38 protein-coding genes (1 of these 38 running past the window's edge) are annotated in these 57,671 nt (G+C 42.9%); 32 read left to right on the top strand and 6 right to left on the bottom strand.

From position 1 onward, the window contains the following. The 6 genes from GO755_RS21125 to GO755_RS21100 form a co-directional block, all read left to right on the top strand. Positions 1 to 2,263 carry the 3' portion of an ABC transporter permease gene (locus GO755_RS21125; protein ID WP_227687036.1) on the top strand. 389 nt of this gene lie to the left of the window's left edge, so only the last 2,263 of its 2,652 coding nucleotides appear in the window; its start codon lies beyond the left edge, outside the window; the stop codon is at positions 2,261 to 2,263. Between the two features lie 63 nt (positions 2,264 to 2,326). After that, on the top strand, positions 2,327 to 4,963 hold the full coding sequence (locus tag GO755_RS21120) for a permease prefix domain 2-containing transporter (protein WP_227687035.1): 2,637 nt from the start codon (positions 2,327 to 2,329) through the stop codon (positions 4,961 to 4,963). A 71-nt stretch (positions 4,964 to 5,034) separates the two neighbouring features. Then, entirely contained in the window at positions 5,035 to 7,689 is a 2,655-nt protein-coding gene (locus GO755_RS21115; RefSeq protein ID WP_157587284.1) for an FtsX-like permease family protein, read from the top strand. A 66-nt stretch (positions 7,690 to 7,755) separates the two neighbouring features. Beyond that, positions 7,756 to 10,440, top strand: coding sequence for an ABC transporter permease (locus tag GO755_RS21110; protein ID WP_227687034.1), 2,685 nt, complete (start codon positions 7,756 to 7,758; stop codon positions 10,438 to 10,440). 82 nt (positions 10,441 to 10,522) lie between these two features. Next, positions 10,523 to 13,165, top strand: coding sequence for an ABC transporter permease (locus GO755_RS21105; RefSeq protein ID WP_157587283.1), 2,643 nt, complete (start codon positions 10,523 to 10,525; stop codon positions 13,163 to 13,165). 10 nt (positions 13,166 to 13,175) lie between these two features. After that, positions 13,176 to 15,773, top strand: coding sequence for an ABC transporter permease (locus tag GO755_RS21100; RefSeq protein ID WP_157587282.1), 2,598 nt, complete (start codon positions 13,176 to 13,178; stop codon positions 15,771 to 15,773). 72 nt (positions 15,774 to 15,845) lie between these two features. Here the strand turns inward: GO755_RS21100 and GO755_RS21095 are convergent, their stop codons facing one another. Together GO755_RS21095 and GO755_RS21090 are read right to left on the bottom strand one after the other, a co-directional pair. After that, on the bottom strand, positions 15,846 to 16,307 hold the full coding sequence (locus GO755_RS21095; protein WP_157587281.1) for a hypothetical protein: 462 nt from the start codon (positions 16,305 to 16,307) through the stop codon (positions 15,846 to 15,848). A 99-nt stretch (positions 16,308 to 16,406) separates the two neighbouring features. After that, positions 16,407 to 16,769: a DoxX family protein gene (locus GO755_RS21090; RefSeq protein WP_157587280.1), complete on the bottom strand. Its 363-nt coding sequence runs from the start codon at positions 16,767 to 16,769 to the stop codon at positions 16,407 to 16,409. 155 nt (positions 16,770 to 16,924) lie between these two features. Here GO755_RS21090 and GO755_RS21085 point away from each other — a divergent pair, with 155 nt between their 5' ends. The 6 genes from GO755_RS21085 (at position 16,925) to GO755_RS21060 (ending at position 28,618) form a co-directional block, all read left to right on the top strand. After that, positions 16,925 to 17,326, top strand: coding sequence for a winged helix-turn-helix transcriptional regulator (locus GO755_RS21085; RefSeq protein WP_157587279.1), 402 nt, complete (start codon positions 16,925 to 16,927; stop codon positions 17,324 to 17,326). 151 nt (positions 17,327 to 17,477) lie between these two features. Beyond that, positions 17,478 to 17,804, top strand: coding sequence for a PadR family transcriptional regulator (locus GO755_RS21080; RefSeq protein WP_157587278.1), 327 nt, complete (start codon positions 17,478 to 17,480; stop codon positions 17,802 to 17,804). Then, on the top strand, positions 17,801 to 20,452 hold the full coding sequence (locus GO755_RS21075) for an ABC transporter permease (RefSeq protein ID WP_157587277.1): 2,652 nt from the start codon (positions 17,801 to 17,803) through the stop codon (positions 20,450 to 20,452). The genes GO755_RS21080 and GO755_RS21075 overlap by 4 nt, the downstream gene beginning before the upstream one ends. 188 nt (positions 20,453 to 20,640) lie before the next feature. Beyond that, positions 20,641 to 23,247: an ABC transporter permease gene (locus GO755_RS21070; protein WP_227687033.1), complete on the top strand. Its 2,607-nt coding sequence runs from the start codon at positions 20,641 to 20,643 to the stop codon at positions 23,245 to 23,247. A 65-nt stretch (positions 23,248 to 23,312) separates the two neighbouring features. Next, positions 23,313 to 25,925 (top strand): ABC transporter permease, encoded by a 2,613-nt coding sequence (locus GO755_RS21065; RefSeq protein WP_157587276.1) that lies wholly within the window; start codon positions 23,313 to 23,315, stop codon positions 25,923 to 25,925. A gap of 65 nt (positions 25,926 to 25,990) precedes the next feature. After that, the gene (locus tag GO755_RS21060; RefSeq protein ID WP_157587275.1) at positions 25,991 to 28,618 is read left to right on the top strand and encodes an ABC transporter permease; all 2,628 of its coding nucleotides are present in this window, start codon (positions 25,991 to 25,993) and stop codon (positions 28,616 to 28,618) included. A gap of 26 nt (positions 28,619 to 28,644) precedes the next feature. On the opposite strand, the gene GO755_RS21055 is transcribed toward GO755_RS21060, so the two are convergent. Further along, positions 28,645 to 29,031: a hypothetical protein gene (locus GO755_RS21055; RefSeq protein WP_157587274.1), complete on the bottom strand. Its 387-nt coding sequence runs from the start codon at positions 29,029 to 29,031 to the stop codon at positions 28,645 to 28,647. Between the two features lie 360 nt (positions 29,032 to 29,391). Here GO755_RS21055 and GO755_RS41510 point away from each other — a divergent pair, with 360 nt between their 5' ends. Together GO755_RS41510 and GO755_RS41505 are read left to right on the top strand one after the other, a co-directional pair. Beyond that, positions 29,392 to 29,607: a UpxY family transcription antiterminator gene (locus GO755_RS41510; protein WP_227687032.1), complete on the top strand. Its 216-nt coding sequence runs from the start codon at positions 29,392 to 29,394 to the stop codon at positions 29,605 to 29,607. 60 nt (positions 29,608 to 29,667) lie between these two features. Further along, on the top strand, positions 29,668 to 29,835 hold the full coding sequence (locus tag GO755_RS41505; RefSeq protein ID WP_227687031.1) for a hypothetical protein: 168 nt from the start codon (positions 29,668 to 29,670) through the stop codon (positions 29,833 to 29,835). Positions 29,836 to 29,942: 107 nt separating this feature from the next. On the opposite strand, the gene GO755_RS21045 is transcribed toward GO755_RS41505, so the two are convergent. Both GO755_RS21045 and GO755_RS21040 read right to left on the bottom strand, forming a co-directional pair. Continuing rightward, positions 29,943 to 30,281: a LytTR family DNA-binding domain-containing protein gene (locus GO755_RS21045; protein ID WP_157587273.1), complete on the bottom strand. Its 339-nt coding sequence runs from the start codon at positions 30,279 to 30,281 to the stop codon at positions 29,943 to 29,945. 978 nt (positions 30,282 to 31,259) lie between these two features. Next, a complete protein-coding gene (locus GO755_RS21040) occupies positions 31,260 to 33,080 on the bottom strand; it encodes a hypothetical protein (protein WP_227687030.1) in 1,821 nt (606 codons plus the stop codon). Positions 33,081 to 34,111: 1,031 nt separating this feature from the next. On the opposite strand from GO755_RS21040, the gene GO755_RS21035 reads away from it, so the two are divergent. The 14 genes from GO755_RS21035 (at position 34,112) to GO755_RS20970 (ending at position 51,687) form a co-directional block, all read left to right on the top strand. Next, positions 34,112 to 34,900: a sugar transferase gene (locus GO755_RS21035; RefSeq protein WP_157587271.1), complete on the top strand. Its 789-nt coding sequence runs from the start codon at positions 34,112 to 34,114 to the stop codon at positions 34,898 to 34,900. A gap of 215 nt (positions 34,901 to 35,115) precedes the next feature. Next, entirely contained in the window at positions 35,116 to 35,961 is an 846-nt protein-coding gene (locus tag GO755_RS21030; RefSeq protein WP_157587270.1) for a polysaccharide biosynthesis/export family protein, read from the top strand. Between the two features lie 116 nt (positions 35,962 to 36,077). Further along, a complete protein-coding gene (locus GO755_RS21025; RefSeq protein ID WP_157587269.1) occupies positions 36,078 to 38,417 on the top strand; it encodes a GumC family protein in 2,340 nt (779 codons plus the stop codon). A 229-nt stretch (positions 38,418 to 38,646) separates the two neighbouring features. Next, positions 38,647 to 40,203: an MATE family efflux transporter gene (locus tag GO755_RS21020; protein ID WP_157587268.1), complete on the top strand. Its 1,557-nt coding sequence runs from the start codon at positions 38,647 to 38,649 to the stop codon at positions 40,201 to 40,203. Beyond that, positions 40,196 to 41,230, top strand: a complete 1,035-nt coding sequence (locus GO755_RS21015; protein WP_157587267.1) for a nitroreductase family protein — start codon at positions 40,196 to 40,198, stop codon at positions 41,228 to 41,230. The genes GO755_RS21020 and GO755_RS21015 overlap by 8 nt, the downstream gene beginning before the upstream one ends. 21 nt (positions 41,231 to 41,251) lie before the next feature. Then, positions 41,252 to 42,394 (top strand): polysaccharide pyruvyl transferase family protein, encoded by a 1,143-nt coding sequence (locus GO755_RS21010; protein WP_157587266.1) that lies wholly within the window; start codon positions 41,252 to 41,254, stop codon positions 42,392 to 42,394. Between the two features lie 141 nt (positions 42,395 to 42,535). Then, the gene (locus GO755_RS21005) at positions 42,536 to 43,498 is read left to right on the top strand and encodes a glycosyltransferase family 2 protein (RefSeq protein ID WP_157587265.1); all 963 of its coding nucleotides are present in this window, start codon (positions 42,536 to 42,538) and stop codon (positions 43,496 to 43,498) included. 77 nt (positions 43,499 to 43,575) lie between these two features. Then, entirely contained in the window at positions 43,576 to 44,538 is a 963-nt protein-coding gene (locus GO755_RS21000) for a glycosyltransferase family 2 protein (protein WP_157587264.1), read from the top strand. 44 nt (positions 44,539 to 44,582) lie between these two features. After that, positions 44,583 to 45,863 carry an O-antigen ligase family protein gene (locus tag GO755_RS20995; RefSeq protein ID WP_157587263.1) on the top strand — a complete coding sequence of 427 codons (1,281 nt, stop codon included), beginning with the start codon at positions 44,583 to 44,585 and terminating at the stop codon, positions 45,861 to 45,863. A 1,121-nt stretch (positions 45,864 to 46,984) separates the two neighbouring features. Beyond that, a complete protein-coding gene (locus GO755_RS20990; protein WP_157587262.1) occupies positions 46,985 to 47,647 on the top strand; it encodes an acyltransferase in 663 nt (220 codons plus the stop codon). A 38-nt stretch (positions 47,648 to 47,685) separates the two neighbouring features. Continuing rightward, positions 47,686 to 48,828: a glycosyltransferase gene (locus GO755_RS20985; RefSeq protein WP_227687029.1), complete on the top strand. Its 1,143-nt coding sequence runs from the start codon at positions 47,686 to 47,688 to the stop codon at positions 48,826 to 48,828. Between the two features lie 162 nt (positions 48,829 to 48,990). Further along, on the top strand, positions 48,991 to 49,539 hold the full coding sequence (locus GO755_RS20980) for a WcaF family extracellular polysaccharide biosynthesis acetyltransferase (protein WP_157587260.1): 549 nt from the start codon (positions 48,991 to 48,993) through the stop codon (positions 49,537 to 49,539). 22 nt (positions 49,540 to 49,561) lie between these two features. Continuing rightward, complete coding sequence (locus GO755_RS20975; protein ID WP_157587259.1) at positions 49,562 to 50,416, top strand: glycosyltransferase family 2 protein; 855 nt, start codon at positions 49,562 to 49,564, stop codon at positions 50,414 to 50,416. Continuing rightward, positions 50,416 to 51,687 (top strand): WcaI family glycosyltransferase, encoded by a 1,272-nt coding sequence (locus GO755_RS20970; protein ID WP_157587572.1) that lies wholly within the window; start codon positions 50,416 to 50,418, stop codon positions 51,685 to 51,687. The genes GO755_RS20975 and GO755_RS20970 overlap by 1 nt, the downstream gene beginning before the upstream one ends. 60 nt (positions 51,688 to 51,747) lie before the next feature. Here the strand turns inward: GO755_RS20970 and GO755_RS20965 are convergent, their stop codons facing one another. Continuing rightward, complete coding sequence (locus GO755_RS20965) at positions 51,748 to 52,509, bottom strand: tyrosine-protein phosphatase (RefSeq protein WP_157587258.1); 762 nt, start codon at positions 52,507 to 52,509, stop codon at positions 51,748 to 51,750. Positions 52,510 to 53,064: 555 nt separating this feature from the next. Between GO755_RS20965 and GO755_RS20960 the strand changes: the two genes are divergently transcribed. The 4 genes from GO755_RS20960 to GO755_RS20945 all read left to right on the top strand — a co-directional run bounded on the left by GO755_RS20960 (position 53,065) and on the right by GO755_RS20945 (position 57,577). Further along, complete coding sequence (locus GO755_RS20960; protein ID WP_157587257.1) at positions 53,065 to 54,099, top strand: hypothetical protein; 1,035 nt, start codon at positions 53,065 to 53,067, stop codon at positions 54,097 to 54,099. 113 nt (positions 54,100 to 54,212) lie between these two features. Continuing rightward, positions 54,213 to 55,025 carry a YjbH domain-containing protein gene (locus GO755_RS20955; RefSeq protein ID WP_198174889.1) on the top strand — a complete coding sequence of 271 codons (813 nt, stop codon included), beginning with the start codon at positions 54,213 to 54,215 and terminating at the stop codon, positions 55,023 to 55,025. 116 nt (positions 55,026 to 55,141) lie between these two features. Further along, entirely contained in the window at positions 55,142 to 56,269 is a 1,128-nt protein-coding gene (locus tag GO755_RS42030) for a YjbH domain-containing protein (protein WP_317165930.1), read from the top strand. 162 nt (positions 56,270 to 56,431) lie between these two features. Beyond that, on the top strand, positions 56,432 to 57,577 hold the full coding sequence (locus GO755_RS20945; protein WP_157587254.1) for a putative Ig domain-containing protein: 1,146 nt from the start codon (positions 56,432 to 56,434) through the stop codon (positions 57,575 to 57,577). Positions 57,578 to 57,671: the final 94 nt, after the last annotated feature.

Raw genomic sequence — 57,671 nt, 5'->3', positions numbered from 1 at the left:
TATCCTGATTTTACTGTGGGTACAGGACGAACTAAGCTTTGATCGATTTCATGCGAAGGTGTCCAACATCTATCGACTCGAAAACTGGGCGGGTACGGGTAGCAGCCGACAGATATGGGCAAATACGGTAGCACCCATTGCCGAATTTGGGAAGAAAGAAGTCCCCGAAGTGAAGGATGCTGTCCGTATGACAGGCAATGGCTATTTCACGCTGTTTAAATACAAGGATAAAGTCGTCAACAAAGAGAAAACAGCCTTTACCGACCCTTCTTTCTTTTCGGTTTTCGATTTTCCTCTTATTCAGGGAAATCCAGCCAAACCGTTTCCCGATGAGCATTCCGTTGTGCTGACTGAAACGACTGCCAAACGGTATTTTGGCGATGAAAACCCGTTGGGCAAAATCCTGATGGCCAATAATGTCTCGTTTAAAGTAAGTGGTGTTATCAAGGATTTTCCGAAAAATTCGAGCATCCAGAACGACATGTTCATGCCGATTTCACTCCTGTTTACCACGATGTATCAGGATAGAACGGACGGTCGAAACCGGGACAATGATTTCCATCAGTTTAGTTACGAAACCTATTTGCTCCTTGAGCCGAGTGCGTCGGTTAGCAGCGTAGCGACTAAACTGAGGAACATTCACCTTCGCAACAAACCAGATGATACCGACCTTACGTATCTGTTACAGCCTCTGTCCGATATGCACCTGTACAGAGCTGATGGTACCAATGGCGGAATTGAAACGGTCCGGATGTTCTCGATTATCGCTCTGCTCATTTTGGCGATTGCCTGCATTAATTACGTAAACCTCTCCACGGCCCGCTCCCTCCTCCGCTCCAAAGAGGTGAGTATGCGCAAAGTGGTGGGTGCAACAAAAGGGCAACTGTTTGTGCAGTTCATTATTGAAACGGCCTTGCTTTTCTCATTGGCAACGGTGCTTGCCATCGGGCTACTGTATCTGCTTCTGCCGACCTACAACCAGCTTTCAGGGAAGGAAATTGTTCTTGATTTTACGAATTACCATATCTGGCAGGTTATTGGACTGGCTATAAGTGGAACCTTGATCGCGTCGAGTATTTATCCGGCGCTGTTACTCTCGTCGCTGGAGCCACTGAAAGCGCTGAAAGGTAAAGTGTCATCCCGCCTGAGTGAAGCTACCTTCCGAAAAATCCTGGTGGTGACCCAGTTTGCGGTGTCAGTTATTCTGATGGTCGGTACGTTTATCATCAGCAATCAACTGCAATACATCCGGTCAAAGGAATTGGGGTACGACAAAACGCATGTGTTTGCCTTTTCCATGCGGGACATGAGCCCGCATTACGACGCCGTAAAAGCCGAATTACTGCAACAGCCGGGCGTTGCGGGCGTCACGCGAGCTAGCTCGAATATTGTCCGGATTGGGGAGCAAACCGGCAACAATGAGTGGGATGGCAAAGAACAGGGCGAAACCATGATGGTACGTCCCGTAGCAGTCGATAAAGATTTCATTCCCTTCTTCAAAATGAAGTTGGAACAGGGCGTTAATTTCACCGGTGCTGTTGCCGACTCGTTGCATTTCATTTTAAACGAGACCGCCGTCAAAACCGCCCGCATTAAAAACCCCATTGGCAAGCGGTTCAAGCTAAGGAATCACGACGGAACCATCATTGGTGTTGTGAAGGATTTCCACTTTGCGTCGATGCGCCAGAAAATAGAGCCTGCCATTTTTTATTACGAGCCCAATCAGATGCGGGCGATCTACATAAAAACAACCGGGCAAAATGCGGAACAGGTCATTGCTGCCGCCGAACGTTCCTGGAAACAATACAATCCCGATTATCCATTAGACTACGCTTTCCTGGACGATGTATTCAACAATCTCTATAAATCAGAACAGAAAACCGGTACGCTGTTCAACGTCTTTGCGACCATTGCCATTCTGATCTCATGTTTAGGCCTGTTTGGTCTGGCAACGTATACGGCGCAGGTACGTACTCGTGAGATCGGTGTCCGTAAAGTACTGGGAGCCAGTGTAACAGGAATCATTCAGTTGCTGGCCAAAGACTTTATCAAACTGGTTATTATCGCCATTTTCATTGCTGTACCCATCGCCTGGTACTCAATGAATCAGTGGCTATCCGATTTTGCATACCGAATCGATGTTCAATGGTGGGTGTTTGTGCTTGCGGGTTTACTGGCCCTGTCCGTTGCGCTGCTGACAGTCAGTTTCCAAAGCATCAAAGCCGCGTTGATGAACCCGGTGAAATCGTTACGCAGTGAATAATACATTCGCCGTAGAGACAGGGCATGCCCTGTCTCTACAATCAACATAACCAAATGAAAAACCATGACACCACCCCGTCTGGCCAATCAACTCCTTCGCTTCTTCTGCGCACCTCACCGACTGGAGGAAGTGCAGGGGGATTTGCATGAGGAGTTTACCTATCAGGTTAGGCTGATTGGTGAACGGCGGGCGCGGTGGCGCTACTGGCGGGATGTGATCGGCTTTATTAAGCCCTTTACAATTAAGCGAACGTCAACTGGAGAGTACCCATATCCAAACCCAACAACTACTGCTATGTTAAGCAACTATTTCACCATCGCCCGACGGAACGTAGTCCGATACAAATTAAACAGTACGCTTACGATAACCGGACTTGCTCTGGGGCTGGCCTGTGGCTTGCTGATGATTTTGCACGTACGGGAAGAGTTGAGTTACGATAAAGGCTTCTCGAAAGCTGACCGTATTTTCCGAGTCACGTCAGACAATATTGGAGAGAAAACCCGACAGTGGGCCGCTACGTCCCCTATTCTGGGGGTGGAAATGCAAAAAGAAATCCCCGCAATCCAAACCGTAGCCCGCTTCCACCGACCTTATCCAGATCGGGTGTTCAGCTATGTACCGTCGGGAGGTGCGATAAAGCAGTTCGAAGAGAAAAGTGGGTATTTCGCCGACTCGACTGTGGTTGACGTATTCGATCTTCCGTTTGTCAAAGGTGATCCGCGAACGGCCCTCAAACAGATCGACGCCATTGTCCTCACCGAAGCGATGGCGACAAAATACTTTGGCAACGAAGACCCAATAGGAAAACGGATTCAGGATGATCTGGACAAGCGGACATTGACGGTAACGGGTGTGATCAGGAGCTTCTCATTCCCAACGCACCTGCAATTCGATTACCTCATTTCCATGGCCACTTACTATCGATATACTGACAAAAAGGATCTGGAAAACCGAAGCTGGTCAGGGTTCTATAACTATATCGTACTGAACAACAGTGCCTCGCGTTCGGATGTGGAAGCGCGGATTCCGGAATTCATGGTGAAATTCTATGAGGCCAAAGGCGAAACCCGAAAGGAAATTCTGGCAAGTCGGAGAACGCCCATTCAGCCCATTACAGATATCCACCTGCACTCCAGGCTGGAAAAGGAAATGGGTCCGAACAGCGACATCACTTATGTGTACGTTTTTTCCATTGCGGCCCTGTTTATCCTACTGATCGCGTCGGTGAATTTCATCAATATGGCCACGGCGCAGGCATTTAACCGAATGAAAGAAGTGGGTGTACGCAAAGTACTGGGTGCCCGAAAAGAGCAGTTAGTCAGGCAGTTTCTTGGCGAATCGTTCATTCTGACGCTGATAGCCGCTTCCGTCGCCTTTCTCTTATTCCGATTAGCCATTCCGTTTTATAATGAATTGGCCGCCAAGAACCTCCGGTTCGGACAGCCGTTCACGCTATCGAACGTCGTCCTGATGGTGCTGTTAACTGTGCTAATTAGTCTGATTGCAGGTTTTTACCCCGCCTGGTTCATTTCTAACTTCGATCCCGTTACCTCGCTAAAAGGCAAGAAAAGTCAGGCTTCATCGGTCACGTTAGTTCGCAAAGGGCTGATTGTCTTTCAGTTCAGTGTATCGGTATTCATGATCTTCAGTACCATTGTCGTGTACCGCCAAATGAAGTTTTTCCAGACTAAAGAGTTGGGGTTCGATCAGGATCAAGTCGTAGCCGTAAAACTTTACGGGAAGGAAATGTGGGATAAAGCCAATGCGATTCAGCAGGAATTTCAGAAAAACTCAGCCATTACAAACGTAGCGCGAATCTCAACCTTACCGGGCGACCGCTTCAGTACCGATATGCTTACTCCAGTGGGAAGGCCGGATGATGCGAGTCAGCTTCGGTTCATGTGGGCCGATGAAAACACACTTCCCGTCCTACAGATCGGGCTGAAAGCGGGTCGAAATTTCGTCAGGAAAGAGGAGAATGCTCACTTTCCTGTTATCCTGAACGAAGCGGCTGCCAAGGCTCTCAAACTGGATTCTCCCGTCGGGCAGAAAGTCGTATCCTTAGGAGACACTGGCGAGATAGTGGGCATTGCCAAAGACTTTCATTTTGCGTCTTTACACTCGACCGTAGAGCCATTGGTGATTGTCCAGCACCCTGGGCAAGCGAACTATTTTCTACTAAAAATCAAAGGGAGCAAACTGGCTGAAACCTTACAATTCGCTCAATCGTCGTTGGCTCGTCTCTCGCCCGGCAGCTTGTTCATTTATACATTTCTGGATGAAAAAATGGCTCGACTCTACGATTCAGAACAGCGAGTTGGCAATGTATTAAACGTGTTTGCTGTCTTCGCCATGTTCATTTCGTGCCTGGGGTTATTTGGTTTATCCGCCTATGCCGCCCAGGTCCGTACCAAAGAAGTTGGCATTCGGAAGGTGTTGGGTGCTACCGTATCGGGGATAATTGTACTGCTGTCCAGAGACTTCCTTCGACTGGTACTACTTGCGACTGTTCTTACTTCTCCATTGGCCTGGTGGGCCATGACTAAATGGTTGCAGAGTTTCGCTTATCCGATAGCTATTGAGTGGTGGATGTTTGTGCTGACGGCCTTATTAACCGTTTCAGTCGCCGTCTTAACCATTAGTTTCCAAAGCATCAGAGCGGCTGTAATGAACCCGGTAAAATCGTTACGAAGTGAGTAGTAGTGCCGACCGTCCCGGTCGGGTGTAAAATAAGCTTTTCCAGCCGACCGGGACGGTCGGCACTACTACAAATGAAACCGCCCCGTTTAGCCGATCAACTCCTCAAACTCATCTGCGCTCCCCATCGCCTGGAGGAAGTGCAGGGGGATTTGCATGAGGAGTTCGCGTATCAGGTCAGGCACATTGGTGAACGGCGGGCACGCTGGCGCTACTGGCAAGATGTGATCGGGTTCATAAGTTTATTTCCCATTAAACGTAAAGTTAGTGCGTACCCAAATCCAACAACTACTGCTATGCTACGAAACTATCTCAAAATCGCGTTTAGGAATCTGGCTAGAAACAAGGGGTATTCAGCCATTAACATCGGTGGACTAGCGGTTGGTATGGCGGTGGCCATGCTGAATGGCCTCTGGATCTGGGATGAATTATCCTTCAACAAATACCATCAAAATTATGACCGCATAGCGCAGGTGGTGAAAAGTCAAACCTACAGAGGAGAATTCGGGGTTGGCCAAACAATGGTCTATCCGCTATCGACCGAACTTAAAACAAACTACGCCAAGACGTTCAAACATCTTGTACGGGCATCGTCAGTACGCGAATTTATCCTCTCAACAGGCGAAACCAAGATATCCAGCACCGGGCAATTTATGGATTCGGATGCGCCGGATATGCTCAGCCTGAACATGATTCAGGGCACACGTGCGGGTCTGAATGATCTCAATACCATCATGCTTTCGGCCAAAACAGCTCAGGCGCTTTTTGGCGAGACTGATCCGCTGGGCAAAGTCATTTCGATGAACAACAAAACACAGGTGAAAGTGGTGGGAGTCTTTGATGATTTGCCGTTGAATACTGAATTCCAGGAAGCAAAGTTTCTCGCGCCCTGGTCTCTGTTTCTCACGCTAAATCCCTGGATAGAAGAACGGGCCGTTCACGATTGGCGAAATCATTTTATCCGGATCTACGCAGAGATTCCGTCGGAGTTGAGTTTTGATCAGGTCTCGGATCGAATAAAAGATGCTGAGCTTAAAAATCTGGCCAACTTTACAGAAGAACGGGAGCGCCACCCGCAGGTTTTCCTGAATCCTATGAGTCGGTGGCATCTGTTTCCATACGGCGACCACGGCGAAACGAATAAAGCACCCCTTCAGATGGTATGGCTGGTTGGCGTTATTGGTGCGTTTGTCCTGCTATTGGCCTGCATCAATTTCATGAATCTGAGTACCGCCCGTTCCGAGAAACGAGCCAAGGAGGTCGGTATTCGCAAGGCCGTTGGCTCCGTACGCGGCCAGTTGATCAGCCAGTTTTTTAGTGAATCGTTTTTAGTCGTCACCCTGGCGCTGCTCATAGCGTTGTTGCTGGTAACTAGTTCACTTAACTGGTTCAATGGGTTAGCCGCCAAGCAAATGACGATACCCTGGGGTAATGTCTGGTTTTGGGCCATCAGTCTGGGCTTTATTTTTATCACTGGTCTACTGGCGGGTAGTTATCCAGCGTTGTATTTATCCTCTTTCCAGCCCGTTAAAGTTCTCAAAGGCACCTTTCGGGTTGGACGATTTGCTACAGCGCCCCGTAAAGTGCTGGTGGTCGTTCAATTTACGGTATCGGTCACCCTGATTATCAGCACCATCATCGTGTATCGGCAGATTCAATTTGCGAAAAGCCGACCTGTGGGTTATACCCGAGAGGGTCTGATTACCATGCGCATGAAGTCAGAGGATTTTTATGGAAAATATGACGTGCTGCAAGATGAGCTAAAAAAGACAGGTGTCGTCAGCAACATGTCGCAGTCGATGGGTCCGGTTACCGAAGTCTATTCCGGCAACTCCATTGACTGGAAAGGCAAAGATCCCAATGATACTGAAAGCTTCGGAACGCTGGCCGTAACTCCCGAACACGGACGAACCGTAGGCTGGCAATTTGTGGCCGGAAGGGATTTTTCCAGAGACTACCTAAGCGACTCCACGGGAATGATCATCAACGAGGCCGCAGCAAAATACATGGGCTTGAAAAACCGCAATGGCGGACCAATCATAGGTGCACCCGTTACCTGGAACTGGTGGGCAGGTGATCGACCTCCGTTGCATTATCACATTCTGGGTATAGTAAAAGATATGGTGATGGAGTCGCCATACGAGCCTATCAAACCCGCTGTCTTTTATCTAAAAGGCCATAATGGGCGGGTTAACTGGATGAGCATACGGATAAAACCAGGTGTGGCTGCCAGTGAAGCATTGCCGAAAATTGAAGCTGTACTTACCCGTCTGATTCCCTCAGCTCCATTCGATTATAAGTTTGTTGACGAAGAATACGCCAAAAAATTTGCCGCCGAAGACCGAATCAGCAAGCTGGCCACTTTTTTTGCTATTCTGGCGATTTTCATTTCGTGTCTGGGGTTGTTCGGATTGGCGTCGTTCGTGGCCGAACAACGTACCAAGGAAATCGGAATTCGGAAAGTGCTGGGGGCTTCCGTGGCCAATCTGTGGCAAATGCTGTCGAAAGATTTCGTGCTTCTGGTGGGAATCTCTTGTCTGATAGCGGCCCCGCTTGCCTGGTATTTTATGGAGCAATGGTTGCAGAAATACCCCTACCGCGAAACCATTTCGTGGTGGATTTTTGCGGTAACCGGCGCGGGCGCATTAGCCATTACGTTACTGACTGTCAGTTTTCAGGCGCTAAAAGCTGCGTTAATAAATCCAGTTAAATCATTGCGTAGTGAGTAGCGCCGACCGTCCCGGTCGGGTGTGAATTAAATTTAATCGGCCGACCGGGACGGTCGGTACTACATTATGGCTCCGCCATCCTTAGCTGACTATCTGCTCAAACTCTTTTGCGCTCCCCATCGCCTGGAGGAAGTGCAGGGGGATTTGCATGAGGAGTTTGCCTGGCAGGTGGAACGTATTGGTGAACGGCAGGCACGCTGGCGGTACTGGCGAGATGTGCTTGGATTCGTTAAACTCTCTATTATCAAACGTAAACCAACAGTGGCCCCTGGTTTTTTACGACATTCCGGCCCTTATCAAAATCCATCGACTACGGATATGCTACGTAACTATTTCAAAATCGCGTTTCGAAATCTGAGCCAAAGTAAAGGGTACTCGGCGCTGACAATCTTCGGTCTGGCACTTGGTTTGGCCGTGAGTCTGCTCAGTATCCTTTACGTAGCCGACGAATTGAGTTACGACCGTTATCACGAAAAAGTCGACCGTATTTACCGGATCAACAGCGACATCAGTTTCTCTCTCAAAGGCATACAAACGGCAAGATCTCCTACACCAATGGGCCAAACGCTAAAACGGGATTTCCCCGAAGTAGAGGAAGCCACCCGGTTAGGCAAATACGGTAGCCATCTGGTAAAAAGTGATCACACAATCATCCGGGAGAATGGTGTGCTATATGCTGACTCAACTGTTTTCGATGTGTTTACGCTGCCTATGCTGGCGGGCAATCCGAAGAAAGCACTAACTGAGCCGCAGTCGGTCGTTATTACGGCGCGTACGGCTACAAAGTACTTCGGCACTACGGATGCCCTGAATCGGGTACTGGTTTTCGATGACAACGATGTCAGGCGGGTAACGGGGGTCATTGAAGACCTTCCCGCACAGTCGCATGTTCAGGGCGACTTTATTCTGCCTTTGCACGAAACAAAAGATGCTAAAGTCAATAAGTGGGGAAACCATATTTTCAATACGTATGTGTTGCTCAGGCCCGGCACCAACCCTCAATTGGTAGAGGCTAAGTTCGAGCGTATCCTCCAAACATACGTTGATCCGGCATTACAGCGCTTCTTTAACACCACGCTGGCAGAAACCCGAAAAGCGGGTAATTATTTCAATTACTCGCTGATGCCTCTGACCAGAATTCATTTGTATTCGGATCGGGACGGGGAGCTTTCGCCCAACAACAGCATCGAATATGTCTATCTTTTCTTAGTGATTGCCCTATTCATTCTGCTGATTGCTGTCTTTAATTTTATCAATTTGACAACGGCCCGATCAGCCAAACGGGCGCGGGAAGTGGGGGTTCGCAAAGTAGCGGGTTCAACCCGAGCAGAGCTGGTTCTACAATTCCTGTCGGAGTCATTACTAACCACTTTTTTTGCCTTACTGGTCGGTATAGGTCTGGTCTATTTCCTGTTACCTATGTTCAATACGCTAGCGGCTAAAAATCTGACATTTAACCAATTGATTGAGGCACCATCCATTCTTTACCTGTTAGCAGGCTCAGGAGCTATCGGTATTCTGGCTGGTTTGTATCCCGCTTTATACCTCTCTTCATTCAAACCCATTACAGCGCTGAAAGGTAAATTATGGGTAATGCCCGGACGCCAGAGCCTGCGCAATTATTTAGTGGTTTTCCAGTTTTCGCTCTCAGTATTGCTCATTATTGGTACGTTGCTCATCAACCAGCAAATGCAGTATATCCAGACGAAGAAACTGGGATTCAATAAAGAACAGGTCGTTGTCATCAATACAGCTCAATCGACGGAACAGGAAGTGACCACCTTCAAGCATGAAGTGCTACGAAGTCCTGCCATAAAAACGGGGACTGTGAGTGGTTTTCTTCCCGTTACGTCGAACCGCTGGAATGACATGTGGTATGCGGAAAACGAAACGGATCAAAAGCAATCGGTAGGCATGGAGGAGTGGCAGGTCGATCCAGATTATATCGCTACACTGGGCATGCAACTCCTGAAGGGTCGGAATTTTACAGCCGGACGTCTTGCCGATAAGCAGGCGGTCATTATTAACGAGAGTGCCGCCAAACGATTTGGGTATCAAAACCCAGTCGGGAAAAGCATTCATTTGACTGGTGGTGAGAAACTGACGATTATTGGTGTGGTGAAGGACTTTCATTATGAATCACTTCGGAACACCATCGAACCACTAGGCTTAGTGGTGGATGCTAGTATGTTGGGTGGCCATATCGAACCCTATTTATCTGCTGTTTCTTTCCGGCTCAATACGACCGATGTGGCTTCGGCGCTTGCTACCATTGAGAAAACCTGGAAACAGATTGCTCCTGATCGGCCGTTTGCCTATTCCTTTTTAAATGACGATTTCGACGCGATGTACCGCGCTGAACAACGTACTGAACAGCTATTTATGGCATTTGCCGTTATAGCCATTCTGATTGCCTGTCTGGGACTTTTCGGTCTAAGTGCGTTTGCCGCCGAGCAACGCCAAAAGGAAATTGGCGTCCGCAAAGTGTTGGGTGCATCCATTCCGGGCATTGTGGCGCTACTCTCGAAAGACTTCCTGAAACCCGTTCTGATTGCCATCGTCATCGCATCGCCCATTGCGTGGTGGGCCACTCATACATGGCTTCAGGACTTTGCGTATAAGGTTGACATTGGCTGGTGGGTATTTGCTTTGGCAGGTATACTATCGATTGGAATTGCCTTACTGACAGTCAGTTTCCAAAGTGTGAAAGCCGCACTGATGAATCCAGTTAAATCATTGCGTAACGAGTAGCGCCGACCGTCCCGGTCGGGTGTAAAAACAAATAAAACTACTTTCTATAACTACACCCGACCGGGACGGTCGGCACTACATTATGGCTCCACCACCTTTAGCTGACCGCCTACTTCGCTTCTTTTGCGCTCCCCACCGATTGGAGGAAGTGCAGGGGGATTTGCATGAGGAATTCGCCTATCAGGTTGAGCAGATTGGCGAACGACGGGCACGCTGGCGCTACTGGCGGGATGTGCTTGGATTTATTAAACCCCCGACTGGATGGTCATTTGCCATTAAACGGAAATCAGAAGCTTATTCAACAACTCATCTAATCAATCCAGTGATGATCCGAAATTATCTCAAAATCGCGTTTCGTAGTCTGACGAAGAATAAAGCGTATTCGTTCATTAACATCAGCGGATTGGCTGTAGGCATGACGGTTGCTCTACTAATTGGCCTTTGGGTGTACGATGAGTTGACCTTCAATACGTATCATGAAAACTATGGTCGTATTGCCCAGGTCATGAATCAGCGAACTGTCAACGGTGAAATTCTGACAAATCATGGCGTCTCAATTCCGTTACGCAAAGAACTACAGAGCCAGTATGGGACTGATTTCAAAAACATACTACTTGCCTCCTGGACAACCAGGCATATCTTGACATTTGGCAATACCAAGCTCACCAAAATGGGCAATTTCATGTCGCCCGAAACGCCCGAGCTTTTGACCCTGAAAATGCTGAAAGGTAGTCGTTCGGGTTTGCAGGAACCGTCTTCCATCTTACTGTCTGAATCGGTCGCAAAAGCGCTCTTTGGCTCGGTCAATCCACTGAATAAACTGGTCAAAATCGACAATCAATTGGCCGTCAAAGTTACCGGCGTTTACGAAGACCTACCGTATAACTCAGATTTTCAGGAGCTTCTATTTATTGCTCCCTGGGATTTATATGTTTCATCAACGGGCTGGGTCAAACAGGCGCAGGATGAGAATGAATGGGCGCAAAACTCCTTTCAGATTTTTGTCCAGCTTGCCGAAAAAGCTACGATGGAAGCTGTTTCTGAAAAAATCAGACAGATTCAACGGGGTAAAGGCGACAAAGACGAAGACAAATTCAACCGTGAGTTGACGTTGTACCCCATGAGTCGGTGGCATTTGTATTCCGATTGGACAAATGGCATCAATGCCGGTGGCCGCATCGAGTTTGTGTGGTTGTTTGGCATTATCGGCCTGTTTGTTCTGACGCTGGCCTGCATCAATTTTATGAATCTGAGCACGGCACGTAGTGAAAAGCGTGCCAAGGAGATTGGTATTCGTAAGGCAATCGGTTCGCGACGGAGGCAGTTGATTAGCCAGTTTTTTAGTGAATCGTTTTTGGTGGTGGGGATTGCATCGGTGCTGGCTCTTTTACTGGCCCAACTTAGTTTACCATTTTTCAACGACGTTGCCAGCAAAAAAATGATCATTCCCTGGGTAAGTCCTTTCTTCTGGGCGTTCGGACTCGGGTTTTGCCTGTTGACAGGGATATTAGCTGGTAGTTATCCCGCTTTATACCTGTCTTCTTTTCAACCCATCAAGGTGCTCAAAGGAACGTTGTTGGGCATTGGAAACAGGCGTATGGCGGTTATTCCCCGGAAAGTACTGGTTGTGCTGCAATTTACGGTTTCGGTAACGCTAATTGTTGGAACCATCGTTGTGTATCGGCAGATTCTCCACGCCAAAAATCGGCCAATTGGCTACAATCGGGAAGGGCTGATCATGATGCGCATCTATACGCCAGATATTCACGACCATTTCGATGCCGTTCACGATGAATTAGTAAAAACGGGTACAGTTGTCTCCATTGCCGAATCGCAGGGGCCACCAACAGATATCTGGTCTATGAATACGGGATTCAACTGGAAAGGCAAAGACCCCAGTTTGCAGACCGAGTTTGTTACGGTTGGTGTATCACATGATTATGGCAAAACAGTCGGGTGGAAATTTAGCGCTGGGCGAGACTTTTCCAGAACATTCTCTACTGATTCGTCCGGCATTGTTATTAATAAAGCAGCCGTCAAGTTCATGGGATTGAAGCAGCCGATTGGTGAAGCCGTTCTCTGGAATGACCGACGTTTCAACGTGATTGGGGTTGTGGACGATATGCTTATGTCATCACCCTATGAACCGGTTAAACAAGCTGTCTATTTTATACAAAGACGTTCGGCGCCGTTCGTGACCATTCGCATCAACCCTACCGCCAGCGCCACTCAGGCGTTGCAGGCTATCGAAACGGTTTTCAAAAAATACAGTCCATCCTCCCCTTTCAACTACGATTTCGTGGATACGGAATACGCACTCAAGTTTGCCACAGAAGAACGTATCGGCACCCTGGCTTCATTTTTTGCCATTCTGGCGATTTTCATTTCCTGTCTGGGTCTGTTTGGGCTAGCCTCGTTCATGGCCGAACAACGTACCAAAGAAATTGGCATTCGAAAGGTGTTGGGCGCATCGGTACTGAATGTCTGGGGGTTACTATCAAAGGACTTTGTGTTACTGGTGCTGATTGCATTCGCTATTGCCAGTCCGATAGCCTATTATTTCCTGGATAACTGGCTTCAGAAATACGACTATCGAACGGACATCTCCTGGTGGATTTTTGCCGCTTCAGGTGCCGGAGCCTTACTCGTTACATTGCTGACGATCAGTTTTCAGAGTATCAAAGCCGCCTTAATGAATCCGGTTAAATCACTACGTTCCGAATAGTCTAAATTCTATGCAACCACCACCCTTAGCCGATTATCTGCTCAAACTCGTTTGCGCTCCCCATCGTCTGGAGGAAGTGCAGGGGGATTTGCATGAGGAGTTTGCCTACCAGATTGAGCGAATCGGTCTGCGTCGGGCACGCTGGCGCTACTGGTGGGATGTGCTGGGATTTATGAAGCCATTTGCCATTAAACGACAAGACAAACAGTATTCAACACCCTATATCACGAACCCGATTATGATCCGAAATTATGTCAAAATCGCCTGGCGGAACCTCGTTCGCAACAAGAGTTATTCAGCCATCAATATTGTTGGTTTAGCGGTAGGCATGTCTGTTGCGATGCTCATTGGCCTATGGGTTTACGATGAGCTATCGTTCAATACGTACCATCAGAACCATGATCGAATTGCGCAGGTAATGGAGAATGAGACGCTAGAGGGCGGTATTGAAACCCTCACCTCATTGCCCATGCCGTTAAGTCAGGAGATTCGAACGAAATATCCCAACGATTTCAAATACGTGGTGGCTGCTACGGCTAGTTTTGATCAGATCATTGCCTATAAGGACAAGAAATTCACGAAACTTGGAACCTACGCCGAATCGGAATTTCCCGAATTAATGACGCTAAAAATGATCAAGGGAACACGTTCAGGCTTGAAAGATCCTGGCTCTGTTCTACTGTCGGAATCAGTTGCAAAAGCGCTGTTCGGTGATGCTGATCCGCTACAGAAAGCGGTTAAAATTGGCAATAAATACACCGTGCAGGTAACGGGTGTTTATGAAGATTTACCCCGCAATTCAGCGTTTGCAGAGGTTACGTTCGTTGCACCGATCGACCTGCTCTTTGAGGACAAAGAGGATAAAAATAATTGGCGTAGTAGCTCATTCGGGATCTTTACGCAGCTCAATCCGAACAGCCGTTTTGACGACGTTTCGGTGAAAATAAAAGACCTGTTTCGCATCCACACGCAGGATAAAACCCAGTCGGCACTCTTCCTGTATCCTATGAATCAATGGCATTTGTATTCGACCTGGGAGAACGGCGTCAATACCGGTGGGCGAATTCAGTTTGTCTGGCTTTTCAGTATTATTGGTGTATTTGTATTGCTGCTAGCCTGCATCAATTTCATGAATCTGAGTACGGCCCGCTCTCAAAAACGAGCTAAAGAAGTGGGAATTCGGAAAGCGATTGGCTCGCTGAGGGGCCAGTTGATCAGCCAGTTTTTTAGCGAATCATTTCTGGTTGTGGCGTTGGCATTCGGGCTATCATTAGCGGTGGTGTGGCTCATCCTTCCTTATTTCAACGAAGTGGCCGACAAGCAACTGGTGATGCCCTGGACAGATGCGCGATTCTGGCTCCTCAGTATCGGATTCAGTCTGTTTACAGGTGTGGTAGCTGGAAGTTATCCAGCGCTGTATCTATCTTCCTTTCAGCCGATTAAAGTACTCAAAGGCACATTCAACATCGGGCGTTTTGCCTCCATTCCGCGCAAAGTACTGGTCGTCATTCAGTTCACGGTTTCAGTCACGCTGATTATCGGAACAATCATCGTTTTCCGTCAGATTCAATTCGCAAAAAACCGACCAATTGGGTACAGTCGGGAGGGGTTGATTAACATCACGATGAATACGCCCGAAATACAGGGAAACTATGATGCCGTTCGGAATGAGCTATTAGAAACGGGCGTTGTTGCCGATATGGGCGAATCGTCGAGCCCAATCACGGGCATTTGGTCATCGGCCAATAATCTGGATTGGCGCGGCAAAGACCCCAACCGGGCAGCCTCGTTCGGCACCATATTGGTCACGCCCGATTTCGGAAAAGTAGTCGGCTGGAAAGTCAAGGAAGGCCGCGAATTCTCTCGCCAGTTCACAAGCGACTCGTCAACGTTTCTGCTAAACGAAGCCGCGGTTAAACTAACTGGTTTAAAGAACCCGGTCGGTGAGATTATTAAATGGCATGGTAAAAACTGGAAAGTGCTTGGGGTTCTGAAGGATATGGTCATGACTTCCCCTTTTGAGCCAGTTACGCCCACGGTTTTTATGATTGACTCCAAAGAGCGAGGCTTCAATATTATCCATATCAAGTTGAGTCCTACTGTGAGCGTTCGGGAAGCATTGCCTAAACTGGAAGCCGTTTTCAAGAAACTCAATCCGGCAGCCCCCTTCGAGTATCGCTTCGCCGATCAGGAGTATACCAAAAAATTCGCGGCTGAAGAACGTATCGGGAAGCTGGCAAGCATTTTCGCCATCCTGGCCATATTCATATCCTGTCTGGGACTTTTCGGCTTATCGTCGTTCATGGCCGAACAACGGATCAAGGAAATTGGCGTCCGCAAAGTGCTGGGCGCGACGGTACCCAACATTGTCTCGTTGCTTTCCCGAGATTTCCTGATGCTGGTATTCATCGCCTTCTTAGTCGCATCGCCCCTAGCCTGGTATATGATGGACAAGTTCCTGCAATCCTACAAATACCGTATCGACATCGAATGGTGGGTATTCGCTCTAACGGGGGCTTTGGCCATAAGCATTGCCTTGCTAACGGTCAGTTTTCAAAGCATCAAAGCGGCTCTGATGAATCCAGTAAAGAGTTTGCGAAGTGAATAGCTTGGCGTTTCCCTCACCCCAACCCCTCTCCCAAAACGGGAGAGGGGCTTAACAGCCCCGCGCTCCACGCCATTAATCCAGCAGCCGAATCAGGATAAACGTTGCCAGTTCGGCCAGCAGAAGGTTATAATGCGTTGATGCTAATCCGCCGAGTAGGTACGTCAGAAAGATTTCGTCGGCCAGAATGAACGCGGCCCATAGGCCAATCGTGATTCCGAAGGCTGCATGTACCATAACGCTCTGTTTTTGATTCTGCCGAAGGGTTACCCCAAACGCTTTCCAGAAAAGAACTGCCCCAACTGCTTCCCAGAGTATGACGCCCGCAAACATAAAACCGGACAGCCAGACCGGAGGCTCGTACATGGAAACCACTTTCTGAATCAGCCCATAATTACCCGAAACGAAATGCCAGTTAGATGGAAGTAACGACAACGCATTAAGCGCATCGGCGCTATTACTGGCAAACACAATTGAAAAGTAAAGTGCCCAAAACAAGAGTAAACCTGCCCTGATTCGTTTATCGACGGTTTTCATGGTATATCCGGTGATTAAGTTTGGGAATATACCATTTATTGGAATGTGGGACGGGGTAAATGCGTAGAGACAAGGCATGCCTTGTCTCTACAAAATGTCCTACACCTCCGCCTTTGGCAGAAAGATCGTTTTATCTCGCAGGAAAGCGGCAATCCAGATTAACACCAAGGGCGTAATCGCATTGAACGGCGTACCGTGCGAAAGTTCAGTCGCCAGGGCGCCGGCAAAGTAGCAGGTCAATAAAATGAAGCCTAGCTTCATCGTTTTTGGATACAGGAAAAGAGCCGCGAAGCCGATTTCCATAAGGCCCAACTGTATGACGTGAGACCCCACTCCTACTTTATTAAGGCTTTCCATCACCTGGGGCGACTGGGTCAACTTCATGACACCACTCAAAATAGCCATCCCCGCTGCCAGAATGGTCATCACGATGGTCAGAATACGCATTACTTTTGAATTCATGGTTCGTACAGTTTTAAGGTAGCCTTCGCTGGCTACGTATTGATGCAGCAAACCTACTTAAAGCTGCTATCTATTTGTTATCAGTATCCCAAAGGATACCGCTTTCTTTCAGGATACCGCATGGTCAATTAAGTCTGTCCTAGTACCTTTAGTCTATGAGCACAGTCATTGAAGAAGTTATTCCGGCAGCGGACTTTCGCACAATGCATTCCACCGCTGCCTGCAACCAGAGTTTGCAAGCCGTACAGGACGCACTCTACGTATTAAATGGAAAATGGAAACTCCCGATCATTATTGCCTTAAGAGAGGGCCCAAGACGCTTTCGGGAGTTGCAGCGACTGGTTACGGGCATTACGGCCAAAGTCCTCAGCAAAGAACTGAAGGAACTGGAGATGAATGAGTTCGCGGTACGACACGTATATGCTACAACACCGGTTACGGTCGAGTATGAGTTGACCGAATACAGTCATTCTTTGGATAGCGTTATCGAGGCCTTGCGTCAGTGGGGAACTCAACATCGGGCACGAATTCTGGGCAAAGACAAGCTCGAAATTTAAAAAACTCCTGTCCAGATGCGTACAAAAACTGTCCGTTTTTGGACAATCTAATTTATCGTAAAAAATAAAAAAGTGCCATTCCTGATCGGGGTGGCACTTTTTTTAGTTTGGCCAAGCATTTGTTATACATATACACAACTAATATATTCTGATGAAGGGGACTTACTTAGGCGAATTTGAGGAGGTCGTGTTGCTGGCGGTGGCTATTCGGTCGGGAGACGCCTATGGAGCGACTGTTGTCACGGAGATTGAGCAGCAAATGAATCGCTCAGTCAATCTGGGTGCGGTTCACTCGGCGCTGAATCGTCTCGGCGAGAAAGGATTGGTAACCTCAGAACTGGGTGGGATGACCGCCGAACGAGGAGGACGTAGCAAGCGACTGTATTCTGTTACGGCAGCTGGTCGCCGGGCACTACAGGAGATTCGGCAGGTACGCAATCAGATGTGGGAATCTATTCCAACCACAGTCTGGACATGAAAGCGACTAGCAGCCCTCGCTGGGCAAGATACCTGATGCGTTGGTTCTGCGCTCCTCATCGGGTCGACGAACTGGAAGACGATTTAGAGGAACTATTCTGGCAACGGGTCGACCTGCTCGGCCTTCGAAAAGCTCGCTGGCGTTATGTGCAGGATGTAATGAGCCTAGTGCGACCCAGCCTGATGCGACCCAGCCTAATACGCCCTTCCTTGGTAAAACGACAACTAACTAATGAATACCCCCAACCTTTTTTTCTGACTCCCAACATGATCCAAAATTATGTCAAAATCGCCTGGCGGAATCTGATGAGGGCCAAAGGCTATGCATCGCTCAACATTGCTGGACTTGCTGTCGGAATGGCGGCCTCGGCGCTTATTTTTCTGTGGATACAAAGTGAGCTGAACTACGACCGCTTTTACAGCAAAACGGATCGACTATTTCAAGTCTATAACCGGGATGTATTTAGTGGAAATGCGCAGGTCTGGGGCACTACACCCAAGCCATTAGCCCCTGAATTAAAACAGGATTATCCTGATATCGAGGATGCTTCCCGATTCCGGCCTACAGGTTTCCTGCTGACGGCGGCCGATAAAAAACTAAATTCAGAAGGTGCTTATGCTGATCCATCGTTTCTAAGTCTATTTGATTTTTCCTTACTCTCGGGCAATCGGGAGAAAGTCCTTTCGGGGAGCAACGGAATCATTATTACGAAATCTCTGGCCGAAAAACTGTTCGGGACAACGGATGCCATAGGCAAAGTTGTGCAGCTCGATCATAAGGATAGCTTTTCGGTAACGGGCGTATTAGACGATCTGCCCAATAATACCCAGTTTAATAATGTATCCTTTCTGCTTCCCTGGACGGCTTTTGTGACGCCTAGCTGGGATTCAGACGGGTGGGCTTCGAATAACAACTATACCTATGTTCTGTTGAAAGACAAGGTTAATTCGGATGTTGTCAATGAGAAGATCAAACGTCTTACGGCCAACCACCTCAAAGGCGAAATCGACGACGTATCGAACCGGCAGATTTTCCTTCATCCGGCCAGCAAATGGCATTTGTATTCCAAACAGGAAAACGGGCAGCTTACAGAAGGAAGTATCGTTACGGTACGTTTATTCGGCATCATTGCGGCCTTTATCCTGCTGATTGCAGCTGTCAACTTCATCAATTTAAGCACCGCCCGAAGCGAAAAACGAGCCAAGGAAGTAGGTGTCCGAAAAGTAGCGGGTGCCCAGAAGTCAGCGCTTATTTTTCAATTTATCAGTGAGTCGGTCATGCTGGCTTTTCTGTCCGGCATCCTGGCCCTACTCCTGATTGTGTTGTTTATGCCGACCTTCAATGACTTAACTGACAAGCAATTAACCTTATCGCTTGGATCGCTTAACTTTTGGCTCACAGCGCTTGCTTTCGTTCTGTTCACAGGGTTGCTGGCCGGAAGTTACCCCGCTTTTTTCCTCGCTAATTTCCAGCCGGTCAAAGTGATGAAGGGAATTCCTCAGTCTGTCCATGCGGTATTCTCGCCCAGAAAAGGACTGGTGATTGCACAGTTCACCTTCGCTATTGTGCTGATTATCGCTACGTTGGTAATCAAGCATCAAATCAACTACGCACAAAACCGGGAAAGTGGTTACGACAAGAATAACCTGCTGTTTTCGTACCTAACCGGCGACCTGTCAACGCATTATGGCTCTCTCCAACAAGAGCTGATTCAAAGCGGGGCAGCTGTAGCGGTGAGCAAATCACTTGGTCCCATTACGTCAATAAATTCCCGGCAGTGGGGACTTTCGTGGCCTGGCAGTACAAAAGCCGACAAAGATGTTGAGTTTGACCGCTTTGCCGCCGATGCTGATTTTCTAAAAACGACCGGCACGAAATTGATTGTGGGTCGAGAGATCGACGTTCGGCACTATCCAACGGATTCGTCGGCTGTGTTGCTCAACGAAACCGCCGTAAAAACGATGCATTTGAAGACTCCGGTTGGAACAGCTATATCATTCGGCAACCAAAATTGGCAGGTGATAGGCGTTGTAAAGGATTTCATCTTTGCGTCCCCTTATGAGGCCGTCAATCCGGTTGTCGTGCATGGTCCTAAAGGTTCAGTCCCGCTAGACTGGGTAAGCATTCGGTTAAATCCATCGAACACTACGGCTCAAAATCTGGAACTTGCCGAGACCGTCTTTAAGAAATACAATCCCGGCTATCCCTTCGAATACACGTTCGCCGACGAGTCGTACAAAGCCAAATTTGCCGACGAACAACGTACTGGTTTGCTAACAAGTCTGTTTACAGGGTTGACCATTTTTATTTCCTGCCTGGGCCTATTTGGTTTAGCCGCGTACACTGCTCAGCAACGTACCAAAGAAATCGGGGTTCGTAAAGTATTAGGAGCCAGCGTGCCTAGCATCATTCGCCTGTTAACCAAAGACTTCATACAGTTGCTGGGCATTGCTTTCATCATTGGGGCACCCATTGGCTGGTACGCGATGGACAAATGGTTGCAGGATTATAACTACCGCATCGTCATCGGCGCCGGAGTCTTCATCCTAACCTTGGTATCATCGCTCCTAATCGTTGTGCTAACCGTCAGTTTTCAGGCCATCAAAGCCGCGTTAATGAACCCGGTGACCTCCCTACGGTCGGAATGAATTACCTGCTTCCCCCCCTCTCCCGTTTTGGGAGAGGGGTCGGGGGTGAGGGAAAACGCCAAGTTGAGCCATGTTCCCCTCACCCCAACCCCTCTCCCAAAACGGGAGAGGGGCTAAAATACAGCACTTAACAGCCCTGGGGTAAGGGCATGAGCCAAAGGGTAAAACCAAACCCACTACTCTCTGCAATGAAACCAAACCATCGCCCCCCGCCCCGCCTGGCCACTTACCTCCTGCATCTGTTCTGCGCCCCCCACCGGGTGGACGAGATGGAAGGAGATTTGGATGAACTGTTCCAGCAACGGGTTCGGTTGCTGGGCGAACGGAAGGCGCGGTTGCGTTACATGCAGGATGTACTGAGCCTACTGCGACCTTCTTTACTGAGACGACAACATACTACTGAATACCCTCAACCGACAAATACAACCATGATACGTAACTATGTCAAAATCGCCTGGCGGAATATCACACGCAGCAAAGGCTTTTCGGGGATCAACATAGCAGGGCTTGCCCTCGGTATGGCGTGTAGTCTGCTCATTTTGCTGTGGGTTCAGGACGAACGTAGCGTAGATGGTTTCCATGCGAATGGAAAAAACCTCTATCAAGTCTATGAACGGAAGTACTATGATGGCAAAGTTGAAGCTGCCTATGAAACACAAGGGCTGTTAGCCGATGAACTCAAACGGGTTATTCCAGAGGTGCAGTATGCCAGCGGTCTGGATTGGACTCGCCCAGTTACGTTCCAGGTTGGCTCTACCGTGAACAAGGTTGAGGGAAATTATGCAGGGGCCGATTTTTTCAGAATGTTCAGTTATCCACTTCTGGCCGGGAATCCCAATACAGCATTAGACTCTCCTAATGGCATTGCGATTTCTCGAAAAATGGCGGATCAGTTTTTTGGAAGCCCGGAAAAAGCCATTGGGAAAGCCATTCGCTATGAAAATAAAGAAGACCTTACGATAACGGCCGTTTTTGAAAATATACCAGCCAATTCGTCGCAGCAGTTTGACTTTTTGCGAACCTGGACCGCTTTTGTAAAAGAAAATGACTGGGTTCATAATTGGGGTAACTACAATCCGTCTGCTTTTATTCAACTGCGACCGGAGGCTGATCCAGTTAAGGTAGAGGCTAAAATCAAGGATTTCATTCATCGCTATTTACCAAAAAACAAATCATTTCGTGTTGAGCTAGCCTTACAGGCCTACCCTGAAAAATACCTTCACTCGACGTTTAAAAATGGGCAGATCGAAGGTGGAAGAATCGAATACGTAAGACTATTCAGCTTCGTCGCTATGTTCATTCTGCTCATTGCCTGCATCAATTTCATGAATCTGGCCACAGCGCGTTCGGCGAAACGGGCCAAAGAGGTTGGCGTTCGGAAGGCTATTGGGGCGGCTCGTACAGCACTGATGGGGCAATTTGTGGGCGAGGCTATGCTGATCACCTGCCTTGCCATGCTGGTCGCGATTAGCCTGGTTGTGTTGATTCTTCCAGCCTTTAACAACCTTACCGGAAAGCAACTCGCCTTGCCGATTACGCAACCCATCTTCTGGTCTACGCTGTTGGGTTTACTTTTAGTTACAGGGTTTGTGTCAGGGAGTTATCCCGCCCTTTTCCTGTCAGCCCTAAATCCGGTTCGGGTCTTGAAAGGAAGCCTGCGGTTTAGTCCGGGAGCAACGAATTTCCGAAAGGCACTGGTTGTGTTTCAGTTTGGTCTTTCTGTACTGCTTGTGGTAGGCATGATTGTGATGTATCGGCAAATGAATTACATCCAGACAAAGAACCTCGGCTACAATCGCGAAAACCTGATTTACATTCCGTTAGAGGGTGAGATTGGCAAAAAATATGATCTGTTTAAAGAAGAAGCCGGTAAAATGCCTGGTGTGCTGACAGTCTCCCGAATGCGCGGCACCCCTACGATCATTTCGCACCATACCGGCGATTTCTCATGGCCGGGCAAAGATCCGAACCAGGCTACATCGTTTGCCGATGAGACGGTGGGCTATGATTTCGTGAAAGCCGCCGGGCTAACGCTAAAGGAAGGGCGCGACTTCTCAAAAGCGTTTGGCATCGACTCCGTAGGCTTCCTGGTGAACGAGGCAGCCTTAGCGAAAATGGGGTACAAAACGGGCGTTGATCAACCGCTATCCTGGGGCGACCGAAAGGGCAAAATCATTGGTGTGTTGAAAGACTTCCACTTCAGCTCCATGCACGAGACCATTGAACCTCTGATTATTCGTCTGGATGAAAAAAGAAGCTGGGGGACAATTCTGGTCCGTACGGAACCAGGAAAAACAAAAGAAGCGCTGGCTGGACTGGAAAAAGTCAGCAAAGAGTTGAATCCCAGTTTTCCGTTTACGTATCAGTTCTCTGATCTGGAGTTCACCAAACTCTATCAAAGCGAGCAGATGGTCAGTCAGTTAGCGAACTACTTTGCCATTCTGGCCATTTTCATCTCCTGCTTAGGTTTGTTTGGATTAGCCACCTTCGCGGCTGAACAGCGGACCAAGGAAATTGGTGTCCGTAAAGTATTGGGGGCATCAGCCGGAAGCGTTGTAGCCCTGCTTTCCAAAGATTTTTTGAAACCGGTACTGATCGCCATTATCATCACCACACCCATTGCCTGGTATGCCATGAACCGATGGTTACAGGATTTCGCCTATAAGATTGATATCGAGTGGTGGATATTCGCTCTGGCCGGTGGGCTGGCGATTGGGATTGCCCTACTGACCATCAGCTTCCAAAGTATCAAAGCTGCCTTGATGAATCCAGTTAAATCATTAAGGTCTGAGTAATGCCGACCGTCCCGGTCGGACGTAACACCCATTAACTGCCGACCGGGACGGTCGGTACTACAACCATGAAACCGCCCCGACACGTCCGCCCCCGCTTCGCCACGCGCCTGCTGCATCTATTCTGCGCTCCTCACCGGCTCGATGAGCTGGAAAGTGATCTGGATGAGCTGTTCCAGCAGCGGGTCAAACACCTTGGCCTACAGAAAGCTCGCTGGCGCTACGTGAAGGACGTACTGAGTTTGATGCGGCCATCCTTGATGAAACGACAACCTACGAATGCATATCCAAACCCCGCTATTACCACTATGCTACGCAATTATCTGACAGTCGCGTTTCGGAATCTGCTCAAGAACCGGGTGTATTCCTTTATTAACATTTTTGGGCTGGCCTCGGGTATGGCCGTGGCGATGCTTATTGGCCTTTGGATGTATGATGAACTCTCGTTCGATAAGCATACTAAAAATTACGACCGACTGGCTAAACTCTGGCAGTTTGTGAAGTTCGACGTGGAGAAATCGTCCTACGATGTGATGCCGATTCCGCTGGCGCAGGAACTGCGAAGCAAGTACCCTGATTTCGAGTCGGTTGGTCTATCGGTCACGCGTAATGTGATTCTGGCTTCCGGCGACCGGAAACTTCTGAAACTGGGCAATTACGTCGAGCCTGATTTTATCAATATGCTGTCGCCGGACATCGTATCAGGCACGCGGTTTGGGAATAATGATATCAATTCGATTCTCCTGTCTGAATCACTCGCCAATGCGATGTTCGGAACTGAAAGTCCGCTCAATAAGCTGATCAAACTGGATAATAAACAGACGGTGAACGTAGCGGGCGTTTATAAAGATTTTCCCGCTAATAGTACGTTCAACGACGTCACATTTCTGGTTCCCTGGAAATTTTTTGAGGCTAACACAGAAAACGCCAAACGCGACCGGACTGATTGGGACTCCAATTCGTACCAGATTTACGTCCAGCTCAAACCGGGTGCCGACTTCGCTCAGGTGTCGGCTAAAATCAAGGATATCCGAATGAAGCGGGATAATCCGCCGGGTTATAAACCCGAGTTTTTCCTACATCCGATGACGAAATGGCACCTCTATTCTGATTTTAAAGACGGCGTCAATACGGGCGGGATTATCACGTTTGTTTGGCTGTTCGGCAGCATTGGTGTCATTGTTCTACTGCTGGCCTGCATCAATTTCATGAATCTGAGTACGGCCCGTAGCGAGAAACGCGCCAAGGAAGTCGGGATTCGTAAGTCGATAGGATCGTTGCGGAGTCAACTGATTATGCAGTTTTTTAGTGAATCGCTGTTGATAGCGATGCTGGCGTTTATGTTGTCCATTCTATTCGTACAGCTTACCTTACCGTTTTTCAATCAGATAGCTGAAAAAAAGATGGTAATTCCATGGGCGAGCCCTCTGTTTTGGCTCGCGGGAGTGGGGTTCAGTTTGCTAACGGGTTTCATTGCAGGAAGTTATCCAGCGCTGTATTTATCCGGATTCCAACCCATCAAAGTGCTCAAGGGTATTATGCGAACCAATCGTTCGGCAACGATTCCACGTAGGGTACTGGTTGGTTTTCAATTTACAGTTTCCGTTACACTCATCATCGGCACCATCATCGTATTCCGGCAGATCGAACATGCCAAAGACCGCCCGGTGGGTTATAGCCGAAATGGGCTGATTGAACTTGGGATGAACGCACCTGAGTTGTCCAGTCATTACACAGCCCTACGAAATGATTTGATCAATTCAGGAGCCGTAGCCGATATGGCAGAATCGTCGGGTTCAATGACAGGACAGGCTGGTGGCACAACTGATATTTCGTGGAAGGGCAAAAAGAACGACAGTAAGCCACTTGTCATGTCGAATTACGTAACGCACGATTATGGCAAAACGATCGGTTGGCAGGTAAAGGAAGGCCGGAATTTCTCCAGGGATTTTACGACGGATAGTGCTTCGATGATTATAAATGAAGCGGCTGTAAGACTAATGGGCTTCAAGCGGCCGCTTGGCGAAACCGTTAGACAAGGTGGTCGCGAATACAAGGTCATTGGGGTGATCAAAGACATGGTGAAAGAAGATCCATTTAAGCCAGTCAACCCATCTTTTTTTGCGGTCAACTATCGGAATGTCAATACCATCAACATTCGCTTAGCTCCGCAACTATCGCCCCAGGAGGCACTGGCGAAAGTCGAGCAGGTATTTAAAAGCTATAGTCCCGATTCGCCTTTCGATTACAACTTCGTTGACGATCAGTTCGCTCGAAAATTCGGGAACGAAGAACGGATTGGCGGATTGGCCGGTGGATTTGCCATCCTGGCGATTCTGATCAGTTGTCTGGGCCTGTTTGGACTGGCGTCGTTCATGGCAGAGCAACGTACCAAAGAAATCGGTATTCGGAAAGTGCTAGGCGCATCGGTGTTCAACGTGTGGGGTTTGCTTTCGAAAGAGTTTATGATTCTGATTTTAGTGGCCTTCTGCATAGCGGCCCCCATTGCCTACTACGTGCTGTCGGGCTGGCTCCAGAATTACCAGTATCGAACCGACTTATCGTGGTGGATTTTTGCCCTCGCAGGCTTAGGTGCATTGGTTGTGACCTTATTGACGATCAGTTTCCAAAGTATCAAAGCAGCCTTGACGAATCCAGTCAAATCATTGAGATCTGAGTAATGCCGACCGTCCCGGTCGGGCCTAACACCTATTAACCGCCGACCGGGACGGTCGGTACTACAACCATGAAACCGCCCCGACACGTCCCGCCCCGCTTGGCTACACGCCTGCTACATCTGTTCTGCGCTCCACACAGGGTAGATGAGTTGGAAGACGATTTGGATGAATTGTTCCGGCAACGGATCAGGCAAGTTGGTGTGCGGGAAGCTCGCTGGCGCTATGTGAAGGACGTATTGAGTCTGATGCGGCCTTCGCTCATGAAACGACACCTTACGAATGAATATCCTGAACCAACACATGCAACCATGATACGCAATTATCTAAAAATCGCCCGAAGGAACCTCATCAAAAACAAGACCTATTCCTTTATCAATATTGGCGGATTGGCTGTGGGCATGACAGTAGCCATGCTCATCGGCCTGTGGGTTTATGATGAATTATCGGTTAACCGATCCTTCGAGAATTATGATCGCATTGCGCAGGTGATGCAAAATCAAACGAATAATGGGATCGTCAGCACACAGGAACACAATCCTCCTCCGCTAGGCGACGCCCTCCGAACGATGTACGGAACAGACTTCAAATACGTCGTCATGTCGTCTGGAACTTTCGAAACGATCCTGTCAGTGGGCGACAAAAAGTTCACGAAACCAGGGAACTACATTGAACCAGACATTACCGATATGCTCAGCCTGAAGATGCTCAAAGGGACACGCTCGGGGTTGAAAGATCCGTCGTCCATTTTACTGTCTGAATCAGTAGCGAAGGCTTTTTTCGGCGATAACGACCCCATCGGGAAAATCGTCAAACTGAATGATAATACGAATCTGAACGTAGCGGGCGTCTATGAGGACTTCCCGGCAAATTCACAATTCAGCGACGTAACTTTTCTGGCTCCCTGGAACCTCATTTATCAGGCAACCCGCAACAAAGACGACTGGGATAACAATCAGTTCCGCACCTATGTCCAACTGGCTGATAATGCGGATATGGACAAGGTTTCGGCGCAGATTAAAGACATCAAATTCCGGAATGGACGGAAAGATAGCCAGCAATATCATTCGGAAATGTTTCTTCATCCGATGAGTAAGTGGTACTTAGCGTCTGATTTTGAGAATGGTGTATCGGTTGGCGGGCGCATTCAGTACGTCTGGTTATTTAGCATTATTGGTGTGTTTGTGTTGCTGCTAGCCTGCATCAACTTCATGAATCTAAGCACCGCCCGAAGTGAAAAACGGGCCAGGGAAGTGGGTATTCGCAAGGCAGTTGGGTCAGTCCGAAGTCAGTTAATTAGCCAGTTTTTCAGCGAATCTTTTCTGGTCGTTATTCTGGCCTTTGCGCTGGCAATCGGACTGACAACGCTTTCCCTAACATGGTTTAACGAAATCGCGGGCAAGCACCTGACTATGCTCTGGACGTCGCCTTACTTCTGGGCAGCGAGTCTGGGATTTATCCTACTGACCGGATTTCTAGCCGGAAGTTATCCAGCGCTGTACCTGTCCTCATTCCAGCCCATCAAGGTCCTGAAGGGGATTGGGTTTCAGGCCGGACGGTTCGCAGCTCTCCCACGCAAAGTATTGGTAGTCGTTCAGTTCACGGTTTCGGTCACGCTGATTATCGGAACGATTATCGTTTACCGTCAGATCCAATACGCCCAAAATCGACCGATGGGTTATAATCGAGCTGGTTTGATTATCCTTCAAACGCCAACGCCTGACGTTCATGATCATTTTGACGCGATTCGGGATGAGTTGAAAAAATCGGGAGCCATCGCCGAAATGGCCGAATCACACAGTCCGTTAACGAACGTATTTCTTGTCCTTCCCGATTTCGACTGGAAAGGCAAAAACCCGAGTCTACAAGCAAGCCTTGGTGCGGTTAAAGTGTCTTATGATTATGGAAAAACCGTTGGCTGGCAGTTTAAGCAGGGGCGTGATTTTTCAAGAACCTTCACGACCGATTCTGTAGGGATGATCTTGAACGAATCGGCCGCGAAAATCATGGGCTTCAAACACCCAGTTGGCGAAGTTATTAAAGCGGGCGAGTTCTTAAGTAATGAATCGTTCAACGTGATTGGCGTCATCAAAGATATGGTAATGGAGTCGCCTTACGAACCCGTCAGGCCATCCGTTTTCATCATCAATCGCAGGAAAGGCAATTTCGCCATCCTGAAATTAGCACCGACCCTCAGTGCCGCCGACGCATTGAGCAAAACAGAAGCCGTCTTCAAAAAATACAACCCAGCCGCCCCCTTCGACTACAAATTCGTTGATCAGGAACACGCCGTAAAATTTGCCGCTGAAGAACGAGTTGGCAAACTGGCTTTACTCTTCACCAGTCTGGCCATCCTTATCTCGTGTCTGGGTCTATTTGGACTGGCCTCCTTCATGGCAGAGCAACGTACCAAAGAAATCGGCGTACGCAAGGTACTGGGCGCATCGGTATTCAGTCTGTGGCGGTTATTGTCGAAGGATTTCGTTTTTCTGGTTGTCATCGCCTTTGGGATCGCGACGCCACTTGCCTACTATTTGCTCGGTAACTGGCTCCAGAAATACAGCTATCACACGGACCTATCGTGGTGGATTTTTGCAGCCTCGGGCGCGGGTGCGCTGGTCATTACGCTGCTAACGGTAAGCTATCAGTCGATCAAGGCAACGCTGATGAATCCGGTGAAGAGTTTACGGTCAGAGTAAGGGCAGTGGGTGAGGAAATTATCTGGTCAAAATTCAACGGAGGAGAGTGTAACGCTTGACACAGGTGTAAGATTTACATAACGGCTGACAACATCCTCCCCCGCTTTACCTACACTTTTTCCTTTAATGGATAAGTCATAGGAATCCCGATCTATATTCGCCACTAAAACGCTGGCCAGTGTATAGGCAATTTTCGTTTTGCCCGACGTGCCCTTTACTGTAATCTTTACATGCTGCGCATCCAACCGGGTAACACTTAGCGCGCCAGTGGGGCTGGTATCAGATGTCGTTGGAGAATCGTATTCCGTTAATTGATATAATCCTTCTACAGCGCTGGCGGTATCTGGATCAACGGTTTTACTACAGGCAGCTGTAACTACTAATAATAGAAGTCCATAATTATATTTTTTCATAAAAACTCTATCAATAGAACTACGTAAGCTTTATCTATGGTAAACGCGGAAGGCAATCAAGCGCATTTGTACCAAGATAGAACTTTGAGAGCAGAAACAAAAAACGCTGACCTCATCGAAGTCAGCGTTTATCATTCTTTCTGTACCCTCTCCACTATAAATGACTCCTATCTCCCAGTCTCAAGTTATTTACTTCAGATGGATTTTATGTTGTTGAGTTAACCCATTAAACTTATATTTCTTAGTTTGCGAAATAGCAATAATCATAAGCTTAACGACTATAGACCATTTCTAATACTGGATTTTCTGGTAGCGAAATAACCTCCTCTATACTAATTACTAATTAAACGTATGCCTTGATTGGTAATCTATACAAAATCCAGATCTGAAAAGCTGGCAGCTAAAGAACTCCAACAACGAGGTGTCGAGGTATATTGCCCATTTAGAAAAGTCAAACGAAAATGGTCTGACCGTATAAAGACAGTTGAGGAACCCCTGTTCCGATCTTACTACTTCGTGCACCTGGAAGAACACGAACGTCAGGCTGTTTACGAGGTACCCGGAGTTGTTGGTTAGCTTTACTGGCTCAAGAAACCGGCAATAGTTAAACAAAAAGAGATTGATCTGATCAAGGACATGTTGAATGACGTTGATCACGATTCACTGGAGCTACTTGACGTTAAGGCAGTTGACCGGCTTCGAATTGCATCTGGCGCCTTTATAGATCACGAAGGTGAGGTCATGTCGACTCAGGGAAAAACAATAGTCGTTAAAATTGAATCCCTACAGGTCTATGTTCGGTAGATCTGAACAAAAATAAAGTAGAGTAATTAATCCCGAGAAAACGATTGTCCTAGCGTATATTCAATAAACTAGTACCTCACCAACCTACTCGAGGTACTCTCGCAGCATCAGTTTGCCAACTGAAGCTGTGAGAGTACTGGAAGCACTGCAGGAACGCGCCGTCTGGCAATTTCAAACTGAGTCTCGTCGGCCATAACGATGTAATTTGTATCTGTGGAATTACCAGCTGGTTTGCAGGACGAAATGTAGGTTTGATTAATAAGTGCCTTTTTATGCACTCGTAGAAAATGAGGCCATTGATCGGAAAACCACTTTAGCGTTCTACATGACAGAACTACCTCGCCGTTCGTCATGTATAAATAGCAATAATTGATGTTTCCAATAAGATAGAGTACTTCCTGCGGATCATAGTGGTGTTCTCCGCGCTTGCCGGGGAGTCGTTTCATATACTATTGTTGAGTTTAATAGGTTGGTCACAATCGCTGATTCTTTGATCCAACAAGAATGTCAATCAACGCTTAGTCACCAAGTCTTTTTAGTATAATAATGATGAGAAAAAATATAACAATACAAATATTAAAAAAAGATATTGGTTTGACAATTTTTTCTCTTAAACGGTAAAGCCTACTAGCCTCGGGCATTCACGTAGGGCTAACATAAAAAGCCAGTAAGTTTTTCAGCGGAGAGATTGGCTTCGAAGAATCACTCCTTTCTGAACGTCTAGGAAAATTCCCCTAGAGCTATCTGGGCGATGATATTGAACTTTAACTGTAAAGGGTCTTAAAACGAAGTGGTAAGAACTAGTTCATTTCGTTTGGCTCAAGCAGAAATTCAATAGGATAGGATTTTGAACTCACCCTTTGTTCCGATTAGATTCCTATTGATTTTCCGTTGCCCGTACAGGGTTATTTCTTGACGGCATGGGCTATAAAAAAAAGTTACTTAGCCACCCGTGGTGGCTTGCTGATGAGAATTTTTCTTATTACCCCTTAGCCGATTAATAAATAGGCTTTCTTTTTTAACCTAATTTTCATCTCATTATCAACACCTTACCCCTAGTTTCATCTCAAGATTTTTACCAAACCTCCCCTAAGATGAAACGACACCTTGACGATCTTGAAGTATTAATTAGCCTCATGGCCATTGCCTCACTTATTGCTGTTAGCGTCTTTTTCTTTTGGACAAATTAGGCTACTTTTTTCATCCAGATTTAATTCCTGATTAACCGCATCTTTATGTCCTCATTCTTGCTTTGAGGCATGAAAACGACTCGCAAATCATTGTTAATTCCCGGTCCCTGGACGCTAATCGTACTCCTATCCACTACCCTCTTGTGGCGAGTAATCGAGACTGCCTATAATCTAATCTTTTGATTCAAAAAATTGATTACCTAAAATCCCGGTTAGCAGCTACTAATCGAAATTTTACGGCTCGGTGTAAGCCCCTATTGCTCCCGAGTAAGTAGTATAACTAGGACCATAGCTCGTGAGCTCTACATATAATACTGGAATTACATTTGCCCCAATAGGGGAATAAGGCCTGGCTAAATAAAGTGCTGACGTTGGTATTAATATTGACTGCGTGTAGGTGCTATTGATATCTGGCCTTGTATAGCGCTCTAGCGTACTATTGGTATTGGTACTGTTACGGCGCGTTAAATAAACAATGTCATCATAGCACGGTGTCGGGAAGTTCATGCCGCCGATGTATGAGGGAAGGCCGGAACTGAATCCCTGTCCAGCTATTCCAAATGTGTTAATTAGCCATGAGTTCCCTGATGCTGTCGTTATGCTAGCACCTGACGTAACCGTCCAACTATCACCTGAAGGAGTTGTAAAACGGGTCAAGCCAGAGGCTAGTGTTGTGAAATCCACACTTGTCACCACCACCTGATTGAAGTCCAGCAATTGTGCTGTCTGTATAATCGCTGTTGTAGATTCAACTCCACCCAATACAACAAAAGGAGCATCACTAGTAATAGGTATAATGGTACCCGTACTACCCATGCTACTACCACTACCATTGCCAAGATCAATCCAGTTTGTCCCATCTAAACAATACTGAAAGTAGGCTCTAGCAAGTCCGGCAACATCGTCTCTATATTTAAATCCATAACCTATCATAGCACTAAAACTACCCGGTATAGCGGCCTTTGTTGTAACTGTTTTCATTGTAGAACTGCCTGTTCTACAGGTAAACTTTACTGTTCTATTCGCCAGCAATTCAAACCACCAACCTTCTCCACCTACTACCCTACTGGCTAGTGTTGTTGATGTAGTAGGTGTAACTGAAAATGAGCATTTTGTTCTTACTTCAAAATCACTCATATTCATAGCACGCTTGTAGGCAGCTACCGCACCACCTTTGGGTGTTCCAATTGCCAGTGCTTTAAAGGTTGCGCTAGCTTTACTAATTGTCTTATAGGTACCTTTCATGGGCGTAGATTTGCTGTAATCGAGATAGGCTATCGCAGGTTCGGCGGGTCCCGAACGAACATAGTACAGCCGACGTGATTCCGCATCACCTGAATTATCCGGAATCAAAGCAGATAGCGAATTGTCTGAAACAGGAGTACTGGTTTGAGTGTAGATGTTCGCCGAAAGCGTAGAAGTAACAGGAGAGGTTAATGCGCCGGTCACAGCATCCAGTTCCAGGTAATATACACTGTGACTTGTAGCTTCAGGATTAAAACCCATTGCAATACGAATCACCTGATTGCCAGTTGCATTAAAAGCATCGGCAGTCGTAATATAGGTCTGTTTATTGTTGCCACTCAGAATAATGCGAGGTGGACGTGTAACTGTAAAAGCTCCCGTAGCCTGATTTACAGAAAATGTCATCGCTGTCCATTGATGGTTGTTTAGTCGGTTGAAGACGATAAATGTATCCTGAGTAGTATCCGACTCCGCATTAAGACGATGTATCTGGGCATAGGAAGCTACATTCCCCAAATCAATTATCGTTTCGGTTTCCCACGCGGTAATATCTCCAGAAAGTTCTCCCACACGGTAATGTATAAGATGGTCTTTGTTGTGATTTGCCCAAGCGATTACTGAACGTCTCCCACTTGCCGCATAAAAAGCAGGTGCACAGTGATCATCCACAATTGCTTTCCCAACCTGAAACTTCTTTGTTTGTTTGGATAGGTGCGTATATTCACAAGCATAAATAGCTCCATCACTTCCAATCGCGCCAAACAATGTGCGCTTGTAAGGAAGTGCTTCATATGTCGCTATGGGATGCATCCACCATTCTGATACAGCATCTGCGACGTTAATGTCATGATCCTGAACAGGCTGGGTCCACGTGTAATTAGTGCCAGCCAAGACAGGGTATGAACCTGGTTGTGCGAAACTGACCAACGAAGAAAATACGAATAGGATACTTAATAGTTTTATCATGTTCGTTAAACAATATGCTAAGTTGAGCATCGCGACCGCGTTGGGAAGCATAGCCGTCAGGTCATCAAAAACAAAACTCAAGCCCAACTACAGCGCGATTCTAACGAATCCCTTCTGGCAGATTCTACTTGCCCACAAATAAGATCGCAGTTAGCTGGAGGAACGAAGTGGCGATATACCCCCGAGGAGAGGCATCGAACAAGATCCGAAGTATTGTTACCGCTCATAGTCAATATAAAATCAACTACACAAGTTGGTTACAAATTATACCTATCCAAACTCAGTTTTGCTAACAATAAAACATCCCACAGTAAATAGGAACATTATCTGGCTCGGCATTATGTCAAAGCTGAGCATCAGTTGATCGTTTCATTGCCCAAGCAATCTGGATTGATATGACTAAGGCTATTGATAGATATTTGTATAAAAAACACGTTTATAAAAAAAGTACTAAACTTCGTTTACCAAGTGCAACTACGTACATGCTCTTGACTGCTCATCAACCATCCCACAAACCTTCTTGTAACTACTAACCTACGCCATTCAATAATATTTTATATTTTTCAAATATGCGCTATTGGCTTTAATTAATAAAAATGATCAGTATAATCTAACTATATCATTATGCTTTTATATAGCTTACTAATCTTCGCAAGATAGTAGCAGAATAGGACAAAAATAATGTTTCGCCGTTTAATAAATACAAATAAGATAATATCCGACCCTTCGGTAAACATGGCTATTATTGCATTAACAGAAGATGATAGTACTAGTTGTCAGTTATGGTTAAGTATTAATTGGCAACTTGCTATATATAAAAAACAGATCTTTTTGTCTCCATACTATACCTGTTCAATCATCTTATCTTCCCCATTATGAATCAAGTTTCCAACTTATTTCAGCGTAATGAATCGGACTTTGTTTCAAACGACTTTACGGTAGGTTACGCGCCCCTTGAATTTGATTTACCCGAGAAAACGGCTCGCCGGAATAAGCAACCTGTTTCGAACATTTTCCTACAATGGACGCCAGTTCAACAGGTTGTTTCATTGCCAAAGAGTACCATTTACACTCGCATTGGAAAGCGGCTTATCGATATCGTTGCTGCCTCATTTGTCCTAATCTTCGTTCTATCCTGGCTGGTTCCACTCATCGGTGTACTAATTATCATAGAATCTCAGGGCTCTGTCTTTTTCATTCAGGCTCGCTCAGGTCGTCGGGGAAAAGCCTTTCACTGCTTTAAGTTTCGGACTATGGTGCATGTTACTTCTCAACAAGGTAGCTTTCGCCAGACAGACCGTAACGATAACCGCGTAACACCTTTAGGACGCTTTTTGCGCCGAACTAATCTGGATGAAATGCCGCAGTTTATCAATGTATTGCTGGGTGATATGAGCTTAGTTGGTCCTCGCCCTCACGCTATACAGCATGATGTGCTCCATTGGGATTCAGCGGCTTATCGGGAACGCTATTGGGTACGTCCTGGCATTACAGGTCTGGCCCAAGTTCGTGGATCACGCGGTGCGACAGGTGGGAGTCATGAGATGGATCATCGTGTTCGATACGACCACCTCTATATTCCTCGTCAATCGTTCTTTCTAGATATGAAAATTTGCTTCCGAACTTTAAAGTTAATGTTTAAAGGAGATGCAAATGCCTGGTAGGGTGGTTAATCTATTATTTATTAGTTATCGGTTATTACGAATTACCGGTTTTCTGGAGAATTACCAGATTACTCTTGGTAAGCAGACACCCTACAAACTCAGTAACCTAGTCTTTATTAAACTCCAATAACTATTAACTAAATCCCGTTGTGCTGAAACGAAAAAACATTAACTTTGTTTTCTAGTAAATTGGTTCGCACCTCAGGACATACTATATGGCGCACTTGTTAAGGAGTACAATTTGGAATAAAAATAAACTAAAAGTAATTGTCTATTTATCCTTCGTATCGTTGTTTTATTCTTGTACCACTTCAAAAACAATTACCTACTTTCAAGGGAAAAGTCCAATTGATACGGTACATTATAGTACGTTAGCAACTATCAGACCCAGTATTACTACCATACAACCAGACGATATTTTAGCTATTATAGTAACTAGTTTGAGCGATGAATCGAACATTTTGTTCAATTTTCAGAATACTAGCGCTCTACATATGTCCCGATTTCCTGGTTCTTCGAGCGGGGGCGGAGCGGGCGGTAATCTACAGCCCTTGGGTTATTTAGTAGATTCTACAGGTTCTGTCAATATCCCCTTAATTGGAAAAGCAAAGCTGGCTGGTCTCACGATTGCAGAAGCCGAAGTTTTCCTTAAAGATAAGTTAGATAAATACCTTAAAGAGCCAACAATTAATGTCCGCCCATTGAATCACAAGTTTACTGTACTTGGCGAAGTCAACCATCCAGGCGTTTTCAATCTTATTAATAGCCGCACAACTCTACCCGAAGTAGTTGGTATGGCTGGTGAATTAACTGTTTATGGTCGACGCGACAATGTAATGCTCATCCGGACAGTCGGAGATAAACGAGAAGTCATTCGCCTTGATCTTACCGCCCGTAGTGTTCTTGATTCGCCCTACTATTTTATCCAAAATAATGATATTCTATATGTGGAACCTAGGCAAGGGAGAGTTACCTCGTCAGACCGAGCCATACAATTATTACCAATGACTTTAGGTATTATATCAACTCTGCTGGTAGTTGTAAATTTTATTACAAAGTGAGCTAGTAATAAAATTTACATTCGATTAGTGAGCTTATAGTTTTTTATGATACTAAGCTTACTAATCAGGCACTTAAGAATCACCTAAGGCAGAAAAATAGTTAATTATCCAAATGAATGGCAAACGTAAGTACTAATATTTTTGAAGAGGAAGAAGAACCCATTAATCTTCGCTTATTCTTCCTAAAATACCTTCGCTACTGGAACTGGTTGTTAGTGTCAGTATTATTAGCTGTCGGTATAGCTTATACCTATCTTCGTTATGCTACACCGATCTACCAGGTGAGTGCTGTCCTCTTAATTAAAAAACAAGATAAGGCCCCAGATGCCGATGATCTACTAAAGGCGTTGGAATCGACTGGGGGGGATAAAATTGTTGAGAATGAAATTGAGTTGCTGAAGTCAAGGACGCTGATGCAACGAGTAGTGAATGACCTGAATTTATCAGTAGCCTATTTCAAAAAGGGGGAGATTCGATCTTATGAAGAACTCTATGGAACATCTCCGATCTGGGTGTATACTGGTGCGATGACCCCATTGGCTTATCAAGAGCCAATTATTGTTCGTATTTTAAGTAACCAGCAATATGAACTACAAAATGAGGAAGGTCAGCCAAAGGGTAAATTTACCTTTAGCCAGAACGTTAAAAATGAATATGGAAACTTTCGCGTATTTCTGAATGATTCTCTATATAACAAAAAAAATAATTTAATAAAAGTCACGTTTGCAAATCCTCAATCTACAGCAGACCGATATAAAGAAGCAATTAATGTAGAACTATTAAATCAGAAAAGTACAGTCCTTAAATTAACTCTGGAAGATGCTCTGCCGAATAAAGGTAAAGCTATTTTAAGCAAGCTGTTGGAAGCCTATACCTTTTCGGCACTGACTGACAAAAATCGGGAGGCAACTAACACACTTCAATTCATTGACGAGCGTCTTCGATTGATCACGGGTGAGTTAGGTACTGTGGAAAAAGATGTCGAATCCTATAAAAGCGCTCAGGGTATCACGGATTTGAGTGCCGAAGGAAATTTATTTCTGGAGGCTGTAAAAGAAAATGACACTAAACTCAATGAAGTAGATATTCAGTTGAAAATATTAGATGGTGTTGACGCATATCTAAAAAGTAGTCAAAGTGGATTTGCGCCCGCTATGCTTTCGATTACTGATCCGGTACTGACTAGCTTATTAATGAAGCTAAATGAGCTGGAAACCCAGCAGGAAAAATATGCACGTACAACACAACCTGACAATCCATTCCTGCAGACCATAAACGCACAGGTTACAAATACAAAAGGTGCTATTCAGGATAATGTCACTAATCAGCGGAATAATTTATTAGTAACTCGCACTGGATTAGAGCAAACAAATAAAACCTTTGAGTCATCCATCCGTCGGATTCCACGTAAAGAACGAGAGTTTTTAACTATTAAGCGTCAACAAGGGATTAAAGAAAGTCTCTATATATTATTGCTTCAGAAAAAAGAGGAAACGGCTATTGCCTACGCTTCAACAGTAACGGATAGCCAAATTGTTGATGAACCTTATAGTTCAATACAGCCTGTTAAACCCAACTCAAAGATCGTTTATTTGGCGGCATTTTTGATCGGTCTTTTGTTTCCAATGAGCGTTATTAGTCTTCAGAGTTTACTGAATGATAAGGTGCAATCGAGAAAAGATATTGAGACAGAAACTGGATTGTCCATTTTTGGGGAAATCATGATGAAACCCAAAGACTTAAAGGACAACCTACTCGATATGAAAGGCAATAGTTTACTCGTGGAGCAATTTAAAATATTAAGAGCTAACCTACAGTACGCCATTAAGGAAACAGAGCTTAATAAATCACATGTCATCTTACTTACATCATCAATTAGTGGAGAAGGTAAAAGTTTCGTAAGTATTAACTTAGCGTCTAGTATTTCTTTTCTGAACAAAAAAGTAATAATACTAGAGCTAGATTTACGTAAACCAAAGGTGGCGTCTTATCTCGGCATTGAGAATCCAAAAGAAAAAGGTATTTCTAATTATCTGATTGGGCAAAGTAACGTTTCTGAATTAATTAGGCAGACAGCCCTTAATTCTAATTTATATGTATTACCAAGTGGCCCACTTCCTCCTAATCCCTCTGAGTTATTGTCAAATGGCCGGATGGGGGCATTGATAGAAGAGCTTCGAAGCCAGTTTGATTTTATTATTTTAGATACTCCACCTGTAGGTTTAGTGGCAGACGCTACTTTATTAGGGCCTTACGTAGATGCTGCCTTTTATTTAATTCGTCATGATTACACGCCGAAAGCTAATTTGCAAACATTAAATAAACTGCATGCCACAGCTAAATTTAAATCCCTTAATGTAATATTTAATGGAATCGATTATCGCAATAGCCAAGAATATGGCTATGGCTATGGCTATGGTTATAGTTATAAGTATGCTTACGGTAAAGAAGTATAGCTCTATTTCAGTTAGTGATAATAATTTGGACTATAGGAAACTTGTTTCAAAGTAAAGGAAACGTGATTTTGAGTAGAAGCAACGTATTCAAAATCAAGAAATCGATGTGATTATTGCCGGTTAAAATTTCTACTGCTTTATCAATACATAAGGTATAATTTTCACCGCAATGTTTATCGATTAACTTTTTTAATATCGCACTGCTCGTACAGTGAGGTATTCTATATAGATGCAAGCAGCTAACAGAGTCATTTTCAATACGGGTATTACCTATGCAAGGGCAATAGTTACCTCAATTATTTCTTTGTATGCAACCAGATTACTACTAAATGCATTAGGCACTAGTGATTTTGGTTTATACAATGTAGTAGGTAGTATGATAGCAATGTTGGCTTTTCTCAATGCAGCAATGACTACCTCTACACAACGTTACCTTTCCTACAATATCGGAACTGGTAGTATTGAAAATGTAAAGAAAATTTTTGCAAATAGTGTTGTTATCCATTTTGCAATTGGAATTCTGTTGGCATTAATAATAGAAGCTATAGGTATATATTTAATAAAAAATCAGCTTAAGATAGATCCTGATAAGGTTACCATAGCGATGTATATACTACATTTTGTTGTAGTCTCTACCTTTATAACAATAATATCTGTACCATATGATGCTGTTATTAACGCTCATGAAAATATGACGTTTCTCGCAATAGTAAGTACAATAGATTCACTATTAAAGCTAATTATTGCAGGCAGTATTTTTTTATTAAATAATGACAGGTTATTTTATTATGGCTTATTTACAATGCTGTCAGCTATTGTATTAAGAATTATCAAGCGTGTTTATACCAAAAAGAAATACGAAGATTGTAATGTTAATGTTCTAAAAGCTTATAACAAAAGTCAGATTAAAGAGCTGACATCATTTGCTGGATGGAGTCTTTTTGGTTCCTTATGCTCAGTCGCCAGAAATCAGGGAGTAGCAATAGTTTTAAATTTATTTTATACCACCGTGGTTAATGCTGCCTATGGTATTGCAAATCAGATTAACAGTCAATTAATGTTCTTTTCTCAGACAATGATGAGTGCAATGAGGCCACAAATCATGAAAAGTGAAGGAGCAAATAACAGAGACAAAATGATAAGATTGGCATTAACTGCTAATCAATTCTCTTTTTACTTATTTACTTTTTTTGCATTACCCATTTTTTTTGAAATGCCTTTTGTTTTAAAGCTGTGGCTTAAAAATGTTCCTGCGTACACAGTTGAGTTTTGTCGGTCTATAATTTTGCTGACTATGATGAATCAGCTAAACATGGGGTTAATGACAGCAGTACAAGCAATTGGCAGAATAAAGGTTTATCAATTAGTAGCAGGAGGTATACAATTACTAACCCTTCCTATAGGGATTGTTTTCCTAAAATTTCACTATCCCCCTTATTCTATAACTCTAGTATCGTTTGCACTAGAAGGCTTGTCTACTTTATTCAGAGTCTTCTATTTTCAATATTTAACAGGTTACTCTGCCACAAAATATTTCAAAAGTGTAATTTTTAATTCATTTATGAGCTTATTACCGTCGGTAATATTGGTCTATTTTGTTCAACAACACTTTACCAATAATAATTGGCAAAGCCTCATTACTATAAGCTTAGTTTCCAGTATTTCTTATTCAATATTTATATATCTAATAGGGTTGAGTAAAAATGATAAGGAAATGCTGAAGCAACTATTCGACAGTATCAAAAAGAAGTTTATGACTAAAGTTTATGTTATCAATAATGGTTAAGAAAATTCGCCATAGACTACATTCTATTTATAAGAATGTACTTCCTACTTTTTTTATTGGTACACCATTCGTAAGTAGTGTTTATTATCTATTGTTTTCATCAAATTTTAGAAGAGAAGAACGTGCTGTACTGGCAGGCAAAGTTAAACATTTGAAAGATTCCAATAAAGAGAAAGCCAGTATGTACACTCTTATACGCAATGTCCATCGCCTTGAAAAAGGCTTATTAATGCGTCCGAGGAGAGAGGTCTTCGCATTGGATTTTATAGGAGAAACTATGAATAATTTTCAGACACTTTACCGACCAGAAAGCTGCGTTGAAAATTCGCAAATTAAATGGGCTCATGACGTGCTAAACGAGTATTTCAGTGTTACAGGTAGTCATCCTGCTCTTAATGCTGAAAGAGAAAGATTTAATAAAATTACTGCTTCTCCAGAACGACCAAAACCCACTTCAATACCTTATCAAAGAATAGAGACAAACAAGCCATCTATTTCTTATGATTCTTTTTATAAGCTTACTAAATATAGAAGATCTGTTCGATGGTTCCAAGATAAAAAGGTACCGCACGAATTGTTAGATAAAGCCATTTTAGCAGCAAATCAGGCGCCTACAGCATGTAATAGACAGCCTTACAGCTTTAGAATAATTGACGAGGCAGAGATGTTAGATAGAATTGTCAAAATACCTATGGGAACGAAAGGTTATTCGCAGAATATTCCTATGATGGTAGTAGTGGTAGGGCATTTAGACGCTTATTTTGATGAAAGAGACCGGCATTTAATCTATATTGATTCTTCATTAGCAGCGATGTCATTAATATTAGCGTTAGAAACATTAGGCCTGGGAAGTTGTATAATAAACTGGCCAGATATAGAAGTCAAAGAACTTCAAATGCAGAAAATCTTAAAATTAGAAAATTATCAGAGGCCAATAATGTGTATTGCAATCGGAATACCAGATTCTGAAGGTATGGTGGCATATTCAGAAAAGAGATCACTCCAAGCAATTAGAAGTTACAATTAGTAAGATTATCAAAGAAGCAAGATGAAAAAAATCATTGAACTTAGAGGGGTAGAATTCCACAATAAAGGTGCGGAGTTAATGCTTTATGCAATTGTGAGTAAAATCAGAGAACGGTATCCGGATTCTATTATCGCTATGCAAAGAACCTCTACCGCACCAATGAGAAAACAAAGAAAATTAGATATTTATACTCTATTAAATAAAGTAAAATATGGAATAAGCACAGATAAAATTATTACTATGTTACCAAAATATGTTAGAAGAAAATTAAATCTTATTGCCGAAAATGAAGTTAATATAATTCTTGATGCTTCTGGTTTTGCTTATGGGGATTTTTGGGGTTATGAAAAAGCAAGATATAGACTGACTTCAAAACTTAATACATGGAAGGAGAATAACAAAAAAATAATCTTAATGCCGCAAGCTTTTGGACCGTTTGAGTCTCCTTTATTAAAAGAAGAAATGTCCTCAAACATTAATTTAATTGATCTGATATTTGCAAGAGATAAGTATTCATATGAAAGTATAGTAAAAATAAATGATAGAGCAGAAAATGTTTATTTAATGCCAGATTTTACTAATATATTGGATGGTAAGACTCCAGAGTATTTAGAAAAAAACACTCTCGATATAGGAATTATACCTAATAATAAACTAGTTGAATCAAAAGTTTTTAACTCTAAAGAAGAATATATACACTATTTAACACAAGTAGTATTGACAATTCAGAGCAAAAACAGAATTCCATATTTTTTAATTCACGAAGGAGAAAAAGATTTATACATAGCTAATAAAACAAATGAAAACCTTACCACAAAGGTGAAAATAATAAAGGAAGATAATCCCTTATATGTAAAGGGAATTATAGGTAGTTCTAAGGGAATAATAACATCACGCTTTCATGGATTGGTTAGTGCACTATCACAAGCAATACCATGTTTATGCTTAGGTTGGAGTCATAAATATAAAGAATTATTGGAGGATTATAATTATCCTGAAGGATTAATACAGACTACTCAAATAGAGGAGTTTGAAAGTATAATTAAATATCTTATAGATAAAGAATGCTCAAAAAACGTCAAAGAAAAGCTAAAAAAAATGAGTGGAATTCAAAAACTAAAAACTGACGAAATGTGGAATATAGTTTTTTCAACAATAGAGTAACGTTATGTTATAGAAGTATTAGTATACTGAATTATGCTCTACGAGTTTTTGTATCACACAAGTTAAAGCTCTGGTAAGATTCATTATATACAATGCCTATCAAAAATGAAATATATGAGTTTATGTAACTCCTATTAAATTATGACAACAACCGATTTTAATGTTTCTGTAATTATTCCTGTATACAATGCTGAAAAATTTATAACAGAAGCTGTAGAATCAGTTCTAATACAGACAGGGGTACATGAAATAATACTTATAGAAGATGGATCGAAAGACTTATCTTTAAAAATTTGCATGAATTTAGCGAATGAATATGCCAATGTTAAGCTTTACACACATCCTAATGGAGAAAACCGAGGTGCTGGTGCATCCAGAAATTTAGGAATTATACAGGCTACAGCAAAGTATATAGCTTTTTTAGATGCAGATGATATTTATTTACCAAACAGATTTGTTAAAGAGAATGAATTTATAGAAAAAAATAATGATTTTGACGCAATGTATGGAGCCTTGGGAAACAGATATCATAATGAGGTTTTAGAAGAAAAATATAAAAACAAAATCTTTGCTAATGTAACTGTTTTGAGGCTTGAAAATGAATTTATGAACCCTTTTGAGTCTTTAAGTGGATTCAATTTTAAAAACATGGGGCATATACATTTAAATACATTGACGATTAATCTTGAGAAGCTAAAGCAAATGAGTTATTTTTTTAACGATACGCTTAGATTACACCAGGATACGGAATTTATAATTAGGCTTTCGTACCATATTGATTTGACTCCAGGAATCATTGACACTCCAATCACAATAAGAGGAGTTCATGAATCTAATAGAATAACAAAGTTTACATTTTCACATAAAAAATACTATCAAAATCAATTGAAAGCTTGGGAAAGCCTTTTAGCCTGGGCGGAAAAAGAAAAAATCTCTGCTCCTTATTTAAGGTATTTTAAACTTAGAGTGTATTCATTAACAATTGCTACTTTACCATTAGCTAAAGCTTGGGCATTTTTTGCTAAAATTTTCACAAAACATTTTTCAATAGTAAAATACTATAAATTATATTATAAAAATTTAACAAATCAACTCATTAGTTAACATTAAATGAAAAATCAACTAAATACAATAATCTGCTTTCATAGAATCAATGCTAGTTAATATAACTTAAAAACACAATGAACCCACTTGTTTCAATTTTAATCCCAATGTATAATTCGGAGGAAACTATTGAAGAAACATTATATTCATGCCTAAATCAAACGTATAATAATATTGAAATAATAATAGTCGATGATGGTTCAAGTGATAACTCTTTAGAAATAGTTAAGGGTCTTCAAGCTTCAAACAGTAATATTAAGCTATTCAGACAGGAAAGAAAAGGTGCATGTAGAGCCAGAAACTTAGCCTTTAAATATTCAAAAGGGGAATATATCCAATATTTAGATGCTGATGATATATTATCAATATCCAAAATAGAAGAACAGATGGTGTATGCTTCTACTTTGGAGCCTTTTGTATTATTTTCATGTAAATGGTTTAGGTTTGAAAAAACTATAAATAAAGCCAAAAAGAATTATTTAGGTATATATAAAAATTATAATGAGCCTGCTAATTGGTTAGTTGATTCTTGGAGTGGCAACGGGGCCTTACAAACAGCCTGTTGGTTAAGTAGCAGGCAATTAATTGAAAAAGCAGGCGATTGGAATGAAAGCTTATTGAAAAATCAAGACGGCGATTTCTTTTGCCGTGTCATATTGAATTCTAAAAAAATTGTGTTCTCAAATAAAGCTATAGTTTTCTATAGGGACTCTGGCAGAAATTCAATTTCAGGTACTATAAGCTATAAATCTGCCTTATCAACATTAAAATCTTATGAATTTTATAGAATATATATTGAAAAATACAATCGAGAAGATTTACGGATTGCCCTAATAGGCAATTATTTGAATTTTTACCGTTATTATTATCCATTATTTCCAGATCTACTTAAAACCGCGGAGGAATACATTAATCAAAGCGGTGAAAGAGCCGTTTTAGTTACTTCAAATAAATACTTAAAAGCTTTATCCAAAGTCTTTGGCTTTAAATCGACAATAATAATTGAAAAGACTATTAGGAGGATGTTATCCTTTAGATAGTATCCTATCAATATTATATAGTTACAATATTAAACTTATTTATAATGAAATTAAGAGCAGATTCAGTTTCATTTTTGACAATTCTATTTGCAATAGTATTTTTCTTGCATTTTACGATTGCTCAAGTATTTTTACCGAATTTAGCGAATATTTACTATTTAGTTTTAGGGCTTTGTTTACTTTTTACATTAAATAACAATAAAGTTAATTACTTACTTTTTCCATTAATTATAAGTTCTGCAGTATCTATAATATTTAGCCAAGATTTATTGCCAGATTCTGTGTTAAGGTGGATATCTTGGGTAGGGCTACTAATTGTAGCTGGCCCTGTTTTATATAATAAAAAAATCAACCAGCTTAGGGAAAATTTATTGTGGTGTATTATATATATATTTTTAATAATTACCGTTGTTTCCTTTTTTTGGATTTTATTTAGACTACCAAGTTTTAAAGTCAACACAGAGGTATATTCGGTCGGTAGAAAATATTTTAGAAATGGTATTTCATTGCATGAAATGACTTTAGCACCAATTGGGGGTATATCGGCTATCTACTCGATTTATTCACTAGTGTATTTCAAAGGAAGTAAATTAGTTAAAACTATTTATATAGGACTACTTTTTCTTTCTATTGGTGTAATGCTTATGGCAAGTTCAAGGATTGTGTTAGCTTCGTTTCTTGTTACATTAGTATTTTTCTTTAGAAATAAAATTAAGTTCTTACAAAAATCCACAAAAAGAAATTTTGGGGTACTAATGTTTTTATTATTAATTATTATTCCATTTCTATCAAGCTTGCCTGATTATTTTAATAATTTTCTAGAAAATAATTCCAGACTTGAAAGTAAAGGTACTAACAATTCTAGAGAGGGCTTATGGCAAGCTCGTTTTCTTGATTTTCAAATTAATCCATTCACAGGAGTTGGTTTTTATTCTGTTTCTAAAGAAGTAATTAACAATCACACTATACGTACGGGAATTAATAAACAAGGTCAAATAGAATTTGGGTCGCTTTATCTTCAAACTTTATCTACAATGGGGCTTGCAGGCTTCCTTTCATTATTGTATATTCTTATAAAGGTATTTAATATTGGAATAAGTATATCAAAATATGAAAAAGCTGAACTCTATTCTACGCTGCTCGTTTTTTTGATTCTTCACAGTTTTGCTGAAGCTTATGCATTTTCCTCGGGAGCAATTCTTTGTATCTTTATGTGGCTTTTAATGTCTCAAGTTGTTAGCCTTAAATATTCTTATAGGATAAGACAAATTATTGCTAAAAATTTAAAACTTAAAAACTCTCAACTAGAAACTGAGACTGTCTAAAATGGTATTTTAAATGAAATAAGGAGCCAGTAAGTTTGTAAGAATAAAGTACTGCCAATGTATCCTACTAATTTTACTGTCTCTCAATGGCAAGCAATTAAAGACTTACTTATCGACAATAAAAAGCATACATATGATCTGCGTGAAGTGTTTATGTATTGCTCTATATAGGCAAAGGCAGTATTTCTCGGCGCCAAATTTCTACCGATCTACCGCTATGAAAAATAATCTATTACACTTTCGTAAATTCGCCGAAGCGAGACTTGCAATTGCATTGAGTCAGTAGTTACCAAATCGATGCAATTGCAAGTCTCGCTTCGGCGAATTTGTTGGATGGTAGGGAGACGACGAGCAACGGTTTATGCCAAATTAAAGTGTGTAAATGAGAATCAAACGATTGAAGATTAGATTAAAGTCTTAGTCTTTAAACCGGAGTTGTGATCTATTGTTTGTCTACTTACGTCTATCGAAATACACTGATTAAACGAAAAAACATCAAGTGAAATAATCCCAGCACATTGGCTGTTAGTCATGTCAATCAGAGGTAACCCAATGGAGCTTCAAGGCAAAAAGTTAGTAATGTATCGGGAGCAAGTAATACTGTCTCCTGGCATATCATCCGAATGGAGTGTTTGAACTTATAGGTATCCACTACTATTCAACAAGTCTAGACAGTTTTGGATATGGGGTGACATAATTATAACCGCTCCGGCGACCCAGTTCGGGAGTTCCCTTCTTCCTTGAAGTATAGGACTCCCGATAGTGTTTATTAGTCAGGAGTTCGATTCCAGCATTCAATTGTTACTCCTTAGATGATTGCTAGCTATTTGTTGAAGGCTGTCCAATTCAACTAAAGGGCTTAACAACTGATGCCTGACGTTTTTTTATAAAATTCATTCGGAGGAAAAATATGTACATTTGGAAAATCGGTGGTAATATACGCTACGTTGATTAGGTTATTTACTAACACTACTTCTTTACTCATCAACACAATGAAGTCACCATCTACTTATTCAGTTTATAATTTTAGAACGGGATTATCAACAAAAATCTGAATAAGCAGGGCCAGCTAACATAGATAATTATCTAAAATCCAATAGTTCCCAAAAACAGTCCACTTTATGTTAATTAAGTTACTAATACTGATCTTACCTTGGCGCCTTAAGCGCTATTTTTTAAATAAATTATTTAAGTACGAAATTCACCCGAAAGCCAATATTGGTTTAGCCTGGGTTTACCCAAAGAAATTAATCATGGATGAAGGATCTATAATTGATCATTTTACAGTCGCTATACACTTAAATAAAATTGAGATAGGTAAAGATGCAATAATAGGCCGTAGTAACTGGATTACTGGTTTTCCTAAAGGAACAGATTCAAAGCATTTTAAGCATCAATCAGACCGTTCGCCAGAATTATTATTAGGAGATTTCTCTGCCATTACAAAAAGACACCATATTGATTGTACTAACACTATTAAAATAGGCCGCTTTGTTACAATTGCAGGCTACCAGTCTCAATTATTAACACATTCAATTAATTTAACTGAAAACTATCAAGATAGTGCTCCAATTAATATAGGTGATTATGCCTTTGTTGGTACTAATTCAGTAATTCTAGGAGGATCTACTTTACCAAGTTATTCTGTATTAGGTGCCAAATCCCTTTTAAACAAAGTTTTTACTACTGAATGGACTTTATATGCAGGTGTTCCAGCTAGTCCAATTAAGGATATTCCAAAAAATGCCAAATATTTCACTCGCACTGAAGGTTTTATTTATTAATGATTTATAAAATGCGTGTTCTTCATATAGTATCAAGTATGAATCCTGAATCGGGAGGGGTGAGTCAGGCGATAAAGACATTAATAGAAGAGACGTCAAAACTTGATGTTATTTCTCATTTAGCAGTTGTAGACAGCCCTGATGCACTTTATTTGCAAAATGAACCTTTAATTATTTATGCTTTAGGTCCCTCAAAGGGTGTGTGGCAATATAGTAAGCTTTTGTTACCTTGGTTAATAGAAAACTTGATCAACTATGAAGTAGTTATAGTCCATGGCCTTTGGCTGTATCATAGCTATTCCGTTTTAAAGGCATCAAAACTCGTAGAAAGGTCTAATCATAGTAGACCTAAAATTTACATAATGCCTCATGGAATGCTCGATCCCTGGTTTCAAGAAGCACAAGGTCGTAAATTAAAAGCAATCAGAAACTGGCTTTATTGGAAGATAATTGAAAAACGAGTTGTTAATGAATTAGATGGGTTATTATTTACATGTGAAACAGAAATGTTGTTAGCCCAAGATACATTTAGCGGTTATAAACCTAAAATGAAAAAAGTAGTAGGTTTAGGTATTGAAGCTCCGCCAGTTTTTACAAAGAGAATGAGTGATTTATTTTACAATAAATGTGAAGGGTTAAAAAATGAAAATTATATACTGTTTTTAGGTAGAATTCATGTAAAGAAGGGTGTTGATTTATTAGTAAACGCTTATTTGGCTTTAGAAGCTTTAGGAACAAAACTTCCTAAGTTAGTAATAGCCGGACCTGGCCTTGAAACAGATTATGGAAAGAAAATTCAGGCTCTTGCATCTAAATCAAACTCTATTTACTTGCCAGGAATGCTAAATGGAGAGATAAAATGGGGTGCGTTTTATTGTTGTGAAGCTTTTATATTACCGAGTCATCAGGAAAATTTTGGAATTGCCGTAGCAGAATCACTCGCTTGCAGCAAACCTGTCCTAATATCTAATCAAGTTAATATATGGCGGGAGATTGAAGTTGGACAGGGAGGTATAATTTTTTCGGATTCACTAGAAGGAACGCAGACAGCATTGGAGCAATGGTTTTCTTTATCTCTAAATCAAAAGAAAGTTATGGGTCTACAAGCTAAGGCAGTTTATGAAAGTAAATTTGCTGTTGACTCTACGGTTCGTAGATTTATGGAAGCTATTTCCGTATAAAACGTTTAAAAAGTCAGTGTATAAGCTACTTTGTGAATATTTCAGTCCGATTTTTATGGAATGATTACAAAATATGCCAGTAAAGAGCCATAGATTAGTTATAGTTTACTTTGATAATAAAGATAATCTCATTACTGACTAATTTACGGGCCAACCATAAATATGAAAAAGCATAATCAAGACACTTTTACAGGGCCCTCATTTTCTCTTAAGAATCGAATTGCCAGAATGATTTGGGAACTAGTTGCTAGTGTTTTGTTTCACTTATCTCCCAAACCCTTCCACAGTTGGCGGGCGTTCTTGTTACGCTGTTTTGGTGCAAAAGTCGCTAGTGGAGTCCATGTGTATCCCGGCGTTAAAATTTGGGCACCTTGGAATCTAGTGCTTAAAGAAGAATGTGGAATAGCCAGTGGAGTTAATCTATATTCAATGGATAAAATTACAATTGGTCGAAGGGCAGTGATATCACAAGGATCTTATTTATGTGCAGGAACACATGATTATACAAAATCTGGCTTCCCATTAATTACAGCACCTATTAATATTGGTGATTATGTATGGATTGCAGCTGAAGTATTTATTCATCCTGCCATTACAGTTAATGAGGGCTGTGTAATTGGGGCTAGATCTGTTGTTATAAAAGACATACCTGCATGGACAGTTTGTGCAGGGAATCCTTGTAAGCCAATTAAGAAAAGAATAATCCAGTAATATTGGTTTCAACAGTATTGAAATGATTTCAATTATTATACTTACTAAAAACGAAGAGAACGATTTACCATCCTGCTTGGAGGCTATCCAATGGACAAATGATATACATATTCTTGATTCAGGTAGTACAGATAAAACACTGCAGATAGCTCGCACATTTGGGGCAAACATCGCCAGCAATCCTTTCGAGAGCTTTGGCAAACAACGCAATTATGCATTGGATAATTTGGCTATTAGTTATGAATGGATTTTATTTTTAGACGCGGATGAAATCATAACTGAATCATGTAAAAACGAAATTATTAATGCTGTTAATCAAGCAGGCGAAGATGTAGCTGGCTTCTATTTATGCTGGAAAATGATGCTCGAAGGCAAATGGCTTAGGCGTTGCGACAATTTTCCAAAATGGCAGTTTAGGCTCATGCGCAAGGGGCGTGCACGCTTTACTGATTTTGGGCATGGCCAAAAAGAAGATCAGGTAAATGGGCGAATTGATTATATTAAAGAACCCTATATTCATTACGGTTTTTCAAAAGGATGGCATCAGTGGTTTGATAAACACAATCGTTATTCGTCACATGAAGCATATGCTCGATTAACAAATCGCCCTCCTTTAAAAAATATATTTGCTTCACATACAAGTATTCGCAATCCAGCGCTGAAATCATGGCTAAGTCGAATGCCTGGCTGGCCAATTCTCCGCTTTATTCAGGCTTATATTTTAGGTATAGGCTTTTTAGAAGGAATTCCTGGGCTTATATACTGCATAAACATGGCATTTTACGAGTTTTTAATTCAAATTAAGATGAGAGAACTACTTCTAAAAAAATTAGAAGATAAATCAAAAACAAAAGTTATAGCTACTTCAAACAATTGATGCGCATTCTAATATACGACATTAACTATACGCCGGAGTTAACGGGTGTTGGAAAATATACGGGTGAAATGGGCGCTTGGTTAGCTAGTAAAGGACACATTGTTCGAGTAATTACAGCTATGCCCTATTACCCTGAATGGGAAATTCATGAACGCTATAAAGGAAAGGGGTGGTTTACGGAGGAAATAGATGGTGTTACTGTAAATCGCTGTCCGTTTTACGTGCCGACGAAAGTAACTACATTAAAACGAATCCTACATGAATTCTCCTTTGTAATCAGTAGCCTTCCTTATTGGGCAAGTGTTTTAATAGGAAAGCGATATGATATTGTCATCTCTATATCGCCACCTTTTCAAATTGGATTACTTCCCACTCTATACTCTATGATACGAAAAGTACCCCTTTGGTATCATATACAGGATTTACAGGTTGATATGGCCAATGAATTGGGCATGATTAAAAATAAATCCTTTGTGGACATCCTCTTTTTGATTGAAAAGTTTATCCTAAAACGCAGTACATTCGTCTCTACCATAAGTGAAGGTATGGTTCGAAAAGTAACCGATAAGAAAGTATTGCAAACACCTTGTTTCTTATTTCCAAACTGGGTGGACGAGCAGTCAATTAAACCATTACCTCGTGCAGCCTCCTTAAGATCAGAATTGGGTTTACGTGAACACGACAAGGTGGTCCTGTATTCAGGTAGTTTAGGTGAAAAGCAGGGATTGGAGCTGATCATTGAAGCAGCAAAGCATTATTCATCTCGTTCTGATATCCAATTTTTGATTTTTGGATCAGGGGGTGGGAAAACTCGCCTAGAATCATTAGTAAACGAATATCAGTTGACTAACGTAGCCTTTCATCCCCTACAACCTTACGAAAAATTATCTGCCCTCCTAGCCACGGCGGATATTCATCTGGTTTTACAGAAAAAATCTGCTTCAGATCTAGTATTACCTTCCAAGTTAACTAGTATTTTGGCAGCTGGTGGCTGTGCATTAGTCTCGGCTGTGCCAGGCACTACCCTTTATGATGTTATTGCCACACATCAAATGGGTATTCTTATCGAGCCAGAATCGACTCAGGCGTTGATTGCAGGTATTGACCAGGCACTTGATAAGGATGTCACTGACTACCGACAGAATGCCCGAGCTTATGCCCGACAGTACCTAAGTAAAGAGACAATCCTCCAACAGTTTGAAGCGCAGTTGTTGCGCTTGAATGAGAATCCCGATATACAATCGAGCCCATTACAGAGTAAGGTGATTTAAACGCAGCATCACAGAGACCACAAAAAAGCATGTTGTGGTCTCTGTGATGCTGCGTTTAGACTAAAGAGTTCTGTTCCTTAGCGGTTGCTGATTCAGAAGCTCATAGAATTGTGAGGAGAATAGGGCTTGTAAAGCGGGAAGATCCTCCGGGCGGTGTAGGTCGCTCCCTATAAAATCAGCCCACTTGTTTTTCAGAATGAGCTTTGCCTGTGTTTTAACATGATTACCATATCGTCCTGTAAGAGACATCCAATTAAGTTGCATCAAACACCCTTGGTCACGTAGTCGTTGTAAGCCTTCAGTATCATTTATATAATAGGAATACCGTTCAGGGTGCGCTAATACGGGAGTATAGCCGCTCGTCTGAATTCGGAAAATCATCTCATCTAATAATAGTGGGCGCGCCAACCAGCCCGTTTCAATAAGCAAATAACGTTCTACTCCAAAAGATAAGAGAGGTGTTGTATCTAAACGTTCGAGAAAAAAGTTATCCAACATATATTCAGCAGCTACTTCAATTCGTATAGGAATAGCTGCCGAATCGACCTCACGCTGTAGAAGATCCCTACCTTGCAAAATCGTTGCGGAATCATTGGGATACTGTTCCTGGCTTACATGAGGTGAAGTAATGATTTTCCGAATACCCCATTCGGCCAATTGCCGGATACAGGTCAGGGATTGATCAATGGTTTTTACGCCATCATCAATCCCTGGAATCAGGTGTGAATGCAAGTCTGTTTGCCAGAAACAGGGAGTTAGTGTATCAACAGCTTCTTTAGGTGTAAACTGGTTTTTCAACCAAACCAAAACAGGATTAGTCATCTTAGTTAGTGTTTCAGCAGGAGCAAGCCTGCAAAATATAGGCTTTTAGTTATATTGATCTCTCTAGATTCCGAATTTAGTATATATCATAGCGAAGGTAAGTATGATTTTGGTAGTAAGTAAAGGGAATCTCGATGGGCAAGTTATATATGATACAACTATACTCATTTTTTGTATACGTATCGTAAAGAAAATGCACTCTACTATACAAAAACCTCTCAGATGCCCATTTATTTCCTTTTCATGAAGCTATTTTCGCCGAATAATAAATTCATATGTACTAAACTATCATTCGGGGAAGATTAAATCACCAGTTACAGATATATTGCTTCCGTTTAGAGAAAGAACCGACAAAGATACACGGTGAGTTAGCTGAAAATAGAGTGCTATTAGCCGGTGTATGGTTATCCTTGCCAAGTAAATGTTTGTTGAATTATTTAAAAGCAGTAGTAAGAATTGATTATCGCCAACGTGGTTTGCTCTTCGATATTTTATCGTAGGGAAAGGCAAAAAGGCACACCATTTTAATTAACCGTCTCAAATTAAGAATTGCACATGAAAACAACTACAAAAAAAGCTGTGTGGTCATTTTATGGACTATGCCTGGTATTTATGGTCTACGCTTGCCGGAACCAGGATGCCACCCCTCTGGCGCCTAAGTATACGCTTGAATCCTTGCGAGATCTGCAGTTGCCAGGCCTTCGTCAAACGGCTCCTGCCCCTGTGACGGTCACACCGTCTACCTTAACGCAATCGGCAACGGCAGCTCAAGTGAAAAGTGATCTTGCAGCAGGAAGCGCAACACCAGCTGTTAGTCAGGCAGAAAGTGATATGAGTGCAGCACTGTCAGCAGCAGGAACATCTGCATCTGTGTTTAACATTGCATTTACTCCTAGTGTATTAAATGCAATCAAAAACGGAGGGGCTCTACCATCTACATTACAGGCAACTGTTAATTCGCTGGTAGCCAATCCAAACTTGCAGAAATACTTCGTGACCTTCACCTATCCACAGGTCAATGGTGTTCAAATATTACCAACGACGACTTCGATTCCAGGACCTGGTATCGTGGCGCTTTTATCGGCCTTGACAGTTAAGCCAGTAAATTATGTTGGCGACCCCTGCTTCAAAGCAGCTAATGACCTGTTCGACCAAAAAATTGCTGGTCTTGAAACAGACCGCCAATCGCAGGTAGGTACTGTTGAAGGAAGTTATTCTTCGAATAAGTCGGCGGCAGAAGGGGATGTACAGGGTTGTGTATCTGGCAAATTAGCCTTCTATAGTTCATTAGTTAACACGTCTAGCGCAGCTCTGCCTGCAGAGCTTTCTCACGTAACAGCTAACGACGTATTAAAAGCGTTTACTTATCTTTTGTACACCCAGCAAAATCAGGTATATTATAGCCTACAATCAGCTGATATAAATACCTGTTCGATCACAGCAATAGCCAAAGTTGCAGCGGCTAAGTTTGCTCATGATACAGATGTAAATGCAATCAACAATAACTTCAACGAGACTATCCGAACAGCTCAACGGATTGTGCTCCAGTTATTTGATAGCTGCCACAACCAAGGCACTGTAACACCTTAATTTTTAAAGTACCCCTAAGAGACATCTTAGGGGTACTTTAAAATAAGATTCAACAGGTGGTGATAGCATTGATGAATAGGTTAAGTTGTGTCGGCGTATCGGGGGTTTTACTAATGATATTTGCGCTGCTATCTCAGAAAGGATGGGCACAAGTTAATATCTCAGGCAAGCCAGGATTAATGAACATTCCAACGGCCAGAATATTGTCGGATGGAACGTTTCAGATTGGTTATCATTATAATCCGTCGCATTACGATCCCAGAGCAAATGATCCAAATGCAGGGGTCAGTAATAACTTTATCCAGTCATCATCAAGTGTTTATTATGCCACATTAGCTATTTTACCCCGGCTTGAGGTTACTATCAACATATTTCATGTAAATGGCGATCTCCCATTAAGAGCAAGAGGTATTGGAGATCGGCAGTTTGATGTCAAGTATGCTGTATTGACAGAACGTGAGCATAGGCCTTCTGTTGCGATTATTGCTTCTGCTCCCTTTGGTATTGACAACTCACTTGTAACGTATGCTGCTGTTACTACAAAAAATTTCACGCTAAGTGAAACTTTCACAGCAGAAGTATCCGCAGGATTTGGTAGTCCATATTATTTTGATCGAAGCGATAATGGAGGAAATAACTTTGATATTTTCTCTAATTACAAGCTTCACAATAAAAATGAACGCCCGCATCCATATTTATCAGGTCCTTTTGGGGGTATAGCGTTTCGTTATAAACAAAAGCTGGGAGGAATGATTGAATGGGATTCGCAACAACTTAATCTTGGCGCTTATGCCAAACTGTTTGATCGCTGGACGATGCAGGCAGGTGTTATAAATTTTGATCAGATTACGTTTGGAACTTCGTATGCAGTTTCGTTGCGAAAATTACCAAAGCGATTGCGTCAGAAATCAGACTTGGAGAAGTAAATCACATGCATGTCTGTGAGGACACAGATCTAGGAGGTGATAACAGAGAAAACTGTCTGGGAGGAACTAGTGCTGGTGCTAATAAATTGAGAGTATTTAGTAAGCAAGTGCATATTGTGACCATAAATAGATCAGCTTTTGCCTTTAGTTGGATATTCATTTGCTGGTCTGTTCAGGTAGGTTTTTGTCAGCAGCAGGATCAACGAGCCTTGCTAAATTACGAGAATCTAACAATTGACAGTGCCGCTCAACGGGTTTATTATGAGCAACGACTCTACAGAAACCCAATGATTGGTTTGTTGGAATTGAGTCAGGCGTTAGCTAAACCGACTACGACTGAATTTGTTCCACTTTATCAAGGCGTTCCGATCGCGAGTTACCGATTGGGCGATGCTTGGCAAACGAATTTGCTGTCGCGAAATGAACGAAAAGCAATAGGTCGTCTTATTCCAGCCGGACCAGGACATTATAAAGTCGACTTTCGGCTTCACCCGGATATGGTTGCCAATTTTGGCTATAAGACAGATCCATTTCAAGCAAAAATAAGTTTGCTGTTGCAAACTCAACTGTATCTGACCCGGGGCTTAGTATTAAATCTGGGTGTGTTATTCCCAATAACGAATAACTATGATACACAACCGATGAATATTCGGCCCGCTCCGATTTATTTGAATCAGTTTCTAGCGTTAAGCGGACAGGATTTTTTAAGCGGATCAGTTGGCTTTTTTTATAGTAACCAATATGGTGTAAACCTACAATATCGACGGGCTAACTTAACTAAGCCTTGGTCGTTTGGTCTGGAAGCTAGTTTAACGGGTGACTATTACTATCCAACGAAGGGAATTTATTATGAGTCCATGAATAGGGCAATGCTTCTGGCCGATGTGGCCTATCGAATCAGCAAGCGAGACATTACCCTTAAAGTATCTGGTGGACAGTATTTATATGAGGATCGGGGGATGCGGATTGATTTCATCCGGCAACTCTATTCAGTAGAAGTTGGTGTTTTTGCGATGAAGACCACAAAGGGGTCGACGGCAGGTTTCAATTTTGCAGTTCCTATTCCACCTGGTCGCATTGCACAGTCGAAACGAGCACGACTACGAACCACGGAAGAATACCGTTGGGAGTACTCGTACAATGGAGGAGGCAATAATGTTGGTATACGCTATCGCGTAGGAAATCAGTTAGATGCATTACTTCGCCAGTATCATTCGGATTATTTACGTCAGCAACAGCCCTAATAAACCCATATCATTTAGATTGTTTACTCTTACTCAATGGAACGAATCCCCTAAAGACGCATGAAAACACTCCTGTATCGAAACATTTTTTTTCTCTCTATAAACCGTCCCCTATTCCTCTGGTTTAGGTCCACTACCCAACTCGATAATCCCTTTATTACTATGCGTTTACCTCTACAACTCCACGCTTATTCGGCCTTAACCCGGTGTCTTGGGATACTGCTTGGCCTGACCATTGCCGTCTCTGTATCGGCAGCCCCTGTTATCACCTCGGCAGGCAGCTTTTCCAATCCCTGCGGCCTGACGCCACCTACCCTATCACCTGCATCAGCGACAGTAGCCGTTGGCGGTGTTCTCAGTGTAACAGCCACCGGCTGTGCAGGTGGTATTATTCAGTACTTTGGTAGTGGTGGTGTTTACACCGTCGCTCCAGGTGGTTCAATTAGTGTTCCTACAAGTGCAACTGGAACGGTCGTTATTCCAGCTGCCTGTTCAAAAAGTGGTTGTCTTAGTGACATCGCCGAAGCAGTGATCACTATCGTACCTGCTGGGGATCCTAATGCCGCTACACGACCCTTAGTGGCTAACCCCATTGGCACGCAGAATGCCACGGTTGGATCAAATTTCACATTTATTATTCCGGCCAATACATTTACCGATCCAGGTAATAATCCTCTAACACTAACCGCGGCAGGTCTACCCGATGGTCTTACCCTTACTGGATCAATCATTATGGGACCTCCCACATCAGCAGGGATTTATCCAGTTACGATAACCGCGACGAATACATTAGGACTCTCGATTAATACTACGTTTACGTTAATCGTATCCCCAAGTGGACCTGGAGCACCATCTGATTTAACACCGACGATCACATTGCCTCAAGCTAACTTCCCAGCGTCTAGCTCCCGTGACTTCGTTGTGACTATATCAGAATTGAACGGTATGCCTACATCTGCGGGTAATGTTCCAGTTACGATCACTGTCCCTTTCGGCTACACTATTTCGTACTCTAACGCTATCTCGACTATTAATGTAACCGATGGCCTCACCAACCCTGTTGCAGTCGATAATGCCAATTGGACGGTAACTGCTAATTCGGGAAATCGGCAATTGACGTTAATGATCAATAGTGGCCAGTCTATTCCTGGTTTCGGAAAAGCAGTATTAGGCTTTACTGCGACCCGCACAACGGCTAATGCAGGTAGCGCATCGGTTGTAACAGTGAACGTGTCTGATGACGCGGCCAATACCTATGATAGTAATGCAGCCAATAATATTTATAGCCGCGTCATCAGCGGACTGTAAGTATGAGCGCGTCAACTGGTTTTAAGCTAGTTGACGCGCTTAATATGGTTCTATCCATTTCTTCAATTTATTCCTTAAGATTATGACCAGAAAA

The sequence above is a fragment of the Spirosoma arboris genome (assembly GCF_009754945.1).
Classification (GTDB): domain Bacteria; phylum Bacteroidota; class Bacteroidia; order Cytophagales; family Spirosomataceae; genus Spirosoma; species Spirosoma arboris.
Note: the sequence above shows the minus strand (reverse complement) of the source record. Positions and strands in the feature narration are given on the sequence as shown.

Excerpts from the sequence above, each read along its gene's own strand:
- GO755_RS21120 (WP_227687035.1), top strand. The coding sequence starts at position 2,327 with ATGACACCACCCCGTCTGGCCAATCAACTCCTTCGCTTCTTCTGCGCA.
- GO755_RS21115 (WP_157587284.1), top strand. The coding sequence starts at position 5,035 with ATGAAACCGCCCCGTTTAGCCGATCAACTCCTCAAACTCATCTGCGCT.
- GO755_RS21110 (WP_227687034.1), top strand. The coding sequence starts at position 7,756 with ATGGCTCCGCCATCCTTAGCTGACTATCTGCTCAAACTCTTTTGCGCT.
- GO755_RS21105 (WP_157587283.1), top strand. The coding sequence starts at position 10,523 with ATGGCTCCACCACCTTTAGCTGACCGCCTACTTCGCTTCTTTTGCGCT.
- GO755_RS21100 (WP_157587282.1), top strand. The coding sequence starts at position 13,176 with ATGCAACCACCACCCTTAGCCGATTATCTGCTCAAACTCGTTTGCGCT.
- GO755_RS21095 (WP_157587281.1), bottom strand. The coding sequence starts at position 16,307 with ATGAAAACCGTCGATAAACGAATCAGGGCAGGTTTACTCTTGTTTTGG.
- GO755_RS21090 (WP_157587280.1), bottom strand. The coding sequence starts at position 16,769 with ATGAATTCAAAAGTAATGCGTATTCTGACCATCGTGATGACCATTCTG.
- GO755_RS21085 (WP_157587279.1), top strand. The coding sequence starts at position 16,925 with ATGAGCACAGTCATTGAAGAAGTTATTCCGGCAGCGGACTTTCGCACA.
- GO755_RS21080 (WP_157587278.1), top strand. The coding sequence starts at position 17,478 with ATGAAGGGGACTTACTTAGGCGAATTTGAGGAGGTCGTGTTGCTGGCG.
- GO755_RS21075 (WP_157587277.1), top strand. The coding sequence starts at position 17,801 with ATGAAAGCGACTAGCAGCCCTCGCTGGGCAAGATACCTGATGCGTTGG.
- GO755_RS21070 (WP_227687033.1), top strand. The coding sequence starts at position 20,641 with ATGAAACCAAACCATCGCCCCCCGCCCCGCCTGGCCACTTACCTCCTG.
- GO755_RS21065 (WP_157587276.1), top strand. The coding sequence starts at position 23,313 with ATGAAACCGCCCCGACACGTCCGCCCCCGCTTCGCCACGCGCCTGCTG.
- GO755_RS21060 (WP_157587275.1), top strand. The coding sequence starts at position 25,991 with ATGAAACCGCCCCGACACGTCCCGCCCCGCTTGGCTACACGCCTGCTA.
- GO755_RS21055 (WP_157587274.1), bottom strand. The coding sequence starts at position 29,031 with ATGAAAAAATATAATTATGGACTTCTATTATTAGTAGTTACAGCTGCC.
- GO755_RS41505 (WP_227687031.1), top strand. The coding sequence starts at position 29,668 with ATGTTGAATGACGTTGATCACGATTCACTGGAGCTACTTGACGTTAAG.
- GO755_RS21045 (WP_157587273.1), bottom strand. The coding sequence starts at position 30,281 with ATGAAACGACTCCCCGGCAAGCGCGGAGAACACCACTATGATCCGCAG.
- GO755_RS21040 (WP_227687030.1), bottom strand. The coding sequence starts at position 33,080 with ATGCATCCCATAGCGACATATGAAGCACTTCCTTACAAGCGCACATTG.
- GO755_RS21035 (WP_157587271.1), top strand. The coding sequence starts at position 34,112 with ATGAATCAAGTTTCCAACTTATTTCAGCGTAATGAATCGGACTTTGTT.
- GO755_RS21030 (WP_157587270.1), top strand. The coding sequence starts at position 35,116 with ATGGCGCACTTGTTAAGGAGTACAATTTGGAATAAAAATAAACTAAAA.
- GO755_RS21025 (WP_157587269.1), top strand. The coding sequence starts at position 36,078 with ATGGCAAACGTAAGTACTAATATTTTTGAAGAGGAAGAAGAACCCATT.
- GO755_RS21020 (WP_157587268.1), top strand. The coding sequence starts at position 38,647 with ATGCAAGCAGCTAACAGAGTCATTTTCAATACGGGTATTACCTATGCA.
- GO755_RS21015 (WP_157587267.1), top strand. The coding sequence starts at position 40,196 with ATGGTTAAGAAAATTCGCCATAGACTACATTCTATTTATAAGAATGTA.
- GO755_RS21010 (WP_157587266.1), top strand. The coding sequence starts at position 41,252 with ATGAAAAAAATCATTGAACTTAGAGGGGTAGAATTCCACAATAAAGGT.
- GO755_RS21005 (WP_157587265.1), top strand. The coding sequence starts at position 42,536 with ATGACAACAACCGATTTTAATGTTTCTGTAATTATTCCTGTATACAAT.
- GO755_RS21000 (WP_157587264.1), top strand. The coding sequence starts at position 43,576 with ATGAACCCACTTGTTTCAATTTTAATCCCAATGTATAATTCGGAGGAA.
- GO755_RS20995 (WP_157587263.1), top strand. The coding sequence starts at position 44,583 with ATGAAATTAAGAGCAGATTCAGTTTCATTTTTGACAATTCTATTTGCA.
- GO755_RS20990 (WP_157587262.1), top strand. The coding sequence starts at position 46,985 with ATGTTAATTAAGTTACTAATACTGATCTTACCTTGGCGCCTTAAGCGC.
- GO755_RS20985 (WP_227687029.1), top strand. The coding sequence starts at position 47,686 with ATGAATCCTGAATCGGGAGGGGTGAGTCAGGCGATAAAGACATTAATA.
- GO755_RS20980 (WP_157587260.1), top strand. The coding sequence starts at position 48,991 with ATGAAAAAGCATAATCAAGACACTTTTACAGGGCCCTCATTTTCTCTT.
- GO755_RS20975 (WP_157587259.1), top strand. The coding sequence starts at position 49,562 with ATGATTTCAATTATTATACTTACTAAAAACGAAGAGAACGATTTACCA.
- GO755_RS20970 (WP_157587572.1), top strand. The coding sequence starts at position 50,416 with ATGCGCATTCTAATATACGACATTAACTATACGCCGGAGTTAACGGGT.
- GO755_RS20965 (WP_157587258.1), bottom strand. The coding sequence starts at position 52,509 with ATGACTAATCCTGTTTTGGTTTGGTTGAAAAACCAGTTTACACCTAAA.
- GO755_RS20960 (WP_157587257.1), top strand. The coding sequence starts at position 53,065 with ATGAAAACAACTACAAAAAAAGCTGTGTGGTCATTTTATGGACTATGC.
- GO755_RS20955 (WP_198174889.1), top strand. The coding sequence starts at position 54,213 with ATGATATTTGCGCTGCTATCTCAGAAAGGATGGGCACAAGTTAATATC.
- GO755_RS20945 (WP_157587254.1), top strand. The coding sequence starts at position 56,432 with ATGCGTTTACCTCTACAACTCCACGCTTATTCGGCCTTAACCCGGTGT.